The organism is Enterococcus phoeniculicola ATCC BAA-412, assembly GCF_000407505.1.
In the GTDB taxonomy this organism is placed as follows: domain Bacteria; phylum Bacillota; class Bacilli; order Lactobacillales; family Enterococcaceae; genus Enterococcus_K; species Enterococcus_K phoeniculicola.
Window position 1 is genome coordinate 346,029 of record NZ_ASWE01000001.1, and the last position, 57,671, is coordinate 403,699.

Genomic DNA, 57,671 nt, shown 5'->3' on the forward strand with positions numbered 1-57,671 from the left:
AAAGCCAAAGCACTGGGGTATCAGTTTCAATCAATTATTCTTTCTGGTTATTCAGAATTTGAATATGCGCAAAAAGCGATTCAGTTAGGATCAGTTTCTTATTTGTTAAAACCAATAGATGAAGAGGAACTGATTCGTATGTTGAAAAAAATTCATGAAAAAGAAGAGAAAGATACGAATACACAACTAATCAATAAGTTATTTGGAAATGACGAAAAAGGGCTGTCTACAACAGGGTTAATTCGGCTGTTGAGCTTTACAAAAAAAGAAATAAGAGATGAAATTGCTCAGCACATTCATTTATTTCCAACGATTTCTATCGGACACGGAGGAAGGTATTACTTAGTTCTCTTAAGAGAGGAGCAAAAAGAATTTAGGCAGCTTGTGGAGTTTGAAAAAATAATGGTAGAAACACTAAAAAAAAGTCAGACAGTAATCTTAGATTCTTCGTGGCAAACAAGCAATCAAAATTTGGCAAATGTAGTAAATGAAGTGAAGTCTCTTGAAAAGCAGAGCTTCTTTTATCCACATCAATATTTAAGTAAAAAGGAGGTAGCAGAACTCATAAAAGGCTTAAAACATACGGAATCGATTCATCACTTACTTGCGCAGTCTTTAATGAATCAAAAGGACTGGTCGTTTGTGTGGCAAGCTTATCAAGACAACTTTTTGCTACAGCCAATCACTGAAGCAACCGAACTTAAGTGGCGTGTTGTGCATGATATTTCCCTGGTGCTGGAGATTCTTACTAATGAAACAGGGGGATCGTTTGAATATGATGGCACACATATTTACCAACTACTGGAAACCTTAGAGAGCTTTTCTTCCGTTATGAATCGAGTCGCTGACTACTATCAACAGGTTAGAAGCAAGATGATTAAAAATATAAGTAAAACGGATATCATTTGTGAAATAAAAAATTATACAAAGGAACATTATGGTGAAGAATTAACATTAAAGTCTATTTCTGAAAAATTTAGTTACGATAGCGCATACTTAGGGAAAAAGTTTAAACGGATTTGTGGAGAAACCTACCTCTCTTATTTAGAGAATTATCGAATGAAAAAGGCGAAAGAATTATTAGAACAGACAAATTTAATGGTCTATGAGATAGCAGAAAAAACTGGCTACAACAATGTAAATTATTTCCATAAGAAATTTAAAACGCGGTATAAGAGCTCACCAAATGAATATAGGAGGATGAATACAGAATGAATAGTAAAAATATTTATCAGCTAGTAAGCGTAGTTTCAGATACATTTTTATTAAATTTAAATTTTTTACTCGCTAATCTACCGCTGTGGTTTGTGATGCTGTTACTTCCATTTTCACTGGAGGCCATCTTCTTTTATTATCTAGCCCTGATTTTTACAGGGCCAAGTCTTGTTGCCATTCTATTTGTTGCAGGTAAATGGATACGTGAAAAAAGTTATTTTCCTATAAAAGATTTTTGGCGAAGTTATCGTCAAAATTTTTGGTTATCATTTTTTCAGTGGTGGTTGTATTTGACAATTTTCACCATTCTTTTTATTGATTTATTTTACATGATTGAGCGACAAAATCTTTTGTTATTTGGCATAATCAGCTTGCTGTTCTTTTTTTGTGTCATGATGTATTTGGTAGGAAATGTTGTGTTAGGACGTTTTGAAGTAGGCGGAAAAACATTAGTTAAAATGGGGTTGTATTGTTGTTTTCATTCATTTAAAGAACTCTTTTTTGCTATTTCTGCAATGGTGGGTTTCATAGCACTTAGCTATATACAACCAGGTATTGCTTTTTTAATGGGCTTTTCCATTGTTGCATATGCCATGATGTATTATCTAACCCCAATGTTAATTCGTTTAGAAAAGGAGTTTACCTCATGAAAAAAATCATAGGAATCTGTTTCGTATGCATTCTTTTTTTAGGTGGATGTGGCCAAAAAGAGCCAGTATCAAAAGTTGAAACAGGAAACCTACAAGGAGTTAGTCAGAATCAAACGATTGAAATTGAGACAAAGGATGCCACGATTGCTTTGAGGCAGAAAGATGGACTTTGGTATAAAGAAACAAACTGCTTACCATTTATGGTCACTTTTTTTGATTCTCTGGAGACGGTGACAGGGGAAAAAGTAGAGCCACCTAAAGAGGCAGAAACATTATTTACACTGAAATCAGACGGAAAAAAGATTCAATTTGTTAAAGAAAACGAGCACTATTATTTTTTAGAAAAAAACCAAGCCTTTCTTGTTGAGCAACCACCTAATGTACTTAGCAAGTATGACCCCTTATTTTTTACAGAGGTTACCTATGAAGTGGCAGATGTAGAGAATTTATCAAGGGTACATTTTCAAAGTGATGAGAACGAATTTACCCTTTCAAGAGAAACCTCTTTGTCAAAAATCGAGCAAGCTCCTTTTGTAAGTGGCTGGTATATGAATGACTACTATCATCAAAGTTACTCTGTTCGATACGACCAGTTGCAAAGTATAACTCAAATATTAGGTCAGCTCCTTATTGAGACAACATCTGAGACCCCTGAAACAACAAGTCTAGTGACAACCCTTCAGCTAACAGATAAGGAAAAACAAACACAACGAATTCAACTTTATCAAAAAGAGGCAGTCTATTTTCTTAACATGGGAGACGAATTTTATCGACTATCTGCTTATCAAGCCAACCAGCTTTACCAGGCACCTATGGAGTGGATTGATCCTTTTTCAGCGCTAATCCCGGCAGATGCATTAACTAAATTAACGATTGATGTGGGAGAAAATCAATATGTAATTACAGGACAACATGCACTTGCAGAGGATCAAAAGAGTCTAACTTCTGAATTTAAAGTGAATCAAAAATTAATCGATGAGGCTCTTTTTAGAAAAGCGTATCAGTATTGTGGTGTGCTGTCGGGAAGTGAAGAATATGCACAGCAGGAGATAGCGAAAACACCTTTTGGACAACTATCCTATACCTTTCTTTCTGAAGGACAAGAGCTGACACGAGAGCTGTCTTATTTTCCACTTGTCGAAGATGAGGCACTTGTTGCGGTATCAGAAAACGATCAGATTGATTTTGTGATGGAAAAAGAGCGATTACTTGAAATGGAGCGAGCACTGCAGGAGCTTAGTAAGTAGAATCGCTACAGAAAATCAGCTGCAACCTGCTTTTCTTTTTCATGAATATAGAAACAACAAGCTTTTAATTTTAATGAAAGACTATTTTTTATCACAATCATGACTAAGTTTTTGCGTATTGAAAAAATAGAACTCCTTCTATAATTGTATTTGTAAACGGATACAAAAAGTGGAGGTGCGAAAATGGAAGAAAGCGTAGGGCAGACAAAAGCTCAATTAGGGAAAATTCGCAAAAAAAAGTTTTGGAGAAAAGTAAACGATCAAAAGATTCTTATTCTAATGGTGACGCCATTAGTTATTTGGTTATTGGTCTTTTGTTACGTACCATTAGCTGGTTGGATTATGGCTTTTCAGGATTACAAACCGGCATTAGGCGTATTTGGCTCTGAATTTGTTGGTTTGAAGCATTTTTTTGATTTATTCAAAGATGATTTGTTTTACCAATCATTGAAAAATACATTAGGTATGGGTGGTTTAGGAATCGTATTTGGCACGTTGAGTTCCATCATTTTTGCCTTATTACTAAATGAAATGCGGTTTACTAAGTTTAAAAAATTTACTCAAACAGTTTCTTATCTTCCTCACTTTGTTTCATGGGTGATTGTAGCCAATATCGTGACGACGACTTTGTCTTCTACAGGAATTGTCAACCAGCTATTAATGAATTTTCACTTGATTGATTCGCCCATTCAGTTCATGAGTTCACCAGAAAAGTTTTGGTATATTGTAACCCTCTCTGATGTCTGGAAAGAGATGGGCTGGAATGCCATTATATATTTGGCAGCCATGGTTAGTATTGATCGAGAAATGTATGAAGCAGCACAAATTGATGGTGCAAGCCGACTAAAGCAGATGCTACATATCACTTTGCCTTCAATACGACCAATTATTATGATTTTATTGATTATGAGTATTGGGAATTTGATTAATATTGGTTTTGAAAAGCAGATGTTATTAGGAAATAATATAGTCGCAAGCAAGGCTCTTGTGTTAGACAAGTATGCGTTAGATTATGGAATAGGGATGTTCCGATACTCATACGGGACTGCGATTGGTATTTTCAAATCAGTGGTAAGTATTATTCTTATCTTTACATTTAACTCTATTGCAAAGAAAACCGGCGAAGGCCAGATTATGTAGGAGGCATACAGGTGGAAAAAATGAAAAAAAACTTAAATAAATTTACGCCTCTTGATTATGGAATTGCTGTGTTAATGATTTTTGTAGTGATTGTGACGCTCTACCCATTCTTGAATGTTCTAGCGATTTCATTAAATGATGCAGTTGATACAGCTAAGGGTGGTCTACACATTTTGCCAAGAAAATTTACATTGATTAACTACAAGGATATTTTTTCTAACAATGATCAACTGTTGCGAGCGTTTATTAACTCTGTCTTACGAACTGTAGTAGGTACTGTTTTGGGCGTCTTTTGTACTTGTATCATGGCCTACGTATTAAGTAGAAGAGATTTTATCTTCCGAAAACAGGTGTCTACTATGCTTGTTTTAACTATGTATGTTAGTGGTGGGCTGATTCCAGGTTATATCCTTATCCGAAATCTTGGATTGATCAATCATTTTGCAGTGTATATTATTCCTGGATTATTGAGTGCATTCAATGTCATTGTAATTCGCTCGTTTATTGATGGGTTGCCAGATGCGTTGGAGGAATCAGCAAAAATGGACGGAGCGAATGATTTTGTCATTTTTTCAAAAATTATTATGCCATTATGTGTCCCTGCTATTGCAACCGTTGCTTTATTTATCGCAGTTGGGCAATGGAATAGTTGGTTTGATACGTATCTTTATGCGCGAAGTAATACTAGTTTAACAACCTTACAATACGAGTTAATGAAAATTTTAGATAATGCCTCCTCTCAAAATGCGGGTGCAGTGAATAATGTAGCACTAGAACAGATGAACCAAACGAATAAAACTACGCCAGAATCGTTAAAAATGGCAATTACGATTATTGCGACAGTACCAATTCTTGCAGTTTATCCATTTTTACAAAAATATTTTGTTTCAGGTTTAACTTTAGGGGCAGTAAAAAATTGAGTTTTATAAATTTTAGGAGGAAAAAAATGAAATATAAAAAAATGTTAGTGAGTAGTTTATTTATTGCAGCAGCGTTGTTGACAGCTTGTTCATCAGGAAATGGAGGAGATGAAAAAGCAGATAAGGATAAAGTCACTACTTTGACTTTCTTCAATGCAGACTTAGCTGAGGACGATAAGTTTGAAAATCCTGTAGCTAAAGAGATTACGAAACAAACAGGCGTAAAACTTGAAATCTCTCATCCTGTTGGTGGCGATACGCAGGCTGTTCCATTAATGATTGCTAGTGGCGACTATCCAGATATTATTTTTGGAAAAGGTGATTTAGGTAAGTTGATTGATGCAGGAGCAGTTGTGGCTTTAGATGATATGATTGAAGAAAAAGGCGATAACTTGAAAAAAATGTATGGTGAGAATCTTAGCCGATTGAAAAATAGCTTAAGTGATCCTCAAATTTATCATGTAGGGACTGCGGGTGTGGAAAATGTGACGAACGTGACGAGTGGTACCTTCCAAATTCAATTAGATGTATTAAAAGAGTTAGGATATCCAGAAATTAATACATTAGAAGAATTTGAACAAGCTTTAAAAGATTATAAAGAAAAATATCCAGAAATTGATGGACAAGAAACACTAGGACTTTCTCTATTAGGAAGCGACTGGCGTTGGTTGATTACAGTAGGAAATCCTTCTGGGTTTGCAGCAGGATATCAAGATGATGGGCAATGGATTGTCGATGATAAAACAGGTGAAACAATCTATAAATTCCAAGATGAAAAAGTAAAGGAATATTTTAAATGGTTAAATAAAATCAACGATGAAGGACTGATTGATCCGGAATCCTTTACACAAAAATACGACACCTATATTGCTAAACTGTCTTCAGGGCGTGTTTTATCAGTAGCTGACCAAGATTGGGATATTTCTGATGCCGTAGCTTCATTAAAAGGAGAGGGGAAAGACTGGCGTACGTATGCACCTCTTCCAGTTACCCTAAATAGTGATATTCTCTCACCAAGTACGAGAAACTATGGTTTTACTGGAACGACAGGTGTTTCAATTTCTTCAACAACGAAACACCAAGATAGAGCGTTTGAATTTTTAGATTGGATGGCCTCTGAAGAAGCACAAATTTTGTTGAACTGGGGGCTTGAAGGAATCAATTATGAAATCAAAGATGGTAAACGTGTTGCTACAGACCTTGATCAAGCGCAAACAGATCCACAATACACACTGAAAACAGGTGTTGGTCAATATGTGTGGCCATTCCCGCAACTAGGAAATGGTGCCGTTGATTCTACTGGAAATCCAATTTCTCGTTCTGCTTCAAGAGAATTGATTGTAGATTCTTATACGGATGCAGAAAAAGAAGTATTATCAAATTATGACAAAGAGTTATGGGTAGATTTCTTTCCTAATCCAGAAGATTCTGAGATTCCCTCACATGGAAGAGCCTATGAAATTGCCATTCCTTCTAGTAGTGATTTATCAGTATTGCAGCAACGTGCGGACGATTATGTCACACAAGCAATTACGGATATTATTTTAGCTAAGCCATCCGAGTTTGATACGAAATGGAAAGCAATGCAAACAAAATTAGAAGAGATGGATATCGAAAAAGCAAATAAAGAAATGACTGGATTAGTGCAAGATCGAATTGAATTGTGGTCTAACAAATAAAAAAAATCTCGCAGAGCATAAAAACACTTCTCGTTCAACGAATGAACAAGAAGTGTTTTTTTCTCACAAAATAGAGTCTGTAATTAAAGCGCATCCGTCAACATTTTTCGTTCAAACCGTAAATAAAGTGTGTAGGCAAAGCTACCAAAGAAGGCTGGACCCATAATAAGGGTGAAGAGGTTCGTATAGTTTCCAAGCATTAAGGGTTCGTAAATCTGAAAGCCAATCGCAATAAAAACACAGAGACAGACGCTAAAGGATAGGAGAATATTTAGGTTTCTACTTTGAATAAACAATTCCTGCCGAGAGATAAGCTTCTTTTTTAAAAAGAAGGGAAAGCTCATCGCAACAAGAAAATAAGGAATGGCACGAGACACATTTGTCATATAGGTAAGCTGATTAAACAAGTCGCCTAAAAACTGGTTCTGTGTGGAGAGAGCTAAAATAAACAGAGCAACGCTGATTGCTTGTAGTATTAGTGCATTAATTGGCATTTTTTCTTTATTGCTGCATAACAGTTTTGTGGGCCAAATTTCCTTAGGGGTTCCCTTCAAAAGGCTTTTTAAAGGACCATAACTGATAGAGGAAAGTAAGCCCAAATAAGCAAGTGCCAACGTAAATGCGGTGTAACGAGTATAGACTTGCTGTAATAATTCACTAACATTAGAGGAGAGCTGTAACGTTTGTGCTAAATCTGTAGCAAGATTTCCCATTAAGCTATACATTAAATTTCCTAAATGAACCTGTTTTGCTTCTCTTAACGTGACCAAGTCATTGCCACCACTCCAAAGAAGGATGCCAAAGCAATAAAGGAGGACAATCACTCCAGCACTTATAATGAGTGCTTTTGGATACCTTTTTTGACTATTTTTTGTTCGGTCAGACAGACTTGCTACCGTGTCTAAGCCACCGAATGCCGTGATAGAAAAAATGAAAAAAGGAAGCTGCGAAGTAAAATGATTGGTCGTTCCTTGAAAGAAACTAGGCGCGTGAAAGCTTTTTAGCACATTTGGCCAAAATTGATCAAGATGATGGAAAACGAGCGTAAGATTGCTAAGTAAGGAAAGACAAAGTAAGCCAATCATGGCAAAGCTGCTAATCTTTAAAAACGTCACAATTGTCTGAAACCCTTTTGCAATCATCCAATGAATAAGAAAAACAAGAAAAATTGAGCATAGAGCAAGAAACAGATTTGTTGGTAGAAAAAACCATGTATCCTTTTTTGTTAAATCTTCCCCAAACAGCAAGATAGATAAAGGGATAGTTAGTTTCATAAAAAGGCTAACCATCCAAGTGAAATAGCTACAATACCATAAAAAGACGGTAATGAATGCAGCTTTAGGAGAAAGAGAATCCTTTAGCCAGTCATAAATCGTTCCAGATTTTTGGGCATATTTTTTTGTATATTGCGCCACAATCAATGCGTATGGAATAAAGTATAGTCCAGCACTGATTAAAAACCATGGCAGGGATTTGATTCCCATCATGAAGAAGGCTGTGGACATACTGGAAAATGAATAGACGGTTGTGATAATAATTAAAACTAATGAGGATACGGATAGATTCTTAGACATAAAATGAAGTCCCTCCAAGTAAGTTATGGTATCATATTAGTGAGTTTTCTAACAAAGTTCAATCATAATTGAAAGAATATAGGGAATTGGAGTAGTGAAAATGGGAGATATCCAAAGCTGGATAGAGAAAAAGCAAATAGACTGGCATGTTGATTTTGTTGGGCTTGCTGGAAATGTTGCACCACCACATGCCCCAAAAGAAATTCATTGGTTATATGTGGCGGGAAATCAAAGTGCTGCTTACAAAAAGATTCGTTTACAAGTTGGGCGTGGCGTGGCAGGAATTGTATGGAAAACAGCAAGACCCCAAAAAGATTGCGATATTTTGAACAATGTACAGAAACGAATGGAATATCCGATTGCACGAACAGAAAAGTTGGTAAACGTCTATGCTGTTCCTGTAATGAACAAGCGAGAAGTCATTGGGGTATTACTTACAGGAAATAGGGACAATAATAGGGATGTGTTTAATGAGCTGGAAATAGCACAAGCCACGGGGGAATTAATTCCATTAATTCAAAGAAATGAGTGAGGAGAATGAAAGAGAACCGTCTTTTTTTTCGTCATATACAAAAAGCGCTATGGATTTTGACATCAGACTATCAAATACTAGCAAAAACCAAGATTGCAGAGGAAATGGAGCAAGCCTATTTTCTTGATGTAAAAAAGATTATCGAAATTAGTTTAGGAAAGGGCTGTGCATTACACAGTACGCAAGAACAATGCTTGCACTGTCCATTGGAAGAATCCCTTTCCCCACAAGGCTTTCCATTTAAAACATTTAATAAAGAGTCACACTTAGTAGAGTTTTGGGGGCGAGTGGATTTTGCTGAAGATGAAATAATGCTCCAGATTGAGTTAGGTACAACAGAGTCAGAGGGAACAAACGATCATTCTATGTTTGACTATCTAAATGGGGCAAGAGAAATTGAACGAAAAAAGATTGCCCAAGATTTGCATGACGGGATTGCCCAAAGTGTCTATAGCTTAATGTTGGAGACTAGAGGAATTAAGTGGACGGAAAAAGAAGCACAGTCAGAAAAGTTAAAAGAGATTGACCGACATTTTTCAGAGGTTCTAACAGAAATTAAAGACTTAGCTGGGGAATTACGCCCCATGTCTTTAGATGAGTTCGGACTTATTCCTGCATTAAAGCAATTTATCAAGAGAACTGTCGAAATGACAGGTTTTGAAATTGATCTTATTGTTATAGGGAGTGAGCGTCGACTAACAGAATCATCACGAACAGCTGTTTATCGAATTATCCAAGAAGCGATTGCCAATGCGATGAAATATTCAGGAGAAAATCAGGCGAGCATCACTTTAGAGTATCAAGAAGAGGTACTGTTGGTGACGATTGAGGATTCAGGTCAAGGATTCAGTTTAGCAAAAGAAGAAAAAGGTTTTGGTTTAATGAATATGAAGGAACGAGCACATGCAGTCTGTGGGGAGCTAAGTATTCAATCCATGCCAAATCGTGGTACGCAAGTGTTTTTCACAATACCGGTAAGGGAGTGAGTAAATGAATATCTTAATTGCAGATGATCATGCAATGGTTCGAAATGCCTTGGCATTTTTTATTAATGCTCAGCCAGATATGCGTGTGGTTGGAGATGCAGCAGATGGTCACGAAGTTTTTATGAAACTAGAGCGTTTGCCCGTAGATGTAGTTCTTATGGATATCAGTATGCCTCCTGGAGAAAATGGATTACTCACAACCAAACGCGTGAAGGAGTCCTATTCAAAAGTGAAGGTTATCATGTTGACGATGCATGATGAAGAATCCTACGTTCGTGAATCACTGAGTGCGCATGCAGAAGGCTTTATTTTGAAAAATGCTAATGACGAAATTCTATTAGAGGGCATTCGAAAGGTGTATGGTGGTAGCAGATACTATGCGGGATATACAGAAAACGAACTAAGCGAAATTGAGCTTTCAGATGGAGACCCTCTTTATGCAAGCTTGTCTAAACGAGAAAAAGAGATTCTTCCGCTAATTGCGTTAGGCTATAATAATAAAGATATTTCAGAGCGACTATTTATTTCTGTCAAAACCGTAGAGGTACATAAAGCAAATATAAGAAAAAAATTGAATATCGATGGCTACGCAGGACTACTACGTTATAGTCTAAAACATCATTTAGTCGATTTTTAGGAGGATATAAGATGGATAAAGGAATCATTTTTGTTTTACATGGACGAAAGGAAAAGCTTTCAACTAAGAATCAGGCAGTTGTCACTTCTGTAATAGAAGAATTGTCTATTCCCAGTGAAATTGGACTCTTGGAAGGAGAACAGGCTACGCTTGAAGAAGCGATGCATTCCCTTATTCAACAAGGCGTACAGACCATATACTTTGTTCCAGTCCTATTATTTCCGGCCACACATGCCAAAGAAGATTTACCTCAACGAGCAAATGACTTTTTACAAGGAAAGGCGGAGTATCAGATAGCGGAAACACTAGCAACAACTCAGTCGATTAAAGCATTTCTCGTACGTACAATTCAAGAAGCTCATATTGAGGACAATAGAGAGGTACTTCTCATTGCACACGGCACACCACATTACGAAGCGCCATATGAACAATTAAAGCAGATGGCAAAATCAGTGGAGCAAAAGGTAATTATCCCTGTTCATACAGCCAACTATATTGGGGAACATCGCTACCCAGAATTTTTAGAAGCTCACACTGAGCCACTATTCATACTGCCACTTTTCTTAACGGATGGCTTTTTAACGAAGAAGATAAAAGAGACAGTTCAGGAAATGCGTGGGACAAAGGATGTATTTTTACCCACGTTACAAGATAGTGAAGAATTAAAACAGGCAATTTTAGAGAGAGTTCGTGAGAGCGTATGTATCCAGTCTTAATAGAGCTTTCAAAGTTAACTATTGTAGTTGTAGGAGGTGGGAAAATTGCCACACGTAAGGTGCGCTCTTTAGTAGAAGCAGGTGGTACACCACTTGTTATTTCTCCCACACTATCCGAAGAGCTCGAACAGCTGTCTCAGCAAGGAGTAATACTTGTGAAGAAAAGAACGTATCAATCAGGTGATATTCAGCAGGCACATATGGTGTTCATTTGTACAGATGAACATGGAGTGAATCAAGAAATCTTGAGGGAAGCTTCACCGCAACAGCTGATAAATGACACCACAAAACAAGAAAATAGTAATTTTTTTAATATGGCATTCTTTAAAGAACAGGATATCGGTGTTGGTGTGACAACGTTTGGCAAAAATCCTAAAAAATCAAAACAGCTAAAACAAGCGTTACAACAATTTATCCAAGAAAATGAGTAGATAAAAAATAGAAAAATAAGTCTTAAAAAATTGAAAGGAATCCTTAGAAATAAAGGAAAGCTTTCAATTTTTTTTCGGATATAGGGGATTCCCTAATATAAAATGAAAGATTTATCCTTTATATTGTGAATAGAATAACAATCCGAAACTATAAAGAGGTGGATCTTATGAGCGAGCGTTTAGTCGTTATTGGAAATGGTATGGCTGGAGTAAGAACGGTAGAAGAAATTATTAGCCGTGATCCCGAGCGTTATGAAGTGACCATTATCGGAAAAGAAGAATATCCAAATTACAACAGAATTATGCTATCCAATGTGTTACAAAAGAAAATGACTGTCGATGAAATTATTACAAACCCTTACGATTGGTACGAAGAAAACAATATTGCGCTAATCAATCATGACCCAGCAGTTGGAATTGACCCACAGGGAAAAAGTGTCACGACTGAATCAGGTGTTCGAATCCCCTATGATAAATTAATCATGGCAACGGGTTCTCATCCATTTATTTTGCCAATTCCTGGTGCAGATAAAGAGGGGGTTGTCGCTTTTCGGACGATAGATGATACGGCTGCCATGCTTGAAGCTGCAGCAAAGTATAAGAAGGCAGTGGTTATTGGTGGTGGTTTATTAGGACTAGAAGCCGCCAAAGGATTACAAGAGCAAGGAATGGATGTTACAGTTGTTCACTTGGCAAAATGGTTGATGGAAACTCAATTAGACGAAAAAGCTGGAAAATTACTTCAAATGGAACTAGAGGAGCAGGGCTTGAAATTCTTAATGGAGCATGCGACGCAAGAAATTCTCGGAGAAACGCGTGTTTCAGGATTGAGATTTTCCAATGAAACAGAAATTGAGACGGACTTAGTGGTTATGTCCATCGGAATTCGTCCAGCAGTTGAGCTGGCGCGTGAAATTGGATTAACTGTGAATCGAGGAATTGTTGTCAGTGACTTTATGGAGACGAGTGAACCAGATATTTACTCTGTTGGGGAATGTGCAGAGCATCAAGGCGTTTGCTATGGCTTGGTGGCACCCTTATTTGAACAAGGAAAAGTATTGGCTGACTTGTTGACAGGAAAGGAAGCAAAACCTTATCAAGGCTCCACAACCTTCACATCTTTAAAAGTTTCAGGAGCAGATTTATATTCAGCAGGAAATATCTTAAACACAGAAGATATGGATAGCATTGAAGCCTATGATAGCAGTACAAAAAAATACAAAAAAATCTTTTTAAAAGATGGAAAAATTCAAGGAATTGTTTTGTATGGTGACACAGATGATGGTAGTCGCTACTACAACATGATGAAAAAAGGTCAGCCTGTTGAAGATTTACAGTCCATTGCCGTTTTACAAGCAATCGGCGAAGGTGCTGGTCTGGGGGATGATGTTTTATCATGGGAAGATGATGAAACAGTCTGTGGTTGTAATGGGGTTGCTAAAGGAGACATTCTGCGTGCGATTCGTGAAAAAGGCTTAACAAGTGTAGCAGAAGTTGGAAAAGTCACAAAAGCCGGAACCTCTTGTGGGAAATGTAAACCACAGGTGCAAACACTATTGGAAAGTGAACTGGGCGATGCTGTAACGACTGCTTCAGGGATTTGTCCATGTACAGATTTAAATAGAGACCAAGTCGTGACACAGATTTATGCAAAACACTTAACCAGTACAAAAGAAGTCTTTGAAGCATTAGATTGGAGAAATGAGGAAGGCTGCTCGAAATGTCGTCCAGCGGTTAACTTTTATTTAAATGTTGCTTGGCCATTAGAGCATGAAGATGAGCGTGAATCACGTGTTGTGAATGAACGGATGCATGCAAATATTCAAAAAGATGGCACTTTCTCAGTGATTCCAAGAATGCGAGGCGGACAAACCACGCCACAACAGTTAATCAAGCTTGCACAGGTGGCAGAAAAATATCATGTGCCGTTAGTGAAAGTAACAGGATCACAGCGTATTGGATTATATGGTGTGAAAAAAGCGGACCTGCCAAAAATGTGGGAAGAGCTGGACATGGTTTCTGCACAAGCCTATGGAAAAGTATTCCGTTCAGTAAAAACTTGTGTAGGAAAAAGCTTCTGTCGTTTTGGAACACAAGATACGATGGGACTTGGTGTCAAGCTAGAGGAACGTTTTGAATATATTGACACTCCACACAAATTTAAAGTGGGTGTGTCTGGTTGTCCGAGGAGTTGTGTAGAGTCAGCAGTGAAGGACTTTGGAATTATTGGCGTAGAAAATGGATTTCAAATTATGATTGGTGGTAACGGTGGAACGGACTTAGTTGAAGCACAATTATTAACCACTGCTGAAACAGAAGAAGAAGTGATTGATATCTGTGGTGCAATGCTTCAATACTATCGTGAAACGGGTGTCTACGGAGAACGAACAGCTCCTTGGATAGAACGCATGGGCTTTGAAAATGTGAAAACCGTCTTGCTAGATGCTGAAAAACGAAAAGATCTATGGGAAGGATTAAATAAAGCAACAGAGGCGAAAGGTCGTAAGGATCCATGGGGGCCAATTACAAAAGATGTTGATTTGCGAGAAAAAATGTATACGATTGAAAATCCTGAACTAGTAGGAGGAAGATAAGATGACAAAAATATTTGCAACGAAAAAATCAAAACTAATTCCTCGTGTGGGCCGTTTAATTACTGTTGATGGAAAAAATATTGCCATTTTTCAAACGACATCAGGAAGCATTCATGCATTGGCTGATTATTGTCCGTTAACTGAGGCACCGATTCTGGAAGGAATTGTTTCAGGCGACTTTCTTTATGAACCCATGAGGGAATATAAAATTTCATTAGTTACTGGAGAAATTCAAGAACCAGATGAAGGACAAGTCACTGTCTATCCTGTTGAGCTTTCAGGAGAGGACATTTATCTGGAGGTATAGAAATGATTTCATTTGTTGGTGCAGGACCTGGCGATATTGAATTAGTAACGGTAAAAGGGCAACGATTGTTGGAAAATGCAGATGCAGTTATCTACGACCGATTAGCAAATCCGCTCTTGTTACATTATTGTAAAAAGACATGTGACTTCTTTTATGTGGGGAAAACGCCCTATCAACCATCAATGAAACAGGCAGAGATTAATCAGTTGCTTGTAGAAATACCAAAAAAATATCAGCGGGTTGTTCGTCTTAAAGGCGGCGACCCTGAGATTTTTGGTCGTTTGACCGAAGAGCTTGAGGTTGTTAGAAATGAAGGTTATCTGTTTGAGATTGTCCCAGGAATCACAGCAGCAAGCGGAAGTGCAGCTTATAGTGGGTTTTCTCTAACCAAGCGTGGAATTGCTCGAGGGGTCACCTTTCTCACGGGCTATGTAAAAGAAAATCACATCAATCAAACAATCACGTTACCTAAAGAGCAGACGCTTTGTTTATATATGGGGATTGAAGCATTAAAAAATTTACTGCCAAAATTAAAAAACATAAAGACAGAAGAAATAAGCATAGCAGTCATTGAATGGGGAACTTTAGGTCGGCAAAGAAGTGTGTTTGGCACAACAAAGACAATAGAAAAACAGCTGCAGGACCAAAATATTCAGAATCCAGCGATGATTCTGATTGGAGAAGCAGTGAATGAGAAAGACGCGTTTCCCTGGTTTGAGAACTTGGAAAAAGCAAACGAGCGAATCTTGATTGTTTCCACAGAGTCTCCAACAATGGAAGAGCTCGTTAATTATACTAGTAAGGGTGCAGACATCTGGTGGCATCAAGTGGGCGATACACGAGATGTACGATTTGATGAGATAAGTCAACGAATCAGAAAAGAAGTTGTTTTTTCGGCTATATTGTTCAAAAGTGAACAAGCAGAAAATGACTACAAACATATAAACGAATCGGTTCAATGACAAGAATCAGCTGTAAAGAACAGACTTGTTTCAAAATGAATCTAATAAAAAAGAAACTAAGGGAGAGAATCTATGTCTTTAACACCAAAGGAATTAGTAGATGATGCAATTAAACGAGGTAAAGTAAAAGCAAATTACAGTATATTAACAACCGCAATTTTAGCAATTATGGCAGGGATATTTATAGGGCTTGCAGGAGTAGCAATGATTCGTACAATGGGTTCTATGCCAAAAGAATGGGGCACATTTGTTAATTTGATGGGTGCGTTAATCTTCCCATTTGGACTAATCTGTCTACTATTAGTTGGTGGAGAGCTAGTTACAGGGAATATGATGGCTGTTTCCATGGCACTTTATGCAAAAGAAATTACGTTGAAGCAATGGGCTCGCAATATGTTTTTAGTAACCGTATTTAATTTAGTAGGTGCGGTGGGAGTAGCTATCTTTTTTGGCTATTTTTCTAATACCTTGCAAGGAGGATTTGTTGAACGAACAATTGCCGTTGCACAAGGTAGAATAGCGGATGCACCAATGGCAACATTTCTATCTGCGGTTGCCTGTAATATTTTAGTTTGTACAGGTGTCTATATGAGTTTTGCGGCAAAAGATTTCATTGGAAAGATTGTAGGAATTTTGCTACCGATTACAGGCTTTGTGATTGCAGGTTATCAGCACGTGGTTGCCAATATGTTTTTGCTAGCTGCGGGTTATTTAGTAGGCGGCGTTACGCTAAGTGAATTCTCACTAAATATGTTTGTCGTTTGGTTAGGAAACTTGGTAGGTGGCGGCGGATTACTTGCTGGTATGTATTTCTTAGCTTTCAAGGTTGGAATGAAAGAAGAAAACAAAAAATAGTTCGTCTGTTGAAAAAAAGGGTGATTCTTTTATAATGGAAAGAAGTAACAGAAATATGTTGGTAGAAAGAGGATCATATGAGAACGCTGAGAGTAGGAAGTCGAAAGAGTGCACTAGCCATGAAGCAGACGCAACTTGTGGTAGAAGCAATCAAAAAAAAGCATCCAGAATGGTCATTTGAAATTATTGGCTTTTCAACCAAAGGGGATCGAATGCAGCAGACACCTTTATCGAGGATTGGCGGATCAGGTGTGTTTGTTAAAGAAGTGGAACGTCAACTACAAACAAAGGTCATTGATTTTGCGGTTCATAGCTTAAAGGATATGCCAGCAAGCTTGCCTGATGATTTGGTTTTAGCAGCCGCACCAAAGCGAGCGACTCCATTTGATTGTTTAATAGTAAAAGATGAGCAAGAGTTAACGAGTGGACGCCCTCTATTGATTGGTACTAGCAGTGTGAGACGGGCAAAGCAGTTAGAAGAAGCCTATCCTCAAATGACCTTTACTCCTATTCGCGGGAAAATTGAAACCCGTTTACAAAAATTACAAACTGAACATTTGGATGGAACAGTTCTTGCTTGTGCCGGGCTTGAACGTTTGGGTTACTATGAGAAGCTTTCCGCTTATAAAATCTTGACGCCAGAAGTATGTGTACCTGCTGTAGGTCAGGGAATATTAGGGGTGGAATGTCGTAAGGAGGATAAAGAGCTGATTCAGCTCTTGGCAGAAATTACAGATGAAGATACACAAAAAGCAGCTGAGGCAGAACGTCAATTTCTACGTAGAATGGACGGTAATTGTGATATTCCTCTTGGAGGATATGCAGAAAAGACGGAGAATGAATGGCTATTTCACGCTTTTTTGGCAAAAAATAAAATGGAGAAAGGACGCTATCTTCGAATAACAGGAGAGTCACCATTTGAATTAGCCAATCAAGCAGCGAATCAGCTTTTATGAAACCCACAATTTTGTTAACCAGAGGTGTATCCTTGAATGAAGCAGATAAGCAGTTTTTTGAACAATTGGGCTATCAAACCATAATTGTTCCTTTATCTGAAATTCAACCATTACCATTGAACACAGCTATCCTAGAGCAGCTGTCCCAATCTGAGTGGCTCTTTTTTACGAGTCAGTCCCCCATTCTTTCTCTTTTGAAACATGCAAGAAAAGAGATAAAGATTGCAGTGATTGGACAAAAAACCGCAGCAATTGTTAGGAAAGCAGGATTTTCAGTCACTTTTATCAGTCCAATTGAAACAAAGGAAGCAATGATCACATTTTGGAGAAAACAGTATCCACGGCCGACAACTATTTTTTATCCGAAAAGTCAGCTGGCGGATTCCTATATAGAAGAGAGCCTCAGCCATTTATATCGCATCTATGCTCATGTTACATATGAGAATAGGCTACCTAAAGAAACGGTTTCTAAGCTAAGCCATTTGTCAGAACAAGCCAAAATACAAGCAGTCTATCTTACAAGTCCTTCCTCATGGCACCGATTTTACCAAATTTATAAAAATATAACTCCCTCACTTACGCTTATTGCAATAGGGCCGACGACTAAAAAAGCTATTGAAACAGATGGCTTTCAGGCAATCGTGAAAAGTGACTGGATAGAAAAATGATCACCGATTCATTATCATAGGTGATCATTTTTTTTATTCCTCTTCATGCTCTTCAACCGTTTTTTTGTAGTTTCTTTTTAATGAAAGAATCCCAAACGTCAGTAGTAGAGCACCATAGACGAGACTCACGGGTATAGAATAGACACCAAAAATGATAACCACCCAACTGATGACTATGAGATTTCCTGACTGAATGAACAATTGTATTAAGAACGGGACAACTATTGCAAGAATGGGTAGTAGTGCGAGTATTCCATCAAAGATAAGGACAGGTTTTAGTTTTTTTCTATAGAGGACTGATAGGTTTATCAATACCTTTACTACAAATGCACAGATAAAGAATAAAAAAGCTTTAAATAGAAAGGCTAAAAGTAGAAACAAGAACACATCCAGAAGAATCAAGAGAATGGTTATCTTTTTATAATTTCCGTTCAAAGTAAGTTCCTCCAAGCATAGTTAGTTATTTTTTTGCGGAAGTGAAACATAGAAAGTTATCTTTTAGTTTACCGAATATTCGTTATGAAAGCTATATGTTTTCTTTTTTTGTCTAAATTCAGCAAACAGATTATCTGTTACTCTTTCTAGTAGAAATTTGAAGCATGAGAATAATCTTGTTCCTTACCTATGGAAATGGTTAACTTGTGGTTCTTTTTTTGGTCTCTTTTTGATTTGTTTGAGATTATTTACAAAAAAACGGTTGACTAAATGGATAACTTTTTGTAATATTATGTAAAAGATATCCAAAATAACCAAGAGTTAACAATCTTGAGTGAGTATATGACTAGGGAGGAAGATTATGGGAAATTTACGCAAACTGAAGAATTATATCAATGGAGAGTGGGTAGAAAGTCAAGCGACTGAATATGAAACAGTTGTTAATCCAGCAACAAAAGAAGAAATCAGCCAAGTACCATTGTCAACTTTTGATGATGTTGAGAAAGCAGTCAGCGTTGCTGAAAAAACATTTTTGGAATGGAAAGAGGTGGCACCCCCTCGTCGTGCGCGTATTCTATATAAGTTCCATCAGTTATTAATGGACAATAAGGATGAGCTGGCACGTTTAATTACTATTGAAAATGGAAAGGCTTTATCTGAATCCTACGGTGAAGTACAAAGAGGAATTGAAAATGTTGAGTTTGCTGCAGGGGCGCCGACATTGATGATGGGTGATAGTGCGTCGTCAATTGCAACAGATGTTGAAGCGACGGTTTATAAATATCCGATTGGGGTTATTGGAGGAATTACCCCATTTAACTTCCCTATGATGGTTCCATTTTGGATGTTCCCAATGGCGATTGCTACTGGAAATACGGTTGTGCTGAAACCTTCTGAGAAAACACCTATGTTAATGGAAAAAGTGATAGAGTTATTTACAGAAGCAGGCTTACCTAATGGTGTATTAAATATTGTTTATGGGGCACACGATGTGGTAAATGGTTTATTACAGCACCCAGGAATTAAAGGAATTTCATTTGTCGGCTCAAAACCTGTAGGACAATATATTTACACCGAAGGATCAAAGAATCTAAAACGTGTTCAAGCTTTAACTGGTGCCAAAAATCATACCATCGTCTTGAAAGATGCAAACTTAAAGGATAGTATTCCAGCAATTATTGGAGCAGCTTTTGGTTCTGCAGGGGAACGATGTATGGCTGCTGCGGTGGTAACCGTTGAAGAGGCCATTTATGATGAATTTATGACACAGCTGGTTGAAGCGACAAAGGATATAAAAATGGGAAATGGGCTAGAAGATGGTGTTTTTTTAGGACCCGTTATTCGTGAAGAAAATTTAAAACGTACTTTAGGTTACATTGAAAAAGGGATTGAAGAAGGTGCGAAGCTTATCTATGATGGCCGAAATCAAAAAGACGAGTCAGGCTATTTTGTTGGACCCACTATTTTTGAAGATGTAACGACAGAAATGTCTATCTGGAAAGATGAAATCTTTGCCCCAGTATTATCAATTATCCGTGTGAAAGATTTACACGAAGGAATTGCGATTGCGAATCAATCAGAATTTGCTAATGGCGCTTGTCTATTTACAAACAATGCATCAGCAATCCGCTATTTCAGAGAAAACATTGACGCAGGCATGCTAGGAATTAATTTAGGCGTACCCGCACCAATGGCGATGTTCCCATTCTCAGGATGGAAATCATCATTTTACGGCACACTACCTGCAAACGGAAAAGCTGGCGTAGACTTCTACACAAGAAATAAAGTAGTAACAGCACGTTATTCAAGAAAAGATATTTAAAAAAGAGGAATGATGAACGGTGAAATTGAACAGAAAACCAAATGAAAAACAAGTAGCAAATCATGTAACACAGCGCCATCATGTGACAAGAGAAAATGCTTCTCTTGAATATATTGAATTACGCGTTTTAGAATTTGGTCCATCCGCAGTATACGAAGAAACACTAACCGATTTGGAAGTTTGTGCAGTGGTCTTATCTGGGCAAGTAACGATTACAGATCAAACAGAAGCATTTAAAAATATCGGAACTAGAAAGACTGTTTTTGAAAAGATTCCAACAGATAGTGTCTATGTTTCTAGTGGGAAAACAATCACTATTTCAACAGATGAAACACAAACAGCAAGTATTATTTTATGTTATTCCCCAACAGATAAACAATTACCTACACAATTAATCAAAGCATCAAGTAACACCGTTGAACATCGGGGATTATATAGTAATAAGCGCATGGTTCACAATATTTTAGATGATCAAAGTCCTGTATCTGATAAGTTAATCGTAGTAGAAGTATACACAGACGGTGGAAACTGGTCAAGTTATCCCCCACATAAGCATGACCAAAATAATTTACCGAAAGAGTCATTCCTTGAAGAAACGTATTATCATGAAATGAATCCAAGGCAAGGATTTGTTTTCCAACGTGTATACACTGACGATCGAACATTAGATGAAACAATGGCGGTGGAAAATGGAGATGTGGTAATTGTTCCTAAAGGATATCATCCGGTTGCTGTTCCAGACGGCTATGATTCTTATTATCTAAATATTATGGCAGGTCCGATTAAAAAATGGCAATTTCATAATGAAGCCGCACATCAATGGATTTTAGAACGAAAATAAGGGAAGCAGGAGAAAATAAATGGTTGAAAAAAAATATGATTTAATCGCTATTGGTCGTGCTTGTATTGACTTAAATGCGGTCGAGTATAATCGTCCAATGGAAGAAACCTTGTCATTTAGCAAATATGTTGGTGGCTCACCAGCAAATATTGCGATTGGTGCATCAAAATTAGGGTTGAATTGTGGGTTTATCGGGAAAGTTCCAGATGATCAACATGGCCGTTTCATTACAAACTACATGAAAGAAGCAGGCATTGATACCTCAAATTTTATTGTCGACCATGAGGGACATAAGGCAGGATTGGCGTTTACTGAAATTTTAAGCCCAGAAGAATGTAGTATTTTAATGTATCGTGATGATGTAGCAGACTTATTCTTGACTACTTCAGAAATTAGCGAAGACTATATCAAACAAAGTAAGATGCTTGTGGTTTCTGGTACAGGGCTGGCACAAAGTCCATCTCGTGAGGCGGTCTTAAAGGCAGTATCCATTGCACGGGAAAATAAGGTGAAAATTGTTTTTGAGCTGGATTATAGACCGTATACATGGGTAAATAAAGAAGAAACTGCGGTGTATTATTCAATTGTAGCTGAACAATCCGATGTGGTGATTGGTACAAGAGATGAATTTGATATGTTGGAGAATATTGAAGGTGGCTCCAATGACGTAACCGTTGATTATTTATTCTCTTACCGGCCAGAACTTATCGTGATTAAACATGGTGTAAAAGGGTCATATGCGTATACAAAAGATGGAAAAACTTATGAAACAAAGGCATACAAGTCCAATGTTCTAAAAACTTTTGGTGCAGGTGATTCGTATGCGGCAGCCTTCCTCTATGCCTTAAGTGAAGGAAAAGAGATAGATACTGCGTTACAATATGGTAGTGCTTCTGCAGCGATTGTAGTCAGCAAACACAGCTCATCAGAAGCAATGCCAACAGTTGCAGAGATTGAACAGCTGATGAAAGAGCAAGCGTAAAAAATGATAGTTGAAGCCAGGACATAACTCAAAAAGTTCTGCCCTAGCTTCTTTAAATCTTAGGAGCAACTCAGAGAAAAAGTAGAAATTACACAGAAACACTTTTCTTGAAAGAAATAAGGGGGGACAATTTATTTCTCAAAACGGAGCACGTGCATTTCTACATCGTTTTTACCAAAAAAATGTAAGCGTTTGATAAAAAAGAAAGGCAGTGAATGTTTTTGAATAATATAGATAATCAGACAAGTGATATACCTATAGGAATAAGTGATAAAAAAGTAAAGAAAAATATTAAAAAAATAACAATAATTTCAACTTTTGGAGGATTATTGTTTGGGTATGATACAGGGGTAATCAATGGTGCACTGCCGTTTATGGCAACAAAATCACAGTTGGATTTGAGCCCTGCAAAAGAAGGGTTTGTAGCTAGCTCATTAACTTTAGGTGCTGCAGTAGGAGCAATTATAGGTGGACGGCTTTCAGATAAATACGGTCGTCGTAAAGTTATTTTATTTTTAGCACTTCTTTTCTTTATTGCAACTATCGGCTGTGCAACATCACCAAATGCAGATATTCTGATTGTCTTTCGAGTGGTATTGGGATTAGCTGTTGGTGGAGCATCTGTAATTGTCCCCACTTTTTTAGCCGAAGTAGCACCTACGGAGGTCAGGGGTCGGATTGTTACACAAAATGAGTTAATGATTGTAACCGGTCAGTTCTTGGCATTTACCTTTAATGCAGGTCTAGGTACAACGTTAGGTCATGTACCAAGCATTTGGCGTTATATGTTAGTGATTGCTTCACTTCCGGCAGTGGTCTTATGGTTTGGTATGCTGGTTGTGCCAGAATCGCCACGGTGGCTTGCAGCAAATGGAAAGATGAGTAAAGCGCTAGAAGTATTAAAACAAATTCGTACAGAAGCAGTTGCAGAAAGTGAGATGGAGCAAATTCAAATTTCACTTCGTGCTGAAAAAGAAATGGACAAAGCTTCATTTAAAGATTTGAAAACACCATGGGTGAAGAAAGTAGTACTTATTGGGATTGGTATAGCGGTTGCTTCACAATTTGCTGGAATTAATATCATGATGTATTATGGAACGACTATTTTAGAAACGTCTGGTTTTGGTCGAAATGGCGCGTTGATTGCCAATATTGCCAATGGGTTAATCTCTGTGATCTCAACATTGGTGGGTATGAGTATTGTAAACAAAGTCAATCGTCGAAAAATGTTAACGGTTGGATTTATTGGGACAACAGTGACTATGATTTTGATGAGTGTGGTGCCTAAATTATTTGAAGGAACAGCGACACTCCCTTATGTGACTATCCTATTAACAGTGACATTTCTAGCTTTCTATCAAGGGGGTATCGGACCGTTGACTTGGTTGTTGTTAGCAGAAATTTTCCCAGTTCGTTTACGAGGAATCGGTATGGGGATGTCTACTTTCTTTTTATGGATGGCAAACTTTGTAGTAGGCTTTATTTTCCCAATCCTTCTAAGCAAGATTGGTTTGTCAGGAACATTTATTATCTTTGCAATAACGAACGTCTTAGCTCTAATCTTTGTACATAAATTTGCACCTGAAACACGTGGCAAAACGTTAGAAGAAATTGAGTTGGATTTTAAATTTCAGTCAAACTTTGATAAAAAGCTAAATTAATTTTACTGGGTAGTCCAGCGATGAACTAGCTAAAATAAAAGAAATACAGGAGGTAAATAAATATGGACTTACGAATTGGTGTTATTGGAACGGGCGCGATTGGGCGTGATCATATCCAAAGAATTAACGGGATTACCAGTGGTGCGAAAGTATCAGCAATCTCTGATATTAATTCAGAAGCTGGAAAACTGCTCGCTTCTGAAATCGGAGCAACATTTTTTGCCGAGGGAGAGGATTTGATTGCCTCTGATATAGTCGATGCAGTGTTAGTTACTTCGTGGGATCCAACCCATGAAAAATATGTATTAGAAGCAATTAAGCATAATAAATATGTCTTCTGTGAAAAACCACTAGCTGTTGAAATTGATGGCTGTCGTCGGATTGTTGACGCAGAAATCAAAGCGGGTAAAAAGCTTGTTCAAGTAGGGTTTATGCGTCGTTATGACCGTGGATATGAAGAGTTAAAAGCAATGGTGGATAGTAAAGAGTTAGGGGAAGTGTTGATGCTTCATTGTGCACATAGAAATCCTTCTGTTGATGAAAGCTATGATACACCAATGGCTGTTGAAAATACTGCTGTTCATGAAATTGATGTTCTTCGTTGGTTATTACAAGAAGATTATGTGTCAGCAGAAGTCAAATTGCCAAAACAAACAAGCTATACACATGAAAATCTACACGATCCCCAATTTATCATTTTGGAAACAGAGTCAGGGATTCAAATTGATATTGAAGTATTTGTAAATTGTCAATTTGGCTATGATATAAAGTGTGCAGTTGTTTGTGAAAAAGGTGAAGTAGCTTTGTCAGATCCAAGCTATACGACACTAAAAACAAAAGGGAAAGATTCAACGAAAGTTTCGTCGGATTGGAAAGACCGTTTTGTTACAGCCTATGATCGTGAATTTCAATTATGGGTTGACTCTGTTCGGGCAGAAAATATCACAGGTCCATCTGCTTGGGATGGCTATGTAGCAAGTGTTACCACTACTGCTTGCTCTAAAGCTAGAGATACAGGGACGAAAGTAGAAATTACGTTAGAAGCATGCCCGGATTTTTATAAAAAATAAGGGAAATAATCTAAAGCTAAGAGGAGAAGTTCATCATTACATGAATTTCTTCTTTTTTTAAGTTTTTTAAGTGAGTTTTTTCACAAATTTGATTGATTTTTTTGCGTTACTAAAATATAATAATGTTTGTGTAAAAGAATTTTTCTTTATGTACAGAAAGTAAAGCATGTATTGATAATCGAAAAAGATAAATTTTTTAAATTATAAAAAAGCAGGATATATGTGTGTTTTTTGATTTTTTTGCATAAAGAGAACCAATCCTATTAAGTGAAGAAAAGTGCTTTTTGGCTTGTTTGGTAAGTGAGAAACTACATTGAAAAATTAAAGTAGAAAAGATAGTTTGATTGTTCGATATTTCTCAATTTCTTTTTACATAGGTTAAATTACAGGGGGATTAGTTATGAAGAAAAGTAGATTTACGAAAGTTTTTGTTGGGCTAACATTGACACTGCTATTGAGTGCTTGTGGAAATGGAAGTACGACAAAAAGTAGTTCAGAAAAAAGTACAGGCAGCTCTGTTGAAGCGACCTCTGCTGCGTCAGAACAAGAGTATACAGATCCGTCTGAGTTAAAAGATGAGTATGATATTGTGATTGTGGGTGCTGGTGGCGCTGGAATGGCAGCAGCATTATCTGCAAAAGATCAAGGAATGAATCCAGTTATTCTTGAAAAAATGCCGATTGCTGGTGGAAATACATTAAAATCTTCAGGTGGTATGAATGCTTCTGAAACTAAATTCCAAAAAGAGCAAGGAATTGAAGATAGTAATCAACAATTCTTTGACGATACCTTAAAAGGTGGAAAAGGAACAAATGATCAAGAATTATTACATTATCTAGTTGACAACTCTGCTTCAGCTATTGACTGGTTAGATTCAATGGGCATTACACTAGATAATATCAGCTATAGTGGTGGAGCAAGTGTGAAACGAATCCATAGACCACATGATGGTTCTGCTGTTGGAACGTATCTAGTTGACGGATTAATTAGAAATGTTCACGAACAAAAAATTCCAATTTTTGTTAACGCAGATGTGACAAAAATCAATGAAAAAGATGGACAAGTTACTGGTGTTGATGTGAAAATTGATGGAAAAGAAAAAACAATCTCTGGAAAAGCGGTTGTAGTCACTACTGGTGGATTTGGTTCAAACAAAGAGATGATTGAATCTTATCGTCCTGATTTAAAAGGATATGTGAGCACAACTTCAGAAGGTAGTACAGGCGATGGAATTAAGATGATCGAGAAATTAGGTGGAGCAGTTGTAGACATGGATCAAATCCAAGTCCATCCAACTGTTGTACAAGATACAGGTATGCTAATTAGTGAAACGGTTCGTGGAGAAGGAGCAATTCTTGTAAATCAACAAGGAGAACGTTTCTATAATGAACTTGAAACACGTGACAATGTTTCTGCAGCAATTACTGCGTTACCAGAGAAATATGCTTACTTAATTTTTGATGATGCACTAGCAAATCGTGCAAAACAAGTTGATTTTTATAAAGAGCAAGGCGTTGTTGTTGAAGGAAAAACAATCGAAGAGCTTGCTGGAAAAATTGATATGAAGCCAGAAACATTAAAAGCTACATTAGAAAAATGGAACAAAGCGGTGAAGGATCAATCAGATTCTGAGTTTAAACGTGAAACTGCAATGGACTATGACTTAACAGAAGGACCATACTATGCCATTCAAATTGCACCAGGTATTCACCATACAATGGGTGGCGTAAAAATTAATACAGATACACAAGTATTAAAAGAAGATGGCTCAGCAATCAAAGGCTTATATGCTGCTGGAGAAGTAACTGGCGGTATTCATGGTCAAAACCGTATTGGTGGAAATGCAGTAGCAGATATCATGGTATTTGGACGCCAAGCAGGAGCGCAGTCATCAGACTTTGCAAAAGAATCAAAATAACCTCTTTTGTTATAGAAACACAAACTAAGTAGAAAAAATTTGCTTTTATTGGGTAACTATTGATGAAATATGTTGATTTCAGTATTCCCGAAAAAGAGTCAAAAAAAATGGAGTAATTTTGCGAGTAACCGCAAGATTACTCCATTTTTATCTAGTTATTTGAAAGAAGGGTAGTTATTTTTATAATGCTCACAAACATCTGATTATAATTTCAATGCTCGGAATTTTTTTGGTGTAATGCCATCTGTAGATTTTGAAAAAAATTTTATGAAATGAGAGGAGTTATTGAACCCACACTGTTCACTGATTGCTTCAACAGATAAGTTCGTTGAAACAAGAAGATTTTTTGCCTGGATAAGACGATACGTTTGTAAATAATTATAGGGACTTTTTCCAGTGAACTTTTTAAATTGGCGTGAAAAATGATAGGTGCTGAGATTGGCAAGTTTTGCTAAATCATTTACCACGATTGTCTGACTGTAAGAATGATGGATGTACTCAATGGCTTGTTGAATTTCAGTAGGAATTCTAGCTGTAGGAGAATAGCGAAAGCTTTGTTTATCCTTTGCCTGTTCAATCAATTCACCAAATAACCGATGAATTTCCATTGAAATTGAAAAATCCTGATCTTTTTCTTGATATTGAATCAGTGAATAGAGAGTATGCATTATTTTTTCTGCGATGGCACTGGTATGTTTTGGCCCGTGTAGCTTATATAAGGTATCATAATAGCTTTGAATGCTGCTACCAGAGAAATGGATGAACTGAAAGGTAGCTGTGTCTTTTGCGTAGTAATGGTTTTTTTCTTTACAGTCTAAAAAAACGAGCTCCCCTTTTTTTGCTGAAAACTGTTTCCCTAAGTAATCAAAAAATAGCTCTCCTTCCATAATGATGAACGCAATAAATGAATTCATATAATCACGTTTCACACAATAAGGATAGGTAACTGTGTATTGGCCTCCCCAATAAATATAGTTATAGATAGACTTCGCCAGCTCGGAAGATTCATAGAAAAAGAGCCCGCTATTTTTTACAATTCCAGGTTCATTTTTTGGAATATAAGAATTAAACATATAAACACCTCGTTTGAATTGGTTAAGTGTTGATACTTTTTTATATAAGTTTATCAAAATAGCACTAATCTACCATTAAAAAGCAGAATCTGTTGATGAGTTTACTCTTAGTATACGATAAAATGAAAACGAATACAAAAGGAAGGTCGTGGTGTTGATGAATGCAATAACTATTGGTATAGCGCCAATTGGTTGGCGAAATGATGACATACCAGAGATTGGAAAAGAGAATACCTATAAGCAAATTTTAAGTGATGCGGCTTATGCTGGTTATGAAGGAACAGAAATCGGCGGCTGTTATCCAAAAGATGCTACAGAGCTGAATAAAGAACTTGAATTAAGAAATTTATCACTCATTGGGCAATGGTTTAGTGGGTATCTGATTCGGGATGGCTTCGAAGTTGTAGAAAAAGAGTTTCGTGAATATTGTCAATTTCTTCAAGCAGTTCATGCAGATGTGGCGGTTTATTCAGAGCAAACCTATAGTATTCAAGGAACAGAGAAGTGCGTTTATACGGAAAAGCCTGAATTTTCTGATTCAGAGTGGCACCAATTGGCTAGTGGATTAGATAAACTTGGAGAGATTGCTCAATCCTATGGGCTGATATTGGCGTTTCATCATCACATGGGGACGGGCGTTCAAACAAAACAGGAAGTTGATCGTTTAATGGAAATGACTGATCCTGAAAAAGTTGATTTATTGTATGATACAGGTCATATTTTTGTTTCTGACGGGGAGTGTTTGTCGTTGTTACATACCCATATAAAACGTATTCGACATGTTCATTTTAAAGATGTCCGAAGAAAAGAGCTTGAAGAGGCAAAAGAAGCAAATCTTTCATTTTTAGATTCCTTTTTACATGGAGTGTTCACAGTTCCTGGAGATGGCATTATTTCTTATCAGGAAATTTATGATTATTTACTTGCCAATGAATATGAGGGCTGGATTGTTGTTGAAGCAGAGCAAGATCCTAAAAAAGCGAATCCGTTAGAATACGCATTAATGGGAAAACGATACATTGATTCATTAAAAAAATAAAGAAAAGGTGGAATTTATATGACTCTAAATTTTGGTGTTGTTGGAGCTGGAGGTATTGGAAAAACACATATCGAGCGATTAATGCAGCGAGTATCTGGTGCAACCGTTACTGCTGTTGCAGATATTAATGTAGAGGGAACAAAAAGCTATTTACAAGAAAAAAATTGGGCAATCAAAGTTTATGAAACGGATACCGAATTGATTAATGACCCAGAGGTAGATGCGATTGTTGTTTCAAGTTGGGGACCCGCGCATGCAGGCACTATTTTACAGGCAATTGAAGCTGGAAAATATATTTTTTCAGAAAAACCATTAGCAACAACCGCAGAAGATTGTCAAAGAATCGTTGATGCAGAGATGAAACATGGAAAACGGTTAGTTCAGGTTGGTTTCATGCGTCGATTTGATGAAGGATATGTGCAATTAAAAGAAGCGGTTGATTCAGGTTTGATTGGCGAACCATTGCTTGTCAATGCACAACATTTTAACCCGACAGTTCCAGATAGCTATACAACAGATATGGCGATTACTGATACCGTGATTCATGAGATTGATGTTCTTCATTGGTTAGTTAATGACGACTATGAAAGTGTAGAGGTTTCCTTCCCTCGACAAACAAGAAATAAATTTGGTCATCTAGCTGATCCACAAATTGTTCGATTTGAAACGAAAAATAAAATCGCATTAGAAGTACAAGTATTTGTCAATACGCAATATGGCTATGATATTCAATGCCAAGTCGTTGGGGAAAATGGTGTGTTAGATTTACCAGAATTTAGCACGGTACGTTTAAGAAAAGATTTTAAAGTAAGTACAGGAATTTCTGAAGGCTGGAATCGATTTACTCGTGCCTATGACACAGAGTTTCAAGCCTTTGTTGATACGATTCAAGAAAAAGGACAACCTGCATTTCCAAGTGCTTGGGATGGCTATGTGGCTGCAGTTACTGCAGATGCATGTGTCAAAGCACAGACTTCAAAACAAAGAGAATTAATTGTAATGCCTGAAAAACCTGCATTTTATCAAGAATAGAGGGGGAATACAGAATGAAAATTTCATTTAATGAAGGAACAACATTTGAAAGTGCAACACTAGAACAAAATTTGATGTATTGTGAGAAATACGGCTATGATTTCATTGAAATTCGTAGTATTGATCAGTTAAAGGACTATTTAAAGAACCATACGTTGTCAGATTTAAAAGAATACTTTGATACTCATACCATCAAACCACTCTCTTTGAACGCCCTATGCTTCTTTAATAATCGGACACCAGAAGATGAGAAAGCTGTAATTGAAGAGTTCAAGGAATATTTAGAAATATGTAAGGCTATTGATTGTGAGTATATCTGTATTGTTCCGTCAAACTTAGAAAATATTGACTTTAAAAAAGTATTAGTAAAAGATATTCATGAAAGCTGCGTAAAGGTGTTGACTGAGTTATCTGATTTAGCGGCACCTTATGGCGTAAAACTAGCCATTGAATTTATCGGTATTCCAGAGAACACGGTAAATACGTTTGAACAAGCATATGAAATTGTGAAAGATGTGAACCGTGACAATGTAGGTCTCGTTTATGACACCTTTCAATTCACGGGAATGCATTCTAGTCTAGATCATGTGACAGCTGAAACGATGGAAAAGGTCTTTATTTTCCATATTAATGATGTTGATGGGTATCCAGTAGGACAAATGCGTGATACAGATAGAGTTTGGCCAGGACATGGAACGATTGATTTAGAGAGTCACTTGAAAAAATTAAAAGAGTTTGATTATGATTTTGTGGCTTCTGTGGAGCTCTTCCGTCCAGAATATTACCAAATGGACCCAGAAGAAGTAATAAAAAAAGCAAAAGAAACAACAGAAAAAGTATTACAAGATTTCTATTACTAAGAAATTGAGAGGGACGTGAATAAACATCGTATGGCTAAGCTTTCTACTTAGATCATACGATGTTTATTCATGGCGGTGAGAAAAAAATACGAGAGTGAGACATAACTATTTAAGTTATACCTCACCCTCGTAAACTCTTGATAAAGGTTGGGAACATTGACAATTCCTTCTTATTGCTGTAAATCACAGAAGTTTTACTTCTGATGATGCACAGTACCTACTTGGTTCTCGGAGCTAAACACTATTTTTCCGACCTATATACAACGCTAACTTAATTCATTAGTTAAAAACTGAGCACGTCCATAGGCGAAGCTCCAGTCTTCATCATCATTAATGACAAAGTTAATCATTAAATCCTCAGGAATCATGCCAAGCTCTTGTTGAAAGGCTTTTTGCAAGCTAGCATATAATTGAGTTTTTTGTAGAACGGTTCTAGGTCGACTGATGACAGTTAACAAAATAGCATTCGTCGTTCGTTCAAATCCTAAACCCGTATCCTTTAGAATCATTTCATAGGGTTCGTGCTGTGTAACGATTTGGTAGCGGTCACCTTCTGGAATATTTAATGCCTCGACAAATACCTTGTGGGAGACATCGAGTATTTTTGTGATTTCCTCAGGTGTTCTTCCTTTAATCATATCAAATTTAATAAGTGGCACCTTTTATGTCCCTCTCTTTCTTAATCAACCGTTAGCACGTCGATGTTATTATTTTCAAAATAGGAAGTATATGAATCATCAAACTGTTTATCTGTGATGATTGTATCTATGGCTGATAAGGGTGCATATGTCAAAAGCGTTGATTTATCAAATTTATCCGCATGAACAAGCAAGTAATTGATTTCAGCTTTTTCAACGATGTGTTTTTTTAATTCGTACTCCATGATATCTGAGTTCATCAACCCATTTTCAATGGATACGGCTGTTGCAGCCATAAAAGATTTGGTGATGTTGTAGCGATTGACTACCTGTTCAGAAGGAAGTCCCACAAAGGAACGAGTCGTCTTTTTGAAAATGTTACCAAAAACAAATACAGAAATATTTTTAAATTTTTCTGCGCGCAAAATGACGTCTAAACTATTAGTAATGATGGTGATTTGGATATCTTTATCTAAATAATCAAGAATGTATTTCGTTGTTGTCCCTGAATCAATATAAATAAGATCACCATTTTGGATAAACTGTGCAGCAGTTTCAGCAATTGCTTGCTTCACTTCTTGGTTTTCTGTATTTCTGTTTTCAAAGGAAATGAGCTGGTTTTTCTTTACGCTGATTCCTCCGTAAACTTTTTCAAAGCGTGGATCTTCTAATAACTGTGCGATGTCTCTTCTAATCGTGTTCATTGAAACGTTAAAGGTATCCTCTAGCTCTTTTAGGGAAACATGCTCATTTTCTAAAATATACTCTTTGATTAAATCAATTCTCTTTGCTTTCATAAGTTATATCTCCAAGGGTTAATTTTCCTAACTATACCATAAAAAAATCAGTTCATCAATAGTTAACCATTAATTGCTCTTTTATATTTTATGGAATTATGAGAAGTACAAACAGGAATGAAAAAAGATGTAGGAAATGACAGCGAAATAAGACAGTCTCTAAATGAATAACCTCTTTTTTTCTGTTGACAAACAGAAAAATAATCAGTAAAATGTAATCAAAATGTAACCAAAGTAATCATGAGTTATCTATTTATTTTTTTACGAATAAACTAAAGCGTTATCAAAAGGAGAAATAGATGAATAAAAGGAGGAACTATAAGTGGGAAAAACCATTCGATTAACGACGGCACAAGCGCTCGTGAAATTTCTAAATCAGCAATATTTATCTGTGGATGGTGTAGAAACACCGTTTGTTAAAGGGGTATTTAATGTCTTTGGTCACGGGAATGTATTGGGAATTGGACAGGCACTTGAACAAGATCCTGGTCATTTAGAAGTGATTCAAGGGAAAAATGAACAAGGAATGGCGCATTCAGCAATTGCTTTTAGCAAGCAAAAAAGACGTAGAGAGATTTTTGCTGTAACTGCTTCTGCGGGACCAGGTTCCGCAAATATGTTGACAGCAGCTGCAACGGCTTTTGCAAATAACATTCCGGTACTTATTTTGCCGGCGGATACATTTGCTACTCGCCAACCTGATCCTGTATTGCAGCAGCTAGAAGTAGAGCATGATGGTTCAATGACAACAAATGATGCCTTTAAACCTGTTTCCCGCTATTGGGATCGTGTACAAAGACCTGAGCAGTTGATGACCAGTCTAATTCATGCGTTTGAAGTGATGACAAATCCAATGACAGCAGGACCTGCGACAGTTTGTATTTCTCAGGATGTTGAAAGTGAAGCATTTGACTTTGAAGAGTCATTTTTCCAAAAACGAGTTCATTATTTGGATCGTCATGAGCCAACAAAACGTGAATTTGTAGGTGCGGCAAAACGAATAAAAGAAAGTAAACGTCCGGTGATGATTGTTGGAGGAGGGGCAAGATACTCAGACGCAAGTGCTGAATTACGTGAACTGTCAGAGCTTTGCAATATTCCTTTAGTAGAAACACATGCAGGAAAGTCAACTGTTTCTGCTGCCTTCAAAAACAATCTTGGCGGAACAGGGATTCTAGGAACGTCTGCAGCAAACAAGGCGATTTCTGAAGCGGATTTAATTATAGGGATTGGCACGCGTTATACGGACTTTACAACGTCATCAAAAACCGCTTTTGACTATGAGCAGACAAAATTCCTGAATATCAACGTGAACCGTGTGCAAACCTATAAATTTGATGCTTTTCAAGTAGTTGGAGATGCAAAGGTGACCTTGGCAGGATTGATTCCTTTACTAAAAGGCTACACTACAGCATTTGACAACTCGTTAACAGAGTGGAAAGAAGCATGGCAAACAGAACGTACTCGTTTACATAATGTTGCGTTTAATCGTGCAAACTTTGATCCTGAAATTAAAGATCAGTTCACACAAGAAGTTATGAATGAGTATGCAGATGCACTAAATACCGAATTTACGCAAACAGATGCATTCATTACGATTAATGATATTGTTGCAGATGATAGCATTGCCATTGCTTCTGCAGGCTCTCTTCCAGGGGATATGCAGCGGTTATGGGATCCAATTGTTGAAAATACCTATCATTTAGAATATGGCTACTCTTGTATGGGGTATGAAATTGCAGGTGCAGTAGGTGCACGTATTGCTCATCCTAATCAAGAGGTTTATGCAATGGTTGGGGATGGAAGCTTCTTAATGCTTCACAGTGAGCTTGTCACTTCTATTCAATACAACAAAAAAATCAATGTTATGTTATTTGATAACTCTGGATTTGGTTGTATCAATAATTTACAAATGGAAAATGGTAGTGGAAGTTATAATTGTGAGTTTCGAACAGTTGATAACCAAATTATGAATATTGATTATGCGAAAGTAGCAGAAGCTTATGGTGCGAAGGTATACCGTGCGAATACGCGAGAAGAATTAATTGCAGCTTTAGAGGATGCAAAAAAACAAACAGTTTCAACCTTGATTGAAATGAAAGTTTTGCCTAAAACTATGACAGATGGCTATGATGGTTGGTGGCATGTTGGTGTTGCTGAGGTTTCAGAAAAAGAAAGTATTCATGAAGCCTATGAGAAAAAAGAAGAAAAATTGAAAAAAGCTTGGAAATACTAGGAGGATGACAAATGAAGATAGCTTACGATCCGTCTCATTATAGAGACAATACGACGATAGAAGAGATGATTTATAATACAGCAAAACTAGGATATGAATACATTGAACTATCACCAAGAAAAGATTTTATTTGGTTCTATGAATATCCAAAAGTTGATCGTGCAATGATTAAAAAAATGAAACAAAACCTAAAAGATACTGGCTTGCAGATTTCTTCTGTCTTACCGGTTCAGCAATGGTCTTCTCCAATTGAAGAAGAACGTCAAGCAGCAATAAAAAACTGGAAACGATGTATTGAAATTACTTCTGAACTAGGGGTAGATTTGATGAATACAGAATTCAGTGGATATAAAGACCGTCCGTTAGAAAGCCAAGATGCGTTCTTGCGTTCAATGGATGAACTGATTCCCATTTTTGAAAAAGAGGGAATTGCGTTAAACATTCAGCCACATCCCAATGACTTTATTGAACGAAATGATGAGACGATGCGAATTATTCGCGCAATTGATAAAGACTGGTTGAACTTGGTTTTTTCAACAGCCCATGCATTTTACAATGATGACGGATTAGGGGATATTGATGCAATTTTTGATGACGCAGGAGACCGATTAAAGCATGTATTAATTGCAGATACATTAAATCATAAAGCAGCATATGGCTTGCGCTATATCATTAATCCACCAGATGCAAATGTGACCATTCATCAACATTTAAATCCAGGAGAAGGAGAAGTGGACTTCGATACTATCTTTAGAAGACTTCGCGAAATGAAGTTTGATGGGATTATTACAAATTCGGTATTCACGTATCCAGATCGACCAGAATGGTCAAGTCAAGTAACAATGGATGTTATACGAAAAGGACTTCATCTTTCTTAAAAAGAGAGTGAGAAAATAAATGTTTATTATGGAGGTTGGGCTATCCTGACCTCCTCTTTTTATAGGAAAAACGAGTCAAAAATTTTTGGCTTTGATGAAAATTTAACAGAGGTGAACATAGTGACTACCATTGTACTAAATGAAACGATTATTCTTTTATTTTATATGGCAGTGGGTGCGTTTTTAAATTTTAAACGAAAATATCATCCATCTGTGAATGTATTTATAGGCTATCTGTTAACAAATATTGCTTTACCCGCAGCAATACTCAATAGCTTTCAGGTAGAAAAGACAACAGAAGTAATGACACTTATGCGTGCGACATTTGGCTATTCCTTCATACTGCTTTCAGTTACTCTACTTGTTGGCCTAACTATTGCAACACTTTTTAAAAAGAAGGATTCCTTTAAGCGGCTATGGATTAATTGTCTTACATTTTCTAATATTTTGTTTATTGGTATTCCCATCGTTGAAAAATTGTATGGGGAACAAGGATTGATTATTCTAGTTGTTTACAATACAGTAGCAAATTTATTCTTGTTTACTATAGGAATGATGATTTTTTCCAATAGTCGAAAAATGGCTATTCGTCAAATGCTGACTACTCCAGCGTTATTAGCTGCAGTGATAGGTTTTCTCTTCTTTTACTTTGAGATTCACTTACCTTTCCCATTGTTATCCTTTACTAAGGTAATGGGTGGGATGACGGCTCCATTATCTATGGTTATTAATGGCGTCCTCTTCTCTCAAAATAATTTTATTCAATTGCTATTGGACAAAGATAATTTGCAATTTACACTGGCAAGATCAATCATCGTACCACTTTTATTTATTCCGATTTTACAACTGATAGTTCCCGATAAGATGATTCTGGGCATACTGACATTGATTGTTGCGATGCCAACAGGTGCGTTGAATGCAATTTTAGCAGAAAAATATGGAGGAAATGGAAATAAAGCCTCCCAATATATTGCCTTAACAACGGTGATAAGCATGATCACATTGCCAGTGGTTATGCTCTTGTGAAGTAACTGAATATACGAGTGAAAAAGATTGAGGTACAAATGTATCTACAATCTTTTTTTATTAGCAAAATATGTATCCGTTTGTGAATTTACAAACAAAATAGGGTGTATATTTTTATTGATAAAATAGTTAAAGAAAGATAATACTAAATTAAATTTGAAGAATTGAATAAAATTTAACGGAAGACTACACTTTGTGAAATTTAATTATTTAAAAAGCAATTTATGTATGAATTAAGACAATTCTATGTGCTGACTCTTCCTTTGTTTGCGCTTACAATAAGTGTGTAGTTAAGAAAAAAGGAGGAATTTATTTATGAAAGAAGTACGCATTGGATTAGTCGGAGCAGGATGGATGGGAAAAGCACATAGTAATGCATTGTTAAATGCGCAAATGCTATTTGGTCCAGATTTTGGAACAGCAGCATTTGAAGTGGTTGCAGATGCAAATGAAGAATCTGCAAAAGAAGCGCAACATAAGCTGGGCTACAAACGCTATACAACTGATTGGCATGAAGTGGTAAAAGATGACCAGGTTGATTTGGTAGATATTGCTACACCGAATTCATTTCACTATGAGGTGGCAAAAGCAGCTTTAGAAAATGGGAAGCATGTGTATTGTGAAAAACCATTATCCATTTCTGAAGAGCAATCTAAAGAATTAGCTCAACTGGCAAAAGAAAAAGGCGTGATTAATTATGTTGGGTACAACAATACAATGAACCCAGCAAATGCATACGTGCGTGAACTTGTTCAATCTGGTAAGTTAGGAAAAATCATGCGTTTTACAGGAACGTATGACCAAGATAGTTTATTGGATCCAGAATTACCAATTACGTGGAGACATATTAATAAGCTAGCTGGTAGTGGGGCATTAGGCGATTTAGGTTCTCATTTATTGAGCGTTTCTCAAATGATTATGGGGGATATTACTTCTGTGAATGCCGTAGCGACTACTGTTATTCCAGAAAGACCAAAAGCGCCAGGCTCAAAAGAATTAGCAAAAGTAGAAAATGAAGATATTATTACCATTATGGCAGAGTATGCAAATGGTGCTATTGGACAAATTGCTTCTAGTCGTGTAGCAACTGGACGAAAAAACTATCTAACTTATGAAATTCAAGGAACAGAAGGCTCTGTTTTCTATACATTAGAACGCATGGGTGAAGTGCAAGTGTATTTCAAATCGGATGCACCAGCAGACCAAGGATTCCGTACCGTGTTACTGAATCCTGAGCATAAAGGGTATTCGGTATTCCAACCAGCAGGAGGGATTTCAATTGCCTACAACGATATGAAAGTGTTGGAAGTACATGAGTTGATGGCTGCTATTACAACAGGTGCACCTTATATTTGTAACTTTAACTTTGGCTACAAAATTGACCGTACCGTAGCAGGAATTTTACGTTCTGCAAAAAATCATACATGGGTAACGATTGAAAAAGGAGATAGTTAATATGACAATTAAAGTAGGTACAGCACCAGATTCATGGGGCGTTTGGTTTCCAAATCATGAGAAACAAATTCCATGGGAAAGAACAATGAATGAAATGCAAGAATCAGGCTATGCTGGATTTGAGCTAGGTCCATGGGGCTATTTTCCCACAAGCGCAGATGTATTAAAAAAAGAAACTGAAAAAAGAAATTTAGAAGTGGTTGCAGGGACTGTTGGCGGAGACTTTTTAGATGCATCAGTAGACGAAATGATGGCAACCATTGAAGAAATCGCTGGGCTACTAGAACATTTTGAGAGTGCCAAGTATATTGTTTTACTCCCTGCGATGTACACGGATTTAGAAACAGGAGAGCTAGTCATGCATAAAGAGCTGACAGATGAAGAGTGGGCTACTTATGTGAAAAACGTCCAACGCGCTTCTGAAAAAGTAGCTTCGTATGGCTTAGTCGCAACCTTCCATCCGCATGTGGATTGTCATGTGGAAACAGAAGCAGAAATTGAGCGTTTGTTAAATGATACAACTTCAGTGGTTCAATTATGCTTTGATACAGGACACCATATTTATGGTGGAGGAGAGCCAATTTCGTTTTATGAAAAACATCAAGACCGCATTCCTTACATTCACATTAAAGATTGCGATCTTGCAGTGAAAAAAACAATGGATGAAAAAGGCTGGTCATTTGCCAAAGCAGTCACAGAAGATATTATGACTGAGCCTGGTAAAGGTGGCATTGATTTTGTTGAATTTAGAAAAGCACTGACTCGTACCGATTACAGTGGTTGGGTTGTTGTTGAACAAGACTTGTTTCCAGTGAAATCATTTGATTTGCCTTTAGAAATTGCGAAACGTACACGAGACTATTTGAGCTCTGTTGGATTTTAAAAGGTCAGTTTTCTGAACGTTTGTGGAGATAAATCGTGAGCAGCCCGAAAGGCTCGCGCAAAATGAGAAGCGCTATTAAACCCACATTGAAGCGCAATCTCATCATTCGTAAATACCGTCGTCTGTAATAAACGTTTTGCTTGTCGCAAACGATAGCTAACCAAATACTCATGAGGCGTGCAGTTTGTCAGCTGTTTAAACACTCGTATGAAATGAAAGACACTCATATGAGATAAATCAGCGAGAAACTGCACGTTTATTTGTTCGTTAAAATGGTCGTGAATGTAGCGAACGGCCTCCATAATCGGGTGGTCGTCAGTAATCTTTAAGGCTTCTTTTGTATCTGCTAAACTTGCTAAAATTAATTGAAGTGTTGCAGAAATCATATGCTCATTCATAACAGTTTGATAAGCGGAAGCAAAAATTTTTTTGAAGTATTCTTGTATTTCTATATGATTTTCAGATTCAAATAAGATTCCGCCGTGTTTTTTTACGATATAGTCAACGGACAACGCACACTGGTTTCCTTTAAAATGAATCCACATAAACTTTGCATGACCTAAACATTGATAACTGTGTGGCTTACGGCAATCTAGCAGGACAATCGTGTCTTTTTTTGCATAGATTGTCAGATCCTCGGTGGTGAATGCCAACTCTCCTTCTTGGATATAGCACAGTAAAAATAAGTCTAAGCCCTCTCGTTGGACAATGTACTGATCGTTGCAGATGAATTCTCCTAATTGAGGACTATTGAGTAATGCTTGTTGAGCAAATTTAGTAGGAGCTAAAAATTCAATATAGGATTCTTCCAAAACCCCTAATTCAGTCACTTTCATTTTCTTTCCTCCTCTGTTGAAGTTGAAGTGCTTCTTTATCTTCAAAACGCATTAAATCTTTTTTTAAATACATCTGCCGAAACTCAGTGGGAGTGGATTCCATATACTCGGTGAAGCATTTTGAAAAATATTGAAGAGTAGAAAATCCGTTCTGATTGGCAATCTCTGAAAAAGAGAGTGAAGTATTTTTTATATCATTAGCGGATTTTTTCAGGCGTTCTCTTTTTTTGAAGACAGAAAAAGAAACTCCTTCATAGCGCATAAACAGCCGAGACAGCTGGCGCGTAGAAATATAAAAATGATTGGCTACATCATCAGCTGTTAGGCTAATAGTCAAATTATCTTTTATGTAAAGTTTAATGGATTGGAAGATTTTTTGCGTGTCATTTTCTTTTAACTTCTGGTTTGACAAGTCTACTTTTAAAGAAATAAAACGAGAAAATGAAAATAACAGAACGCTTTTTGCTAAACTGTTCAGGTTTTCCTCAAGGAAAAAAGCGTAGTCCTCTTTTTCAACACTATAAAGAGCTTTCCACAAAGACACTGCTTCATCTTTTTCCTCTAAATAAACTACAGGTGAACAAGTGAATAATGAATTCAGCAGTATACGCCATTGTTCTCCAAGGTGACCTCGATTTTCTTCAAAAGAGACGTAGAGTAGGTAAAGTCCTTCTTGGCTTTCGATTTTATGAGTGACGTTTGGCTTTGAAAGAAAAAGTGTGTTTGTTTTTAAAGGGTAGACCGCGCCTTTTTCTATATAGCTTCCTTCGCCAGAAACAACAAAACAGAGCTCCCAAAAAGAATGTTTATGTGTTTTTGTATTGTGATGATCGGTAAATCCTCCCCAATAGGGAACGAGGAATGTGCATGTATCGTAACTGATTTTATGGATATATTTATTTAATAATTGTTTCCCTTTTGCATAGTTCATCTGCGCACCTCTTTTAAGTAAGACGTTTCTTTTTTTCACAAAGTGTTGTCCGAAAATTGTAAGTGTCTGATTCACTCTGTCTTTATATTATAAGACATACAAGGGAATCATGTATACAATAAAATTGTAAACGTTTACTAATTGAGGTGTATTTCACAAAATTAGGAGGAAGTATAAATGATTAATGGCGAAAAATTTATGGATAGACCTTTGCGATGGGGAATGATTGGTGGGGGCAAAACAAGTGGCGTAGGTTATAAGCATCGCACGGGTGCTCAAAGGGACGCTGCAAATTATCAATTGGTCGCAGGGGCCTTTGATATAGACGAAGAAAGAGGCCGGTCGTTTGGCGTGAATTTAGGCGTAACGGCAGAACGATGCTATGCGGATTATCATGTGATGCTTGAAGAAGAAAGCAAACGAGAAGATGGCATCGAGGTTGTTTCCATTGCTTTACCGAATGGCTTGCACTATGAGGCAACAAAAAAGGCATTAGAAGCTGGGCTTCATGTTATTTGCGAAAAACCATTATTTTTTACTTCAGAAGAAGGAGAAGAAATTAAAAAGTTAGCAGAAGAAAAAAGGAAAATCGTTGGTGTATCCTATGGCTTTTCGGGAAATCAAATGCTTCTTCAAATGCGGGATATGATTGCAGAAGGCGCAATTGGTGAGGTAACGATGGTGGAATTACAATATACACATGGCTATGGTGCTGATCCTGAGGGAGACACAAAAAATCCAAGTCAGCAATGGCGTGTAAACCCAAAAATCTCAGGAGATACATTTGTCATTGGCGACTTATCTACACATACTATCTATATGTCACAGCTTATTTTGCCGGAGCTTAAAATTGACCAGTTATTATGCATGCGACAAAGCTTTATTGAAAGCCGAAAACCGCTTGAGGACAATGCGTATGTTCTAATGAAATATAACACTGGAGCAGTTGGACGCGTTTGGACTTCTGCTGTGAACTGTGGGTGTGTTGATGGCCATCGCATCCGAATTGTTGGGACAAAAGCTAGTTTAGAGTGGTGGGATGCCATTCCATATGAAGTGTCTTATGAAATTCAAGGAGAACCAATTCAAAAACTGATTCGTGGGTCAGATTATTTATCGGATGCCTGTAAAGCAGATGAACGCTTAGGTGTTTTACATGTGGAAGGTTTATCTGATGCATGGGCGAATGTGTACAGAAAAATTGCTTTAGCCATTCATGCAAAAAACAATGGCGATGAAGAAGCCTTAGCAAAAATGGTTTATCCAGATATTGATGCAGGTATAAATGGAATTAAGTGGATTGAAAATTGTGTGAAATCATCCAACCAAGGCAGTGTCTGGGTAGATTTTGAATAAAAAAATGGAAAAACGAGAAGAGAGGAACGAAGAAAATGAAATTATCACTTTGTACAGATGTATTAGCAGACTTAAGCTACACAGAAATGTTGGATCATGTAAAAAGTTTAGGAATTGATGCAGTAGAAATGACAGCAGGAGGGTGGGCCACATGTCCTCATGTAAATGCAGAGGAATTATTAGGTAGTGAAGAAAAAAGAACACAATTTTTAAATGAGCTAAAAACAAGAGGGATGGAAATAGCTGCGCTTAACTGTTCTGGAAATCCATTAGCCCCTGGAGCGTTAGGCGAGCTTCATACGAAAACAGCAAAACAGACCGTAGAGCTTGCTGGTTTACTAGGCGTCAAAAAAATAGTAATGATGAGCGGGCTACCAGGTGGCGCTCCAGGAGACACTGTCCCTAATTGGATTACTTCTACCGTTTCATGGCCAGACTATATGCCTGAGGTGATTAATTATCAATGGAATGAAGTTGCGATTCCTTGGTGGAAAGAGTTTGTCCTTCATGCTGAAAAACATGGTGTGGACCAAATTGCATTAGAAGAATTTCCAAGTCAGCTTGTCTATAATCCTGAAACGTTATTGAAATTACGCAATGCGGTAAGTGATAAAATTGGTATGAACCTTGATCCTTCTCATTTGATTGTCATGGGAGCCGACCCTATTTCAGCAATTCGTCCATTAGCAGAGGCGGGCGCAATCTTCCATGTTCATGGAAAAGATGCACGTATTGAAAAAGGAATGGCTGAGGTAAATGGGCTGTTGGAATATAAACCTGTAACTGAAACTAAAGATCGTACATGGAATTATGTAGCGGTAGGTTGTGGCATGGATTTGAAATGGTGGAAAGAATTCTTCTCTGTTTTAAGTATGATGGGCTATGACGGCCATGTGTCACTTGAAATGGAAGATTTAACGATGAGTGTTGAGGCTGGACTCCGCACTTCGATTGATGCATTAAATCAAACGCTTAGTTTTTAAGCAAAAAACAACACGAATGGACCTAACCTCATTCGTGTTGTTTTCATCTAATCAATTATAAGTGACATAAGAGAACACTTATAAAAGTTTTATAATCCACCTGCTGTTTTTCCTGCAATTCTCCCGAATGTAATGATATCAGTGATTGCATTTCCTCCCAAGCGGTTTGTCCCTTGAATCACACCCGTCAGCTCACCTGCAGCATATAATCCAGGAATTGGGTTTCCTTTTTCATCGAGCACTTCTGTTTTTTCGTTAATGACTAGGCCACCCATTGTATGGTGAACAGAAGGAGTTGCTTTTTCAATATAGTAAGGACCATTTTCTAGTGAAACAAGTCCTGCACGATGATGAAAGTCTTTGTCATCACCAGATTTTGCGTACTCATTTACTTTTTTGATGGTTTCTTTCAATGTATCAACATCAATGTCAAAAAATGCGGCAGCTTCTTCAATAGTATCTGCTTTCACTAGCAATTCTTCTTTAATTAATTCATCATACTCAGCACCGTGTGCTTCTTTTGTTTTTGAAATAGCATCAATATCATCATTCCAAATTTGGTAACAATATTTTCCAGTTTGAGCAAGTATCGCTTTTGAAATGACATCTCTACGTTCAAGCTCTTCAACAAAACGGTTTCCTTCTTGGTTTACTAAAATTGCTCCGTCAAATCGTGTGTCAGCCAATAAGGAAATCATGCCTGTTTTTGGATTGGCAATTGGATACGTTTGGATACTTTCCATATTGGTTAAAGCCGCACCAACCTCTTGTGCCATAACGATTCCGTCTCCGGTAGTTCCTTCTGAGTCTGTAGAAAGGTAACGTTCATCATATTCACTGTTGTATTTTTTTCGCATATCAATATTTGAACCAAATCCACCTGTAGTTAAAATGACCGCATCTGTTGCATGGAAAGTTATTTGTGTATCATCTTTATCTTGTGCTTTAATACCAGTAACTTTTCCTTTGTCATCTTGAATCAGTTCGTTTGCTTTCATATTTAGGAAGATTGGAATCTTCAATTCATCTGCTTTTGCTTTTAATTTTGAAACAGGTTCAGCACCAGTATGACCCACTGGAATTAACGCACGTTTATAACTGTGTCCGCCAAATTGGAAAAGCTGATCGTCTAAGAATTCTACTTTTATTTCATCTCTCAACCATTCAGCTGAATCAAGTGCATTTTCCGCCATAATACGAACCATTTTTGGGTCACCAACGTTGTCTCCACCCTTCATCGTATCTTCGTAATAGGTTTCAACAGAGTCTCCTTTAATTCCAAGATTTTTTTGGACCCAGTTTCCAGGGGCATTCATTTCCCCACCTGAAAGAAGAGTATTTCCACCTACAGCAGGCATTTTTTCTACTATAGCAACTTTTTTCCCAGCTTCTGCAGCTTCAATCGCAGCACTAAAACCAGCTCCGCCAGAGCCAACAATCACTACATCAAAAGTTTGATCTGTTTTGACAGTTTGTTTTTCTTTTTTCTCTTTGCTGACAGCAACTAATGTAATTCCTGATTTTTTCACTGCGTCTTTTACGGCATTGATATAGCCTTCACTTGTCGCTGAAGAACCAGAAATAACATCCACATCAGCTGAATTTTCTGCGATAATGGTTTCTTGAAGTTCTGTATAAACAGGCTCAGCTAAAACTTTATTTTCGTCCTGTTCTAACACGTTAATTTTATCGATTTTCCCTTCTTTAATAGCTACCTCTACTTTAATGTCGCCATGTTTACCACTACCAGAGCCTTCAAAGGTTCCGCTATCTTTTGCTTTGTTTCCTGAAGAACAACCAGCAATCAAAAAGATTGCTAATAATCCAATTATAAGAACGCGCATTTTTTGTTTCATTTTTTTCTCCCCTTACATTTCTCAATTTGTTTTCCCAACAGTTATGAGTATAATGAAAAGTGATCCTTATTTCTTTGGACTAAAACAAACTTTTTTGCATTTAAGCAAACATGTGAAGAAAATAACAAATGAAGGATAGAAAAATGCATTCAATAAAACGACAAATTATCATTCTATTTTTAGTGGTCTCTATAGGGCTGATAGGTGCACTTTCCTATACGTTGCACCAAGAACTGAAAAAAAGTGTAATCCCTTTGAACACGTCTATTACCCAACAGTTTGTGAATAGTAAAACACAAGAAATTGATAGCTGGTTTGGGAAGAGAATTGCGGAGCTGGCAATGATTTCAGACCGAACAAATGAGGAAGGGCAGACACGGGAACAATTATTTACTGCGATTCATACATTGGAGACACGGGAGAAAGAGAATTATGTTTCAATTCGTTTAGTTTCTGACAAGGGAATCTCTTTTTCTTCGGATTATCCTGAGTTTTCTATAGAAAATCGAAAATATTATTTAGAGTTGAATGGAGACAGTACACGAACATACACAGTTAGTAATCTGATAACATCAAAAGAAGATAAGCAGTCAATTGTGATTATCCTGTATCGTTTAACAGAAGTATTGCCAGATGGCACGTCTTACATAGCGGCTGCTATTCCACTCGAAAAGGTGATGAATTTAGCAGAAAATCTTTCTATTTATGATGGACAAGGGGCTCTTCTTTCAAGCGGAGAAGAGACAATAAAAATTGATACGACAAAGCAGTTATTATTTACCAGCGGCCTATCGCATTTGCCTAACTGGAAAGTGAGTTACGTCATTGAAAAAGAAAATTTGAGTAAAAGTGCTGCAAAACTTCAGTATGTCTTACTAATGATTAGTCTACTTGTTTTATTTGTGTTGGGTGTTTTGCTGTTCTTCTTAATGAGAGGAATCATTGGCCCCATTTTATCGTTAAAGAAAACGATGAGAGACGTTCAAGAAGGAAATCGATCTGTGCGTGCAGCGATTGAAACAAAAAATGAAGTAGGTGAGTTAGCAGCTTTATTTAATCAAACACTTGATAAAGTCTACGAAAATGAAGAAGGGTATCGAAATGCCTCTATGAGATTGCTTCAAGAGCAGATTCAGCCGCATTTTTTATACAACACATTGGATATGATTCAGTGGCAGATATTAGGAGGAACTTCAGAAGAGGCAGTGAAGACGGTTGAATATCTTGCATTGTTCTTTCGCAGAGGATTGAATAGAGGGAGTGAAGTTACGACGGTACAACAGGAATTAGAGCATGTCTGCAGCTATCTGCATATTCAAAAACTCCGCCATAATGAATTGCAAGATACTGTGATTACGTGTCCTTCAGAGCTTTATTCGTTTTCAGTGCTTCATTTTATTTTGCAGCCATTAGTTGAAAATGCGATTCAGCATGGTATTCGTCAGTCCAATAGGAAAAATTTGCGAATTTCAATTACCGTCTCAAAAACAGAGAATGCTCAGTTGATTTTTTTCGTCAGAAATAATGGTCAGCTTCCGAACAATGAAGAATTAATGCAAATGAATCAGGATGCCATGGAAAAAACGACTGATAGTTTTGGAATAGCAAATGTTCGTCATCGATTAAAGCTTTTTTATAGTGGAAATGCCTCGTTGAGCTACTCTATAGAAAAAGAAGAGCTAGTGGCAAAGATTATTGTACCAATTACAGAACAGGAGAAATAGCGATGGAATGGAATGTATTAATCATCGATGATGAAAAAATCATTCGAGAGGGAATGGCAAACTATCTTCCTTTATTAGGAGTGAATAAAAAATGCATCATGCAGGCTGCCAGTGGACAACAAGCGCTAGATGTATTAGAAAAACAATCAATTCAGGTGGCATTTGTTGACATCAACTTGCCAGACATGAATGGACTAGATTTGATTCAGCTTATGACACAACGATTTCAGGAGCTTCTAATCGTGGTAATCAGTGGATTTGATGAATTTGAATTTGCACGACGAGCCATTCAGCTGCAAGTATTTGACTATCTTTTAAAACCTGTACCTAAGACGGATTTAGAGATGCTCATTCAGAAAATTAATCAGCAGATAGAAAGCAATTCGCTAAATGTCTGTGAAGAAGCAAAGAAATCTTACGATAATTTAGCACAAAAAGGAAAACAGTACATTGAGAGCTGTTACACGGATGCAACTTTATCTCTAAAAAAAGCAGCAAGCAGTCTATTTGTCAGTGGTTCTTATCTTAGCAAACAGATGAAAGAAGAACTTGGCTATACGTTTTCTGAATATCTGATTGATTATCGGTTGTCAAAAGCAAAAGAGCTGTTATCTGATCCAGAATTACAATACACAATTGCAGAAATTGCCCGAAAAGTTGGCTACAAGGATCAGCATTATTTTAGCCGATTATTTAAAAAAGTCTATGCATGCTCTCCGTTGCATTATCAAAAGAAAGAGTTTTTGAAATAAAGAATGAAAAAACTATCTATTAAACAAAAAATCGTAAGTTACAGGTCATAAGTGATTTCTCTTTGCTTGTTTAGAGAAATGTAGACTTGCAACTTACGATTTTTTTATTGTTGAAATGCACAAATGGCTGTTTTTCTTAGACATCAGAGGAGAAATCCAAGCGATATTTGTATTCACTGCCTGTGTAGTAGCATTCCGTATATTCGTGAAAATTTGTTTTGGGATCACTACACATTCGAACTCTTTTTAGAACAGGTTTATTTTGAGAAATCCTTAGCATGGTAGCAACTTCTTTGTTAGGCAATATTGCTTCCACAATTTCTTGATCACTGGTGAGATAAATTCCTAAAGACAATAAATATTCATAAAAAGAGCCTTTATAGGTTGATTGCTTTAGTGAAAACTTTTCGTCGTATTGAATATAGGTGATGAAGTAGGCGAAGGCTTTGTTTTTTTCACCACGAAGTCTTTTTAAAATAATAATTTTTTCTCCAATAGGAATCTTTAAAAAATTACTGATTCTTTGATCTGCAAATCCCTCCAGTATAGTTATTTTCATCGTTTTAATATCAATTCCGACTTCTTTCATTTCTTTTGTAAAACTTTTTACAACTGTAAAATGATCATCAACAGTATGCGTATATTCTTTTATAAAGGTTCCCAATGCTTTTTTTCGAATGATTAAGTTATCTTTAATCAATTCGTCAATGGCTTTTCGAATAGTAATTCGGCTTACGTGATATTCATCGCAAAGTTCTATTTCTGTTGGAATTTTCGTGCCTTGTGCCCAAATATTCAGTTGGACTTTTTTACGAAAATCAGCGGCGATTTGCAGATAAAGTGGCTCTGAATTTGAATTTATCATAGATAGTCCTCCTTTTAAATGTCTATAACATTATCAAAAAAACGTGGTATAACAGCCTTTCAAAAGTACACAGGATGTTATTGTAAACGTATTCCTGTATAAGTATACTATGTATGTAGACAGAAAACAAATTAGATATGGAGGTAAGGAAATGTATAATTCAAGACCAAAACAGACATTTTCTTTTGATAATGGAGTATTTAATTCTCCAAAAAAAATTATTGAGCAATTGAATTCTATTGATTTCGATGTTATTTTATTCGAGGTTTATCCGGGGGTAGATCTGGAGGTACTTTACGAAACAGTTATCAGAAAAATTCATGTGGCACATACAGTAAGCTTTGATGATTGCTATAAAGAACCGTCTGAATTGACGAGTTTGCTTGCTCCTTATTTAACAGAGGATGACGTGTTTGGAAAATTTAGTTTTCATGAACCAAGTGAGTTGGTAGTTTTAGAAAAAATCGAATCATTAAAAAAACAAGTAGAGGAAAAAAGAAAATCGGGGAAGGTTCTTCTTTTTGGAACAGGAGTGACTCAATTTTTTGAGAATGCACTGACTATTTATGTAACGATTACTCGTAGAGAAGTGGAAGAACGACTGGATAGAGGAATGAAGAATTGGCGTGCAGATAATTCAGCAGAACACATTAACAGAAAAATAAAACGTGCGTACTACTTTGATTGGCCATTTGCAGATGGAATAAAGGAAACCTGTTTACCAGCTGCGGATTATATTATCGATATGACGAGTCCTGATGCTCGGATGGTTTCAAATCACGTGTATCATGAAATATTAAGTGTGACGGCACAAAGACCTTTCCGGCTAGTCCCTTATTTTGCTTCGGGAGTTTGGGGAGGACACTGGATTCAGGAGAACTTTGGTATCGGAAAAGAAGAAGTAAATATTGCTTGGGGGTTTGATGGAGTACCTGAGGAGAACAGTCTATTGTTTGAATTGAATCAAACATTATTTGAATTTCCTGCACAAGATTTAATTTATTTGTATCCAAAAGAAAGTCTAGGAGAAAAAGTTTTAGGACGCTATGGAAAAGAATTCCCAATCAGATTTGACTATCTAGATACTATCGGTGGACAAAACCTCAGCTTGCAGGTACATCCAGAGACAGATTATGCCTATAAGAAATTTAATGCGAAATATACACAAGATGAAAGTTATTACATTATGAAAAGTACCGACGAGGCTGTCGTTTATTTAGGTGTGAAGGATGATGTTGATGCAGCAGAACTCTTTGAAGCATTGAGGAAGGCAAAAGAAACCAATCAGTTTTCAGATGAAAAATTTATTTCATCAATCAAAGTGAAAGAACACGACCATATCTTAATTCCGGCAGGAACAATTCATAGTAGTGGTACAGGATGTTTGGTTTTAGAAATTAGCGCGACACCCAATCGGTTCACTTTTAAACTTTGGGATTGGGATAGAGTAGATCTTGATGGAAAGCCACGACCGATTCACCTTGAGCATGGAGAAAAAAATATAAATATGGCAATGAATGCATCCTATACCAAACAACATTTATATAATGCCGTTGAAACGGTAAAAAATTCAGATAGTCATCTGATTGAAAGAACGGGACTGCATATTTCTGAGCCTATTGAAACGATAAGAGATAGTTTTTCTGTGAAAACGACACATTATACAAATCAAAACGTTCAAATGATTTGTCTAGTTGAAGGAGAAGAAATAATTGTAGAAACATACAGAAATCAACAAAAGGAACGATTAGTTATTCATTATGGAGAAACGTTCATTATTCCTGCAAGCGTGCAGATGTACACCATGGAGCCTGCGGGAAACAGTATTGGAAAAACAGTAAAAACGATGAAAGCATTTATCAGGTGAGTCCATGGAAAAAGTACGAATAGCATTTGATGTTGGCGGCACCTTCTCTAAAGGAATGATTTTCTCAGAGAGTGGGAAGGAGCTGCTTAATGGGATTGCTGTCTACGAATCTCATTCGGAAGAAGCAGCGCCATTTATCATGAATAATTTTCTTTTTATGATTTCTGATTTGTGTGGTCAGTTATTTAAGGAACCAGTTGTTCTTTTATCGTTGGGACTTGCATTTCCAGGTCCGTTTGATTATGAAGCCGGAGTGAGCTTGATAAAGAACCTAGAAAAATTTGATTCATTGTACAGGGTCAATATAAAAAAAGAGTTAATGGAAGTGCTCCAAAAATCTGATTTGACTTTGTCTGAAAACTTTACTATTTACTTTGAAAATGATGCTTCTTGTTTTGCAATGGGCGAATATTGTGAAAATGCCCAAATCAATGGTGGCGGTTATTTTACAATCGGGACGGGATTTGGTTCCACGTTTATTGCCGATCATCATATACTCAAGAATCAGTATGGACTTCCTGAGTCAGGGATGATTTATAATGTGCCGTTTGAGGAAAGTGTAATTGATGATTATTTGTCCGCTAGAGGACTGCAGCGTATTGTGCGAGAAGTATACACCTATCCCATGGATTTAAGCGTTTTGAGTGAACGAGCAAGTGAAGGAGAAGCAAAGGCTTTGCAGGTGTTTGAATTATTTGGTGAAAGAATTGGGAAAGCTATCGGACCGATTGTAAAGAACCTACCGATTGATGAGCTAGTGTTTGGTGGACAAATCAGCCGGAGTTTTTCTTATTTTGAAAAGGGAATAATACATGAATTTACCAAGCAGGAAATAACTCTTACGATACGCTCAACAAAAGATACTTCGTTGAGTACAATCAAAGGATTATTTTATATAAGTCAAAAGAAAATGGAGGAAATAGAAAAATGAAAAAAGTTCATTTAGTTATTTTGTCGTTAGTCGCCGTTTTTTTAGTTGCAGGTTGTTCATCCAATGAAAAGGCTGGTGGAAATACAAAGGAAGTCGAAATTCAAAGTGACAAAGCTCTTAAAGTAAACTGGAAAAAAGTTACTCCGATTATAGAAAAAGATACAGGGCTCAATATTAAACTGATTGATACAGCGGATATTACAGCCTATACAACAAATATCAAGCAATCTTTATCATCAAATACACCGCCAGACGTATTCACATGGTGGACGGGGACTCAACTGGCAGATTTAGTAGAAAATGATTTAGTTGCAGACATTACTGATGAATGGCCAGACTTAGTAAAGCTTGGGATTAGTGATGACCTAAAAGAAGCGATGACTTTTGATGGGAAAATTTACGGTGCTCCACTAAATGTTATCTACAATGGGGTTATTTATAACAAAGCAATTTATGATGAACTGGGTCTGTCTGAACCTACTACACTAGATGAATTTATGGATAATTGTCAAAAGATAAAGGATGCTGGAATAACACCAATTGGTATCGGCGGCACATGGCAATCTTTTGTCTGGCCAATGGTTCTAATGGGGAGTTTAGATCCTGAGTTATATGATCAATGGACATCAGGAGAAGTTGGATTTGACGATGCACGTGTCAAAAAAGTTTTCTATTATTGGGCAGAAATGATTGAAAAAGGATATTTTTCTGAACAACAGCAAGATCAAGGGAAAGATTTAGCTATGAAAGAAGTAGCGATGGCCTTAAATGCAAATAACTGGTCACAAGGTCTTGTTGAAGATTATGGCATGACATTAGGAAAAGATGTAGACATCTTTGTTTTACCTGGAGTAAAGAAAGAAGATAAAAAAACAATTTTCTATGAAATATCTCCATTTGTTATTTCTAAAAAAGGAGATAAGGAACAGGCGCTAAATGTGATTAAGAGTTATTACTCTAAAGATGCTCAAAAAGAATTCGCAAAAAAAACGGGCGGCTCTGCAATTACTGACATTGAAATAGATAATGTGATTACTAATAAAATGTTAGAGGTTGCTGGGGACTCAGAAAACTACACGTTGAAGCTTCGTTATTATGAACAATTCACGCCAGAAATTGTAAACCAATCTATTGATGAGTATTGGAAAATTGCTGCAAACCCAACAGAAAAACAAGTTGATGATAGTCTGAAAACTATTCAAGAATCATGGGTAAAGGTTAAGTAATTCTTTCAACCATTGAGGAGGCGGTTCATATGGAAAGAATCAAGCCATATCTTTATATCGCTCCAGCCATTATTTTAGTAAGTGTATTTTTTATAACGTCTGCAGTTTATACAATATACAGTGGCTTTACTGATTGGAATGGTTTGGGTGAAAAAGTATTTATCGGTTTACAAAATTATCAAGAGTTATTTAAAGATGTAAACTTTCAACGCTCATTAATCAACACACTGATATGGGTCGTATCGGGGTTAATTATTCCGGTCTGCATTCCTTTGATTTTGGCAGTCGCGATTTCTCGTACGAGGTTTCATAATCTTTATAAAAATTTGTTTTATTTTCCAAATGCTATTTCTCCAACCATTGGTTCCTTAATTATCACATCGCTGCTTTCTATATACGGATTACCTAAATTATTCGGGTTAATGGGTATTGAAAGTCTGGACAGATATTGGTTGGCAATTCCTTATGTGAATACATTTGTTATGATTGGGGCAAGCGTGTGGCAAGGGATTGGTACGAATTTAATCTTATTTATTGTAGGCTTAAATAATATCCCGACAGAGCCAATAGAAGCCGCTCAACTTGATGGAGCTTCAAAATTTTCACTGTATACGAAAATTGTTTTTCCCCTTTTAAAACCAACGATTGTAGTTGTTTTATTGATGTCATTAGTGAATAGCTTTAAAGCATTCGACAGTATATGGTTGATGACAGGTGGCGGACCGTATCGTACATCTGAAACATTGGCATTAACGATGTACAAAGAAACATTTATGAATGGAAATTATGGTTATGGAGCAGCAGTGGCGACATTTCTTTCGATTATTGTTCTATTCATCTCTTTCTTCTATTTAAAATATACTTTTAGTAAGGAGGAGAAATATTGAATAACTTAGCAAAAAGCAAATCAAAATTTTTAGTTATTTTGCTGTCTTTCTTAGCGTTTATCTGGACATTTCCATTTATTTTCACCGTAGTCAGCGGGTTAAAATCAAGCGCTGAATATAATTCTACAGATTTTTGGAATTTACCGAAAGCGATTGGACTGAGTGATACATTTTCCTATATTTCAGAACGAATCATGCTGAATTCCAGCATGGTGAATAGCTTGATTTATGCACTAGGCGGTACGTTCTTTGCAATCTTGATTTCTTGTCTAGCAGCATATGGCCTAACTAAGCTGCGCATTAAGGGTAGTTTTTATTGGTTCATGATTATCTATAGTGGAACAATTTTCCCGTTTCAACTGTATTTAGTACCAATATACAGCGCATTTTTAAAAACTGGTCTATATGATACCAAGCTAGGTATGCTGTTGCTCTATACAGCAATTTGTATTCCATTTTGTACATTTGTTTTGAGAAATTTCTTTTTAGGAGTTGAAAATAGTATTATCGACTCTGCAAAAATTGATGGATGTAGCGATTTTAAAATTTTACGCTCGATTATTATTCCTATGGCGCAAGGACCTATAGCTGCCCTTTTTCTAACGCAATTTTCATTTATATGGAATGACTTACTGTTTGGATTAACTTTCAGTAAGTCAGATAATGTTCGACCGGTAATGTCTTTATTATCTTCTTTAGTTAACTCTGGAACGAGTAGCAACGTTCCAGCACTGCTTGTCTCTTGTTTTATTGCATCCATACCTACTGTACTCGTGTTTGCTTTAACCAATAAAAATTTAGAAAAAGGATTTGTCATAGGAGGAAAATAAGTATGAAAAAGCTTTACCTTATTCATCACTCACACACTGATATCGGGTATACCGCTGTGCAAGAAACCATTATGGATTATCATGTGGCCTATATTGAGCAGGCAATTTCGATTATTGAAAAGAAAATTCAGGAAACAGGAACTTGTTCATTTGTATGGACATGTGAAAATTTTTGGCAGATAGAGAATTTTTTTGAGCAGGCTTCTAAAGAACAAATTGCGCAGTTTGAAGAATATGTAGCTTTAGGATTTATCGATTTTGGAAAAAATTACCTAAACATGACAGAGTTAGTCGATTCAACAATTTTAAATGAGTTTTTAGCAAAGGCAGATCAGTACGCAAGAAAGTTTTCCAGAAAGATTGATTCAGCTATGACAGCAGACATCAATGGATTTTCGTGGAGCTATTGTGATTCTCTTTTAAAAAATAATACAGAGAATTTATTTACCTGTGTGCATGGACATCACGGAATCTATCCTCTATTTGAGAATCAAATGCCTTTCTGGTGGGAAAGTACCACTGGAGAACGTCTTCTTGTCTGGAATGGGGAACATTATCATTTTGGAAATGAATTACAAATCATGCCAAATAGCCGAATGACTTATCAGATTAAGGATCAATATATTAATGATTTTGAAACAGGACAAATGGACGTGGCAGAGGCAAGAATTTTCGGCTATGTAGATGAATTACAAAATAAAGGATATAAGTGGCCATTTATTCCCCTAATGATTTCAGGATTTGCATCAGATAATGCGGGACCAAATGAAGACGTATTGGATTTTATTCATGAGTGGAACTATAAGCATGGAGAAGAAATTACGATTGAAATGATTGGATTAAATGAGTTCTTTAGGATTTTCCGAGAACAAGATTTATCTGAGGTTCCAGTCTATAAAGGCGATTGGAACGACTGGTGGGCAGATGGTGTTGGCTCAACTCCTGCTGCGACGAAAATCTATAAAGAAGCAGTCAGAAAGTATCGACTAACAGAATTATTAGCCAAAGAGAATCATGCCGAAAAATCGTTACTTGATCAAGCAAAAAAAGATCTTATGCTGTATGCAGAGCATACTTGGGGATACAGCTCCTCAGTTTCTGAACCTTGGAATACACTAGTAAACGAGCTGGAATATAGAAAATCTGCTTATGCAATCAATGCTAGCCAAGAGATTAATAAGTACTATGCACATTTATTAAAGAAGGAGTATGGCTATGCAATGCCACGTGCCAATCGTCCACAGCATTTTCTTGTCATTAATCCTTACGAGAAGAAAGTGAAGCAAAATTGCAGATTACTCGTTGATTATTGGGAGCATATAGGTAATCGTCAAATGAGAGGAGAACTTGTACCGTTTCTTGAAGTATATGATTATGAAACAAATCAAGTCATTCCATGTCAAACACAAACGACAGCACGTGCATTTGAAATTGAAGTGATTCTTGAATTGGAACCAAAGGAAACAAGAAAATTAGGGGTTCGATTAAATGAGGAAAAAACTGAAAAGCATACCTATGCTTCCTTTGTCCAAGGGACAGAAGGTGTGACAGATATTTCTTATCCTAATAAAGTCAATGATTATGAAATTCAAACAGATTATTTTATCGTCAAGTTGTCTAACGAAAAAGGCATCGCACAAATCATTTATAAGCCCACAAATTCGAATTTACTAGATGAATCAGCAGAAGCAGGGTTATTTGCAGGGATTTATGAAAAAACAGAGATTCATACAGACCCTTATCAGGAAAGACGACGAATGGGCAGAAATCGTAAAGGAAAGCATGCAAAGCGTTGGGTTGCTGAACTACAGGATATTGTCGTAGTCAAACGAGGAGAGCTCTATACAAACTTGCAAATTGATTATAAACTTGAAGGAACAAAAGTATACTCATTATTCCTAAAAATCTATCAAAATCTTCCTAAACTCGAATGCTCTGTTCGAATTCAAAAAGAAAATGAATGGGCACCAGAAAATGTATATGTGTCATTGCCGATTCCAGTTGATACAGAGCGATTTATTAAAAAGTCTGGGAATGTTATGCGTCCGGCTATTGATCAGCTTCCGGGAACGAATACAGAATTTTATCTTCTTGATACAGGTGTTATGCATATTAATGAGCAAGGAGTAGGGATAGGACTATGTATCCATGACACGCCTTTAGTTACGCTCGGTACGCTGGAAAATCATCTAATCGAGTTAAGCTCTGAGTCTACACAATTTAAAAATCAGGCACCGCTTTATTCTTGGGTAATGAATAATTTTTGGGAAACCAATTTTAAGGTAGATTTATCTGGATTCTATGAGTTTTCTTATACATTATTCCTTGAAGAAGCGGTTGGAACCATTCAGGTATTAGATGAAGTATTAACACAAATCAATCAAGGATTCGTTGTTATCCCAGTAGAATAGGAGATATTATGAAAAAGAAACTGCATGTTGTTTTTAAGACCCATCTGGATATAGGATTTACGGATTTAGCAAAAAATGTAATTGAACAATATTTATTTGATTTTATTCCAAGAGCGTTGGATTTAGCTGAAGCCATTCCAGAAAAATTTGTTTGGACAACGGGTTCTTGGCTAATTGATTATTACTTGAACTCTCCAAAAATCTCAGAAATAAATAAAAAACGGTTAGAAACCGCGATTCAAAAAGGAACAATTTGTTGGCATGGTCTTCCATTTACTACGCATACAGAGCTTATGGATGAAGAGCTGCTTTGCTATGGGTTATCCTTGTCAAATAAGCTGGATAAACGATATGGAAAGAAAACAATTGCAGCGAAAATGACAGATGTTCCAGGGCACACCCAGGGAATGATCCCTTCGCTGAATCAAGCAGGAATTCGCTATCTGCATATTGGTGTAAATGCAAGTTCAGCAGTTCCTGATGTTCCTAAATTATTTCGTTGGCAATTTGAGGGAAAAGAAGTCATCGTTCAATATGCAGATGATTATGGAGAAGTATTTCTAAATGAAGCGTGGGATACAGGTATTTATTTTGCCCATACACATGATAATATGGGACCTCCAGGTAGTGTGGATGAAGTACTAGAGATGTTCAAACAATTAGAAATGAATTATCCTGATTATGAAATTGTTGCTTCTACACTTGATGCATATGCCCAGAGCTTACAACCCTACGTCAATGAATTGCCAATTATTAACCAAGAAATTGGTGACAGCTGGATACATGGGATTGCATCAGACCCGTTAAAGATAGCTGATTTTAAACGATTATTGCAGTTCAGGAACAAGTGGGTAAAAGAAGGTAAGCTTTTAGTTGATTCAAAGGAATATCAAGAGATGTCCAATTATCTATTGATGGTTCCAGAGCATACTTGGGGTGGAAATGGCAATGTATTTCTTCCTGATTATCGGAACTATTTATTAGCGGATTTCCATAAGGCAAGAGCAGAAGATAACATTCAGTTTAATCATAACCGGAAAACAATGGATTTTGCAGATTTAATGGCGTATATAAGCACAGATATAGAGGATACTGAAATGAATAAAAAACGCTCCTTCCAGCGCTATGAACAATCATGGAAAGAGCAAAGAGATTATGTGAAAGAAGCATTATCGGTTCTTCCGCGTGCACTGCAAGAAGAATTTAACAATCGCTCACGCCAAAGCGAAGAAATTCATTGGTCGCAAGAGTTGATTACTTTTGGAAAAGTTTATCAATTTGAAAATATCGAGATTTCTTTTGGAACAGCTGGAGAAATTACCAAGCTGTGCATTTCAGAAAAAGAGTATCTAAGCGCAAAAAAAAGCTTTGGCAAGCTAAGCTATGAGCGATATGACCATACAGATTACGCACAATTTTTCAAGGACTATAGTCGGTTAACACAACAGACGTCGGGATGGGCACTTGGTGACTTTGGTAAGCGGGGCATTGAAGCCTACAA

General features: G+C 36.8%; 51 protein-coding genes (2 of these 51 cut by a window edge). 42 read left to right on the forward strand and 9 right to left on the reverse strand.

Translation table 11 applies throughout. The features are described 5' to 3' along the window. The 6 genes from I589_RS01475 to I589_RS01500 form a co-directional block, all read left to right on the forward strand. Positions 1–1,215, forward strand: the 3' portion of a protein-coding gene (locus I589_RS01475) for a response regulator transcription factor (protein WP_010769912.1). 204 nt of this gene lie to the left of the window's left edge; the window shows 1,215 of its 1,419 coding nt (coding positions 205–1,419); the start codon falls outside the window, past its left edge; the stop codon is at positions 1,213–1,215. After that, positions 1,212–1,865, forward strand: a complete 654-nt coding sequence (locus I589_RS01480; protein ID WP_010769911.1) for a DUF624 domain-containing protein — start codon at positions 1,212–1,214, stop codon at positions 1,863–1,865. The genes I589_RS01475 and I589_RS01480 overlap by 4 nt, the downstream gene beginning before the upstream one ends. After that, a complete protein-coding gene (locus I589_RS01485; RefSeq protein WP_010769910.1) occupies positions 1,862–3,112 on the forward strand; it encodes a hypothetical protein in 1,251 nt (416 codons plus the stop codon). The genes I589_RS01480 and I589_RS01485 overlap by 4 nt, the downstream gene beginning before the upstream one ends. Positions 3,113–3,295: 183 nt before the next feature. Next, the gene (locus tag I589_RS01490; protein WP_010769909.1) at positions 3,296–4,252 is read left to right on the forward strand and encodes an ABC transporter permease; all 957 of its coding nucleotides are present in this window, start codon (positions 3,296–3,298) and stop codon (positions 4,250–4,252) included. A 20-nt stretch (positions 4,253–4,272) separates the two neighbouring features. Continuing rightward, entirely contained in the window at positions 4,273–5,172 is a 900-nt protein-coding gene (locus I589_RS01495) for a carbohydrate ABC transporter permease (RefSeq protein WP_010769908.1), read from the forward strand. 26 nt (positions 5,173–5,198) lie between these two features. Beyond that, positions 5,199–6,851, forward strand: a complete 1,653-nt coding sequence (locus tag I589_RS01500) for an ABC transporter substrate-binding protein (protein ID WP_010769907.1) — start codon at positions 5,199–5,201, stop codon at positions 6,849–6,851. An 83-nt stretch (positions 6,852–6,934) separates the two neighbouring features. On the opposite strand, the gene I589_RS01505 is transcribed toward I589_RS01500, so the two are convergent. After that, on the reverse strand, positions 6,935–8,425 hold the full coding sequence (locus tag I589_RS01505) for an amino acid permease (RefSeq protein ID WP_010769906.1): 1,491 nt from the start codon (positions 8,423–8,425) through the stop codon (positions 6,935–6,937). Positions 8,426–8,525: 100 nt separating this feature from the next. Between I589_RS01505 and I589_RS01510 the strand changes: the two genes are divergently transcribed. The 11 genes from I589_RS01510 to I589_RS01560 all read left to right on the forward strand — a co-directional run bounded on the left by I589_RS01510 (position 8,526) and on the right by I589_RS01560 (position 18,069). Next, complete coding sequence (locus I589_RS01510; RefSeq protein ID WP_010769905.1) at positions 8,526–8,957, forward strand: GAF domain-containing protein; 432 nt, start codon at positions 8,526–8,528, stop codon at positions 8,955–8,957. Positions 8,958–8,962: 5 nt separating this feature from the next. Continuing rightward, a complete protein-coding gene (locus I589_RS01515) occupies positions 8,963–9,943 on the forward strand; it encodes a sensor histidine kinase (RefSeq protein ID WP_010769904.1) in 981 nt (326 codons plus the stop codon). Between the two features lie 4 nt (positions 9,944–9,947). Further along, complete coding sequence (locus I589_RS01520; protein ID WP_010769903.1) at positions 9,948–10,580, forward strand: response regulator transcription factor; 633 nt, start codon at positions 9,948–9,950, stop codon at positions 10,578–10,580. 11 nt (positions 10,581–10,591) lie between these two features. Continuing rightward, positions 10,592–11,296, forward strand: a complete 705-nt coding sequence (locus tag I589_RS01525) for a sirohydrochlorin chelatase (RefSeq protein WP_010769902.1) — start codon at positions 10,592–10,594, stop codon at positions 11,294–11,296. Next, complete coding sequence (locus I589_RS01530) at positions 11,281–11,727, forward strand: precorrin-2 dehydrogenase/sirohydrochlorin ferrochelatase family protein (RefSeq protein WP_010769901.1); 447 nt, start codon at positions 11,281–11,283, stop codon at positions 11,725–11,727. The genes I589_RS01525 and I589_RS01530 overlap by 16 nt, the downstream gene beginning before the upstream one ends. Before the next feature lie 167 nt (positions 11,728–11,894). Beyond that, positions 11,895–14,321 (forward strand): nitrite reductase large subunit NirB, encoded by a 2,427-nt coding sequence (nirB, locus tag I589_RS01535; protein WP_010769900.1) that lies wholly within the window; start codon positions 11,895–11,897, stop codon positions 14,319–14,321. Between the two features lies 1 nt (position 14,322). After that, positions 14,323–14,628 carry a nitrite reductase (NAD(P)H) small subunit gene (locus I589_RS01540; RefSeq protein WP_010769899.1) on the forward strand — a complete coding sequence of 102 codons (306 nt, stop codon included), beginning with the start codon at positions 14,323–14,325 and terminating at the stop codon, positions 14,626–14,628. A gap of 2 nt (positions 14,629–14,630) precedes the next feature. After that, entirely contained in the window at positions 14,631–15,590 is a 960-nt protein-coding gene (gene cobA / locus I589_RS01545; RefSeq protein ID WP_010769898.1) for a uroporphyrinogen-III C-methyltransferase, read from the forward strand. A gap of 72 nt (positions 15,591–15,662) precedes the next feature. Further along, entirely contained in the window at positions 15,663–16,445 is a 783-nt protein-coding gene (locus I589_RS01550) for a formate/nitrite transporter family protein (RefSeq protein WP_010769897.1), read from the forward strand. 77 nt (positions 16,446–16,522) lie between these two features. After that, entirely contained in the window at positions 16,523–17,401 is an 879-nt protein-coding gene (hemC, locus tag I589_RS01555; protein ID WP_010769896.1) for a hydroxymethylbilane synthase, read from the forward strand. Positions 17,402–17,433: 32 nt separating this feature from the next. Next, on the forward strand, positions 17,434–18,069 hold the full coding sequence (locus I589_RS01560) for a uroporphyrinogen-III synthase (protein WP_034684254.1): 636 nt from the start codon (positions 17,434–17,436) through the stop codon (positions 18,067–18,069). A 33-nt stretch (positions 18,070–18,102) separates the two neighbouring features. Here I589_RS01560 and I589_RS01565 read toward each other — a convergent pair whose 3' ends face one another. Beyond that, positions 18,103–18,504, reverse strand: coding sequence for a hypothetical protein (locus I589_RS01565; RefSeq protein WP_010769894.1), 402 nt, complete (start codon positions 18,502–18,504; stop codon positions 18,103–18,105). A 361-nt stretch (positions 18,505–18,865) separates the two neighbouring features. On the opposite strand from I589_RS01565, the gene I589_RS01570 reads away from it, so the two are divergent. The 6 genes from I589_RS01570 (at position 18,866) to I589_RS01595 (ending at position 26,798) form a co-directional block, all read left to right on the forward strand. Continuing rightward, positions 18,866–20,326, forward strand: a complete 1,461-nt coding sequence (locus tag I589_RS01570) for a CoA-acylating methylmalonate-semialdehyde dehydrogenase (RefSeq protein ID WP_010769893.1) — start codon at positions 18,866–18,868, stop codon at positions 20,324–20,326. Between the two features lie 19 nt (positions 20,327–20,345). Continuing rightward, on the forward strand, positions 20,346–21,167 hold the full coding sequence (iolB, locus tag I589_RS01575) for a 5-deoxy-glucuronate isomerase (RefSeq protein ID WP_010769892.1): 822 nt from the start codon (positions 20,346–20,348) through the stop codon (positions 21,165–21,167). Between the two features lie 19 nt (positions 21,168–21,186). Continuing rightward, positions 21,187–22,149: a 5-dehydro-2-deoxygluconokinase gene (iolC, locus tag I589_RS01580; RefSeq protein ID WP_010769891.1), complete on the forward strand. Its 963-nt coding sequence runs from the start codon at positions 21,187–21,189 to the stop codon at positions 22,147–22,149. Between the two features lie 215 nt (positions 22,150–22,364). After that, complete coding sequence (locus tag I589_RS01585) at positions 22,365–23,810, forward strand: sugar porter family MFS transporter (RefSeq protein ID WP_010769890.1); 1,446 nt, start codon at positions 22,365–22,367, stop codon at positions 23,808–23,810. Positions 23,811–23,872: 62 nt separating this feature from the next. After that, complete coding sequence (locus I589_RS01590) at positions 23,873–24,880, forward strand: Gfo/Idh/MocA family protein (RefSeq protein ID WP_010769889.1); 1,008 nt, start codon at positions 23,873–23,875, stop codon at positions 24,878–24,880. A 400-nt stretch (positions 24,881–25,280) separates the two neighbouring features. Continuing rightward, positions 25,281–26,798, forward strand: a complete 1,518-nt coding sequence (locus I589_RS01595) for a flavocytochrome c (RefSeq protein ID WP_010769888.1) — start codon at positions 25,281–25,283, stop codon at positions 26,796–26,798. A 203-nt stretch (positions 26,799–27,001) separates the two neighbouring features. Here the strand turns inward: I589_RS01595 and I589_RS01600 are convergent, their stop codons facing one another. Then, positions 27,002–27,871 carry a helix-turn-helix domain-containing protein gene (locus I589_RS01600; RefSeq protein WP_010769887.1) on the reverse strand — a complete coding sequence of 290 codons (870 nt, stop codon included), beginning with the start codon at positions 27,869–27,871 and terminating at the stop codon, positions 27,002–27,004. Between the two features lie 157 nt (positions 27,872–28,028). On the opposite strand from I589_RS01600, the gene iolE reads away from it, so the two are divergent. The 3 genes from iolE to I589_RS01615 are packed head-to-tail and all read left to right on the forward strand — an operon-like array spanning position 28,029 to position 30,802. Continuing rightward, entirely contained in the window at positions 28,029–28,910 is an 882-nt protein-coding gene (gene iolE, locus I589_RS01605) for a myo-inosose-2 dehydratase (RefSeq protein ID WP_034684525.1), read from the forward strand. Positions 28,911–28,928: 18 nt separating this feature from the next. Then, entirely contained in the window at positions 28,929–29,942 is a 1,014-nt protein-coding gene (locus I589_RS01610) for a Gfo/Idh/MocA family protein (RefSeq protein WP_010769885.1), read from the forward strand. A gap of 14 nt (positions 29,943–29,956) precedes the next feature. Then, complete coding sequence (locus tag I589_RS01615) at positions 29,957–30,802, forward strand: sugar phosphate isomerase/epimerase family protein (RefSeq protein WP_010769884.1); 846 nt, start codon at positions 29,957–29,959, stop codon at positions 30,800–30,802. A 266-nt stretch (positions 30,803–31,068) separates the two neighbouring features. Here I589_RS01615 and I589_RS01620 read toward each other — a convergent pair whose 3' ends face one another. Both I589_RS01620 and I589_RS01625 read right to left on the reverse strand, forming a co-directional pair. Beyond that, a complete protein-coding gene (locus tag I589_RS01620) occupies positions 31,069–31,461 on the reverse strand; it encodes a tautomerase family protein (RefSeq protein WP_010769883.1) in 393 nt (130 codons plus the stop codon). Positions 31,462–31,481: 20 nt separating this feature from the next. Continuing rightward, positions 31,482–32,237: a DeoR/GlpR family DNA-binding transcription regulator gene (locus I589_RS01625; RefSeq protein WP_010769882.1), complete on the reverse strand. Its 756-nt coding sequence runs from the start codon at positions 32,235–32,237 to the stop codon at positions 31,482–31,484. Between the two features lie 322 nt (positions 32,238–32,559). Here I589_RS01625 and iolD point away from each other — a divergent pair, with 322 nt between their 5' ends. From iolD to I589_RS01650, 5 genes are all read left to right on the forward strand, one after another. After that, a complete protein-coding gene (iolD, locus tag I589_RS01630; protein WP_010769881.1) occupies positions 32,560–34,473 on the forward strand; it encodes a 3D-(3,5/4)-trihydroxycyclohexane-1,2-dione acylhydrolase (decyclizing) in 1,914 nt (637 codons plus the stop codon). Between the two features lie 11 nt (positions 34,474–34,484). After that, entirely contained in the window at positions 34,485–35,351 is an 867-nt protein-coding gene (locus I589_RS01635) for a sugar phosphate isomerase/epimerase family protein (protein ID WP_010769880.1), read from the forward strand. Positions 35,352–35,471: 120 nt separating this feature from the next. After that, positions 35,472–36,377, forward strand: a complete 906-nt coding sequence (locus I589_RS01640) for an AEC family transporter (protein ID WP_010769879.1) — start codon at positions 35,472–35,474, stop codon at positions 36,375–36,377. A gap of 315 nt (positions 36,378–36,692) precedes the next feature. Beyond that, a complete protein-coding gene (locus I589_RS01645; protein WP_010769878.1) occupies positions 36,693–37,832 on the forward strand; it encodes a Gfo/Idh/MocA family protein in 1,140 nt (379 codons plus the stop codon). A gap of 1 nt (position 37,833) precedes the next feature. Further along, complete coding sequence (locus tag I589_RS01650; protein WP_010769877.1) at positions 37,834–38,715, forward strand: sugar phosphate isomerase/epimerase family protein; 882 nt, start codon at positions 37,834–37,836, stop codon at positions 38,713–38,715. Here the strand turns inward: I589_RS01650 and I589_RS01655 are convergent. Both I589_RS01655 and I589_RS01660 read right to left on the reverse strand, forming a co-directional pair. Further along, positions 38,712–39,551, reverse strand: coding sequence for a helix-turn-helix domain-containing protein (locus tag I589_RS01655; RefSeq protein ID WP_010769876.1), 840 nt, complete (start codon positions 39,549–39,551; stop codon positions 38,712–38,714). The two genes, I589_RS01650 and I589_RS01655, sit on opposite strands and share 4 nt — an antisense overlap. Then, the gene (locus I589_RS01660; protein WP_010769875.1) at positions 39,538–40,482 is read right to left on the reverse strand and encodes an AraC family transcriptional regulator; all 945 of its coding nucleotides are present in this window, start codon (positions 40,480–40,482) and stop codon (positions 39,538–39,540) included. The genes I589_RS01655 and I589_RS01660 overlap by 14 nt, the downstream gene beginning before the upstream one ends. Before the next feature lie 177 nt (positions 40,483–40,659). Here I589_RS01660 and I589_RS01665 point away from each other — a divergent pair, with 177 nt between their 5' ends. Together I589_RS01665 and I589_RS01670 are read left to right on the forward strand one after the other, a co-directional pair. Then, positions 40,660–41,838 (forward strand): Gfo/Idh/MocA family protein, encoded by a 1,179-nt coding sequence (locus tag I589_RS01665; protein ID WP_010769874.1) that lies wholly within the window; start codon positions 40,660–40,662, stop codon positions 41,836–41,838. A 35-nt stretch (positions 41,839–41,873) separates the two neighbouring features. Further along, positions 41,874–42,821, forward strand: a complete 948-nt coding sequence (locus I589_RS01670) for a sugar phosphate isomerase/epimerase family protein (protein WP_010769873.1) — start codon at positions 41,874–41,876, stop codon at positions 42,819–42,821. A gap of 89 nt (positions 42,822–42,910) precedes the next feature. On the opposite strand, the gene I589_RS01675 is transcribed toward I589_RS01670, so the two are convergent. Then, positions 42,911–44,677: a flavocytochrome c gene (locus tag I589_RS01675; protein ID WP_010769872.1), complete on the reverse strand. Its 1,767-nt coding sequence runs from the start codon at positions 44,675–44,677 to the stop codon at positions 42,911–42,913. Positions 44,678–44,820: 143 nt separating this feature from the next. On the opposite strand from I589_RS01675, the gene I589_RS01680 reads away from it, so the two are divergent. After that, positions 44,821–46,401 carry a sensor histidine kinase gene (locus I589_RS01680; protein ID WP_010769871.1) on the forward strand — a complete coding sequence of 527 codons (1,581 nt, stop codon included), beginning with the start codon at positions 44,821–44,823 and terminating at the stop codon, positions 46,399–46,401. A gap of 2 nt (positions 46,402–46,403) precedes the next feature. Continuing rightward, a complete protein-coding gene (locus I589_RS01685) occupies positions 46,404–47,153 on the forward strand; it encodes a response regulator transcription factor (RefSeq protein WP_010769870.1) in 750 nt (249 codons plus the stop codon). A gap of 136 nt (positions 47,154–47,289) precedes the next feature. On the opposite strand, the gene I589_RS01690 is transcribed toward I589_RS01685, so the two are convergent. Beyond that, positions 47,290–48,018 carry a GntR family transcriptional regulator gene (locus I589_RS01690; protein ID WP_010769869.1) on the reverse strand — a complete coding sequence of 243 codons (729 nt, stop codon included), beginning with the start codon at positions 48,016–48,018 and terminating at the stop codon, positions 47,290–47,292. Between the two features lie 151 nt (positions 48,019–48,169). Between I589_RS01690 and I589_RS01695 the strand changes: the two genes are divergently transcribed. The 7 genes in view from I589_RS01695 to I589_RS01725 are tightly spaced (at most 29 nt apart) and all read left to right on the forward strand, a layout consistent with a single transcriptional unit that may run on beyond the window. Continuing rightward, positions 48,170–49,885 carry a class I mannose-6-phosphate isomerase gene (locus I589_RS01695; protein ID WP_010769868.1) on the forward strand — a complete coding sequence of 572 codons (1,716 nt, stop codon included), beginning with the start codon at positions 48,170–48,172 and terminating at the stop codon, positions 49,883–49,885. A 4-nt stretch (positions 49,886–49,889) separates the two neighbouring features. After that, positions 49,890–50,816 (forward strand): ROK family protein, encoded by a 927-nt coding sequence (locus I589_RS01700; RefSeq protein ID WP_010769867.1) that lies wholly within the window; start codon positions 49,890–49,892, stop codon positions 50,814–50,816. Beyond that, positions 50,813–52,042: an ABC transporter substrate-binding protein gene (locus tag I589_RS01705; protein WP_010769866.1), complete on the forward strand. Its 1,230-nt coding sequence runs from the start codon at positions 50,813–50,815 to the stop codon at positions 52,040–52,042. Before I589_RS01700 ends, I589_RS01705 begins: the two co-directional genes overlap by 4 nt. A gap of 29 nt (positions 52,043–52,071) precedes the next feature. After that, positions 52,072–52,929: a carbohydrate ABC transporter permease gene (locus I589_RS01710; protein ID WP_010769865.1), complete on the forward strand. Its 858-nt coding sequence runs from the start codon at positions 52,072–52,074 to the stop codon at positions 52,927–52,929. Then, entirely contained in the window at positions 52,926–53,759 is an 834-nt protein-coding gene (locus I589_RS01715; RefSeq protein WP_010769864.1) for a carbohydrate ABC transporter permease, read from the forward strand. Before I589_RS01710 ends, I589_RS01715 begins: the two co-directional genes overlap by 4 nt. Positions 53,760–53,761: 2 nt before the next feature. Continuing rightward, positions 53,762–56,170 carry a glycoside hydrolase family 38 N-terminal domain-containing protein gene (locus I589_RS01720; protein WP_010769863.1) on the forward strand — a complete coding sequence of 803 codons (2,409 nt, stop codon included), beginning with the start codon at positions 53,762–53,764 and terminating at the stop codon, positions 56,168–56,170. Between the two features lie 8 nt (positions 56,171–56,178). Continuing rightward, positions 56,179–57,671 carry the 5' portion of a DUF5054 domain-containing protein gene (locus I589_RS01725; protein WP_010769862.1) on the forward strand. Its footprint extends 577 nt past the window's final position, so 1,493 of the gene's 2,070 nt are visible here — the first part of the coding sequence; the start codon lies at positions 56,179–56,181; its stop codon lies beyond the right edge, outside the window.

Excerpts from the sequence above, each read along its gene's own strand:
- I589_RS01675 (WP_010769872.1), bottom strand. The coding sequence starts at position 44,677 with ATGAAACAAAAAATGCGCGTTCTTATAATTGGATTATTAGCAATCTTT.
- I589_RS01645 (WP_010769878.1), top strand. The coding sequence starts at position 36,693 with ATGAAAGAAGTACGCATTGGATTAGTCGGAGCAGGATGGATGGGAAAA.
- I589_RS01650 (WP_010769877.1), top strand. The coding sequence starts at position 37,834 with ATGACAATTAAAGTAGGTACAGCACCAGATTCATGGGGCGTTTGGTTT.
- I589_RS01525 (WP_010769902.1), top strand. The coding sequence starts at position 10,592 with ATGGATAAAGGAATCATTTTTGTTTTACATGGACGAAAGGAAAAGCTT.
- I589_RS01700 (WP_010769867.1), top strand. The coding sequence starts at position 49,890 with ATGGAAAAAGTACGAATAGCATTTGATGTTGGCGGCACCTTCTCTAAA.
- I589_RS01600 (WP_010769887.1), bottom strand. The coding sequence starts at position 27,871 with ATGTTTAATTCTTATATTCCAAAAAATGAACCTGGAATTGTAAAAAAT.
- I589_RS01685 (WP_010769870.1), top strand. The coding sequence starts at position 46,404 with ATGGAATGGAATGTATTAATCATCGATGATGAAAAAATCATTCGAGAG.
- I589_RS01515 (WP_010769904.1), top strand. The coding sequence starts at position 8,963 with ATGAAAGAGAACCGTCTTTTTTTTCGTCATATACAAAAAGCGCTATGG.
- I589_RS01495 (WP_010769908.1), top strand. The coding sequence starts at position 4,273 with ATGAAAAAAAACTTAAATAAATTTACGCCTCTTGATTATGGAATTGCT.
- I589_RS01665 (WP_010769874.1), top strand. The coding sequence starts at position 40,660 with ATGATTAATGGCGAAAAATTTATGGATAGACCTTTGCGATGGGGAATG.
- I589_RS01610 (WP_010769885.1), top strand. The coding sequence starts at position 28,929 with ATGACTCTAAATTTTGGTGTTGTTGGAGCTGGAGGTATTGGAAAAACA.
- I589_RS01550 (WP_010769897.1), top strand. The coding sequence starts at position 15,663 with ATGTCTTTAACACCAAAGGAATTAGTAGATGATGCAATTAAACGAGGT.
- I589_RS01585 (WP_010769890.1), top strand. The coding sequence starts at position 22,365 with ATGTTTTTGAATAATATAGATAATCAGACAAGTGATATACCTATAGGA.
- I589_RS01570 (WP_010769893.1), top strand. The coding sequence starts at position 18,866 with ATGGGAAATTTACGCAAACTGAAGAATTATATCAATGGAGAGTGGGTA.
- I589_RS01530 (WP_010769901.1), top strand. The coding sequence starts at position 11,281 with ATGTATCCAGTCTTAATAGAGCTTTCAAAGTTAACTATTGTAGTTGTA.
- I589_RS01540 (WP_010769899.1), top strand. The coding sequence starts at position 14,323 with ATGACAAAAATATTTGCAACGAAAAAATCAAAACTAATTCCTCGTGTG.
- I589_RS01480 (WP_010769911.1), top strand. The coding sequence starts at position 1,212 with ATGAATAGTAAAAATATTTATCAGCTAGTAAGCGTAGTTTCAGATACA.
- I589_RS01710 (WP_010769865.1), top strand. The coding sequence starts at position 52,072 with ATGGAAAGAATCAAGCCATATCTTTATATCGCTCCAGCCATTATTTTA.
- I589_RS01625 (WP_010769882.1), bottom strand. The coding sequence starts at position 32,237 with ATGAAAGCAAAGAGAATTGATTTAATCAAAGAGTATATTTTAGAAAAT.
- I589_RS01505 (WP_010769906.1), bottom strand. The coding sequence starts at position 8,425 with ATGTCTAAGAATCTATCCGTATCCTCATTAGTTTTAATTATTATCACA.
- I589_RS01655 (WP_010769876.1), bottom strand. The coding sequence starts at position 39,551 with ATGAAAGTGACTGAATTAGGGGTTTTGGAAGAATCCTATATTGAATTT.
- I589_RS01520 (WP_010769903.1), top strand. The coding sequence starts at position 9,948 with ATGAATATCTTAATTGCAGATGATCATGCAATGGTTCGAAATGCCTTG.
- I589_RS01670 (WP_010769873.1), top strand. The coding sequence starts at position 41,874 with ATGAAATTATCACTTTGTACAGATGTATTAGCAGACTTAAGCTACACA.
- hemC (WP_010769896.1), top strand. The coding sequence starts at position 16,523 with ATGAGAACGCTGAGAGTAGGAAGTCGAAAGAGTGCACTAGCCATGAAG.
- I589_RS01615 (WP_010769884.1), top strand. The coding sequence starts at position 29,957 with ATGAAAATTTCATTTAATGAAGGAACAACATTTGAAAGTGCAACACTA.
- iolE (WP_034684525.1), top strand. The coding sequence starts at position 28,029 with ATGAATGCAATAACTATTGGTATAGCGCCAATTGGTTGGCGAAATGAT.
- I589_RS01595 (WP_010769888.1), top strand. The coding sequence starts at position 25,281 with ATGAAGAAAAGTAGATTTACGAAAGTTTTTGTTGGGCTAACATTGACA.
- I589_RS01635 (WP_010769880.1), top strand. The coding sequence starts at position 34,485 with ATGAAGATAGCTTACGATCCGTCTCATTATAGAGACAATACGACGATA.
- I589_RS01510 (WP_010769905.1), top strand. The coding sequence starts at position 8,526 with ATGGGAGATATCCAAAGCTGGATAGAGAAAAAGCAAATAGACTGGCAT.
- I589_RS01590 (WP_010769889.1), top strand. The coding sequence starts at position 23,873 with ATGGACTTACGAATTGGTGTTATTGGAACGGGCGCGATTGGGCGTGAT.
- I589_RS01490 (WP_010769909.1), top strand. The coding sequence starts at position 3,296 with ATGGAAGAAAGCGTAGGGCAGACAAAAGCTCAATTAGGGAAAATTCGC.
- I589_RS01705 (WP_010769866.1), top strand. The coding sequence starts at position 50,813 with ATGAAAAAAGTTCATTTAGTTATTTTGTCGTTAGTCGCCGTTTTTTTA.
- I589_RS01690 (WP_010769869.1), bottom strand. The coding sequence starts at position 48,018 with ATGATAAATTCAAATTCAGAGCCACTTTATCTGCAAATCGCCGCTGAT.
- cobA (WP_010769898.1), top strand. The coding sequence starts at position 14,631 with ATGATTTCATTTGTTGGTGCAGGACCTGGCGATATTGAATTAGTAACG.
- I589_RS01695 (WP_010769868.1), top strand. The coding sequence starts at position 48,170 with ATGTATAATTCAAGACCAAAACAGACATTTTCTTTTGATAATGGAGTA.
- nirB (WP_010769900.1), top strand. The coding sequence starts at position 11,895 with ATGAGCGAGCGTTTAGTCGTTATTGGAAATGGTATGGCTGGAGTAAGA.
- I589_RS01500 (WP_010769907.1), top strand. The coding sequence starts at position 5,199 with ATGAAATATAAAAAAATGTTAGTGAGTAGTTTATTTATTGCAGCAGCG.
- I589_RS01485 (WP_010769910.1), top strand. The coding sequence starts at position 1,862 with ATGAAAAAAATCATAGGAATCTGTTTCGTATGCATTCTTTTTTTAGGT.
- I589_RS01660 (WP_010769875.1), bottom strand. The coding sequence starts at position 40,482 with ATGAACTATGCAAAAGGGAAACAATTATTAAATAAATATATCCATAAA.
- I589_RS01680 (WP_010769871.1), top strand. The coding sequence starts at position 44,821 with ATGCATTCAATAAAACGACAAATTATCATTCTATTTTTAGTGGTCTCT.
- I589_RS01720 (WP_010769863.1), top strand. The coding sequence starts at position 53,762 with ATGAAAAAGCTTTACCTTATTCATCACTCACACACTGATATCGGGTAT.
- iolC (WP_010769891.1), top strand. The coding sequence starts at position 21,187 with ATGGTTGAAAAAAAATATGATTTAATCGCTATTGGTCGTGCTTGTATT.